Genomic DNA, 56,183 nt, shown 5'->3' on the forward strand with positions numbered 1-56,183 from the left:
CCCTCACCCCCGAGCTCGCGGCCCTGGCCCTGGCGCTCACCGATGCCGAGACGCCGGTCTGGCTCGATGCGCCGCTGCGGGGCGAACCGGCGGTCGCCGCCTTCCTGCGCTTCCACACCGGGGCGCCCCTGGTCGCCAATCCCGGACAGGCGGCCTTCGCGCTGATCGCCGATCCCGCCCGCTGCCCGGCCTTCACGGCTTTCGCGCAGGGGACCCCCGCCTACCCGGACGCCTCCGCCACCCTGATCCTCGCCGTCGAGACCCTCTCCGACGGGGCCGGGCAGGCTTTCACGGGGCAGGTTTTCGCGGGAGCCGGCATCCGCGGCACGGCGCGGCTCGCCGCCGGGCCCCTGCCCGCCGACTGGGCCGCGCGCTGGGCCGCCAACCATGCGGGCTTCCCCCTGGGGATCGACTGCCTTCTCGTCGCGCCGGGCCGCCTCGCCGGGTTGCCGCGCTCGGCCCGGCCCGTCGCCGAGTCTCTCTCCGGGTCGGAGGCCCTTTCGGGTTCGGAGGCCCTCCCGGGTTCGAAGGCTCTGCCATGTACGTAGCCGTGAAGGGCGGCGAGGCCGCCATCGACAACGCCCACCGGCTCCTGGCCGAGGTCCGGCGCGGCGACCCGGCCGTGCCCGAGCTTACCGTGGCGCAGATCCGCGAGCAGATGCGCCTCCTCGTCGACCGGGTGATGACCGAGGGCTCCCTCTACGATCCGGATCTGGCCGCCCTCGCCCTGAAGCAGGCCCGGGGCGACGTGGTGGAGGCGGTGTTCCTGGTGCGGGCCTACCGCACCACCCTGCCGCGCTTCGGCGCCACCGAGCCGGTCGACACCGGCGCGATGACGCTGGCGCGGCGCATCTCCGCCACCTTCAAGGACCTGCCCGGCGGGCAGGTGCTGGGCCCGACCTTCGACTACACCCACCGCCTCGTGGATTTCGGCCTGGCCGACGGAGATTCGCCCGGCCGCGGCCCCGATCCCGCCGCCGAGGCGGAGCCGGAGGCCGATGCCGACGCCTGCCCGCGGGTCACCGACCTCCTGGGCCAGGCGGGCCTGCTGGAACCCTCGCCCCCGGACGCGGGCGCCCCCGTGGGCGACCTCACCCGCGAGCCGGTGGACTACCCCGCCGACCGCGCGGTGCGGCTCCAGGGGCTGGCCCGGGGCGACGAGGGCTTTCTCCTCGCCCTCGGCTACTCGACGCAGCGCGGCTACGGCCGCACCCATCCCTTCGTCGGCGAGATCCGGGTCGGGGCGGTGGAGCTCGCCTTCATCCCGGAGGAGCTCGGCTTTCCGGTCGGCCTCGGCACGGTCGAACTGACCGAGTGCCAGATGATCAACCAGTTCCACGGCCACGGCGCGGTGCCGCCGCAATTCACCCGCGGCTACGGCCTCGTCTTCGGCCAGGGCGAGCGCAAGGCCATGGCCATGGCGCTGGTGGACCGCTCGCTGCGGGCGGCCGAGCTCGGCGAGGCCGTGGCGGTGCCGGCCCAGGACCAGGAATTCGTGCTGGCCCATTGCGACAGCCTGCAGGCGACGGGCTTCGTCGAGCACATGAAGCTGCCGCACTACGTCGACTTCCAGGCCGAGCTCGAACTGGTGCGGCGCCTGCGCGCCGAGCACGCCGCCCGGGCGGCCGCGCCGGCCGCGCCCGAATCGGACGCAGACGAATCCCCCCTGCGGGAGGCCGCCGAATGAACCCACCCAATCCCGCCGCGGCGCCCGCGACGGCCGCCGTCACCGTCCCGGCCGGCGCCGGCTACAACTTCGCCTATCTCGACGAGGGCACGAAGCGGATGATCCGCCGGGCCATCCTCAAGGCCATCGCGATCCCCGGCTACCAGGTGCCCTTCGCCGCCCGCGAGATGCCGATGCCCTACGGCTGGGGCACCGGCGGCGTGCAGGTCACCGCCGCGATCCTGGGCGCCGCCGACGTGCTCAAGGTGATCGACCAGGGCGCCGACGACACCACCAACGCGGTCTCGATCCGGCGCTTCTTCACCGCCACCGCGGGCATCGCCACGACGACCCGGACGGCCGAGGCCACGGTGATCCAGACCCGCCACCGCATCCCCGAGGCGCCGCTGGCCGAGGGGCAGGTCCTCGTCTACCAGGTGCCGATCCCCGAGCCCCTGCGCTTCCTCGAGCCGCGCGAGACCGAGACGCGCCAGCTCCACGCGCTCGCCGAGTACGGCCTCATGCACGTGAAGCTCTACGAGGACATCGCCCGCCACGGCCACATCGCCACCACCTACGCCTATCCGGTGGAGGTGGCCGGCCGCTACGTGATGGACCCCTCCCCGACCCCGAAATTCGACAACCCCAAGATGGACGACTGCCCCGCCCTCCAGCTCTTCGGGGCCGGCCGCGAGAAGCGCATCTACGCGATCCCGCCCTACACGCGGGTGCGCAGCCTCGACTTCGAGGACCATCCCTTCCGGGTCCAGCGCTTCGACCGCCCCTGCGCCCTCTGCGGCGCGGAGGGCGTCTATCTCGACGAGGTCGTCCTCGACGATGCCGGCGGGCGGATGTTCGTCTGCTCGGACACCGATCATTGCGAGACCCGCCTTGGTGAGACCCGCCGCGCCGACGGCCAGACCGGAGAGGCCGCGTGATGGAACCGCTCCTGACCGTCGAGGGCCTGACCAAGCGCTACGGCCGCCGCCTCGCCTGCGACGGCATCGGCTTCACCCTCGACCCCGGCGAGGTCCTGGCGGTGGTCGGCGAATCGGGCTCCGGCAAGTCGACCCTGCTCTCGCTCGTCGCCGGCGAGGTCGCGGCCGATGCGGGCTCCGTCGCCTACCGCATGCGCGACGGCGCCACGCGCGACCTCGACACCCTGAGCCTGGTCGAGCGGCGCGCGCTGATGCGCACCGACTGGGGGTTCGTGCGCCAGGACGCCACGCAGGGCCTGCGCATGGCGGTCTCGGCCGGGGGCAATGTCGGCGAGCGCCTGATGGGGGTGGGCGAGCGCCATTACGGCCGCATCCGCGCCACCGCCCTCGACTGGCTCGCCCGCGTCGAGATCGCCCCCGACCGGATCGACGACCCGCCGACGCGCTTCTCCGGCGGCATGCGCCAGCGCCTGCAGATCGCCCGCAACCTCGTCACCGCGCCCCGCCTGGTGCTCATGGACGAGCCGACCTCGGGCCTCGACGTCTCGGTCCAGGCCCGCCTCCTCGACCTGATCCGGGGGCTGGTGGCCGAGCTCGGCCTCGCGGTCATCATCGTCACCCACGACCTCGCCGTGGCGCGCCTGCTCTCGCACCGCGTCCTCGTCATGCGGGCGGGCCGGGTGATCGAGACCGGCCTGACCGACCAGGTCCTCGACGATCCCCAGGCCGCCTACACCCAGCTCCTCGTCTCCTCGGTGCTCGCCGCATGACGCCCTCCTCTCCTCTCCTGGCCTTCGAGGACGTGGGCAAGAGCTTCACCCTGCATCTGCGCGGCGGCGCCGTGCTGCCGGTGATCGCCGGCGCCACCCTGGCGGTCCATCCGGGCGAGTGCGTCGTGCTCGGCGGCGCCTCCGGCGCGGGCAAGTCCTCCCTGCTGAAGATGGCCTACGGCCATTACCGCTGCGCCGCCGGGGCGATCCGGGTCCGCGATCGCGCCCGCATCGTCGACCTCGCCACGGCCGCGCCGCGGGAGATCCTGGGCCTGCGCCGCACCACCCTCGCCTACGTCTCGCAGTTCCTGCGGGTGATTCCCCGGGTCGGCGCCCGCGCCGTGGTGGAGGCCGCCGGCCTCGAGGGCGGCCTCGACGCCGCGGCGGCCCGGACCCGGGCGGCCGACCTCCTGGCCCGCCTCGACCTGCCCGAGCGCCTGTGGGCGCTCCCGCCCGCCACCTTCTCGGGGGGCGAGCAGCAGCGGGTGAACATCGCCCGGGGCCTGATCGCCGACCGGCCGATCCTGCTCATGGACGAGCCCACCGCCTCCCTCGACGCGAAGAACCGCGCCGTGGTGGTGGAGCTCATCGCCGAGAAGCGGGCCGCCGGCACCGCCATCCTCGGCATCTTCCACGACGCGGACGTCCGCGCGGCGGTGGCGACGCGCATCGTCGACGTCTCGACCTTCCGCGGGACGCTGGCGGCATGATTCGGGATCGGGAACAGAGCATGCGGGACCAGGCGAGCCTGATGGACCGGGTCGCGATCCTCGAGAACGCGCGCCTCGTCCTGCCCGACCGGGTCGAGGAGGGCTGGCTCGCAATGGTCGACGGGCGCATCGCCGAGATCGGCACCGGCCGCGCCCCCGAGCGCGGCCTCGACTGCGCCGGCGACACCGTCATCCCGGGCCTCGTCGAGCTCCACACCGACCACCTGGAGAGCCACTACGCCCCGCGCCCCGGCGTGCGCTGGCATCCCCTCGGGGCGGTGCTGGCCTACGACGCGCAGATCGCGGCGTCGGGCATCACCACGGTGTTCGATTCGCTGCGCGCCGGCACCGACCCGGACGGCAGCGGCCTCGGCACCGAGCTCACCCTGCTCGCCGGCGCCCTGGCGGAGGCGCAGGAGGCCGGCCTGTTCCGGGCCGAGCACCGCACGCACCTGCGCTGCGAGATTCCCTCGACCGACGTGGTCGAGACCGTGCAGGCCTTCGCCGAGCGCTACGCCATCGGCCTGCTGTCGCTGATGGACCACACGCCGGGCCAGCGCCAGTTCCGTGACGTCGACAAGTACTACGTGTATGCCGGGCGCGGCGGCCGCTCCCTGGAGGAGATCAAGCGCAACACCGAGCGCAAGATGCGCGACGGCCGCGCCCTCAACGCGGTCAACCGTCCCGCCCTGGTGGCGCTCGCCCATGCGCGCGGCATCCCCCTCGCCAGCCACGACGACACCACCCTGGCGGACGTCGCGCTGTCGCGGGACGAATCGGTGGTGCTCGCCGAGTTCCCCACCACCCTGGAGGCCGCCGAGGCCTCGCACGCGGCCGGCATCACCGTGATGATGGGAGCCCCCAACCTGATCCGGGGCGGCTCGCATTCCGGCAACGTCGCGGCCCACACCCTGGCGGAGGCCGGCACCCTCAGCATCCTGTCCTCGGATTACGTGCCGGCGAGCCTGCTGATGGCGGCCTTCGGGCTGCCCGAGCGCGTCCCCGGCATCACCCTGCCCCAGGCCGTCGCCACCGTCACCGCCAACCCCGCCCGCGCCACCGGCCTGGTCGATCGGGGCCGCCTCGATCCCGGCCTGCGCGCCGACCTCGTCCGCGTCCGCCTCGCCCGCGGCGTGCCGGTGGTGCGCCAGGTCTGGCGCGCCGGCGAACGGGTGGTGTGATGCCCGGCGGCTTCGTCCTGGTGGTTGGCCCGAGCGGGGCCGGCAAGGACACTCTCCTGCGCCTGGCGCGGGATGCGCTCGGCCCGGATCCACGCTTCGTCTTCCCGCGCCGCCTCGTCACCCGGGCACCGTCGGCCCACGAGGACAACATCGCCCTCACGGAGGAGGCCTTCACCGAAGGCGCCGCCGCCGGCGCCTTCGCCCTGCACTGGCGGGCGCACGGTCTCGGCTACGCGATCCCCGGCGAGACCCGAGACCAGGCGCGGTCCGGACGGGTGGTGATCTGCAACGTCTCCCGCCGGATCGTGGGGCTGGCCCGGGAGACCCTGCCGCATGTCGGCGTCGTCGCCATCACGGCAGCGCCCGAGGTGCTGGCCCGGCGCCTCGCCGCCCGGGCCCGGCCCGAGGACGGCGACCTGCGCACCCGCCTCGACCGCGTCGTCACGATCGAGGCCGAGTGCACGATCTGGAACGATCGCGACCCGGACAGCGCCGCCGCCCTGCTGGTCGCACACCTGCAGGAGCGGGCGGCCTGACCTCCGGCCGATCGCGGGTTCCGTCGTCGTCCAAACGAGAAGAGCGCGGTCCCGCCAGGGCCGCGCTCTTCTCGTTTCAACGGTCCGGCCGGGCGCTCGCGCACCCGGCCGGACCCGGCGGCTCACGCCTCCTGGCGGGGTCCGCGGGCGCGGTCCTGCTCGGCGTTGCGCTCGGCCTTGAGCTTCTCGGTGATGTCCTCGCCGGTCTCCTGGTCGACGACCTTCATCGAGAGGCGGATCTTGCCGCGGTCGTCCTGGCCGAGGAACTTCACCTTGACCTTCTGGCCCTCCTTGACGACGTCCGTCACCTTGGCGACCCGCTGCGCGGCGAGCTCCGAGATGTGGACGAGACCGTCCTTGGCGCCGAAGAAGTTCACGAAGGCGCCGAACTCCATCGTCTTTACGACGGTGCCGTCATAGATCATGCCCGGCTCGGCCTCCGCCACGATCGAGCGAATCCAGTTGTAGGCGGCCTTGATGGCCTTGCCGTCGCTGGAGGCGATCTTCACCGTGCCGGTGTCGTCGATGTTGATCTTGGCGCCGGTCTTCTCGACGATCTCGCGGATCACCTTGCCGCCGGTGCCGATCACTTCCCGGATCTTGTCGGTGGGGATCTGCATGGTCTCGATGCGGGGCGCGTACTCGCCGAGCTCCGGACGGGCATCGGTGAGCGCCTTCGACATCTCGCCGAGGATGTGGACGCGGCCTTCCTGCGCCTGGTGCAGGGCGACCTTCATGATCTCCTCGGTGATTCCGGCGATCTTGATGTCCATCTGCAGGGAGGTGATGCCGGACTCGGTGCCCGCCACCTTGAAGTCCATGTCGCCGAGGTGATCCTCGTCGCCGAGAATGTCGGACAGCACGGCGTAGCGCTCACCCTCGAGGATGAGGCCCATGGCGATGCCCGCCACCGGACGGCGCAGGGGCACGCCGGCATCCATCAGCGACAGCGAGGCGCCGCAGACGGAGGCCATCGAGGAGGAGCCGTTCGACTCGGTGATCTCGGACACGACGCGGATCGTGTACGGGAACTCGTGGGCCGGCGGCAGCACGGGATGCACGGCGCGCCAGGCGAGCTTGCCGTGGCCGATCTCGCGACGGCCCGGGGAGCCCATGCGGCCGGTCTCGCCCACCGAGTAGGGGGGGAAGTTGTAGTGCAGCAGGAAGGTCTCCTTGTAGGTACCTTCCAGCGCGTCGATGAACTGCTCGTCCTCGCCGGTGCCGAGGGTGGCGACCACGAGGGCCTGGGTCTCGCCGCGGGTGAACAGGGCGGAGCCATGGGCGCGGGGCAGCACGCCGACCTGGGACTCGATCGGGCGCACGGTGCGCACGTCGCGGCCGTCGATGCGCGAGCCGGTGTCGAGGATGTTCCAGCGCACGACCTTCGACTGCGCTTCCTTGAACGCGGCCTTGACCTTCTCGGCCGGGAACTTCTCGGCGCCCTCGGCGCAGAGGGCGGCCATCACCTTCGCCTTCACGGCGTCGACGGCGGCGTAGCGCTCCTGCTTGACGGTGTTCTTGTAGGCGGCGCGGAGATCCGCCTCGCAGACCTCCAGCACGGCGGCTTCCACATCGCCGTTCTCGGGCGCGGAGAAGTTGCGGGGCTCCTTGGCGGCCTTCTCGGCGAGGCGGATGATCGCCTCGATGACCGGCTGGAAGTGCTTGTGGCCGAACATCACGGCGCCGAGCATGACCTCTTCGTCGAGCTCCTTGGCCTCGGACTCGACCATCAGGACGGCGTCCTGGGTGCCGGCGACGACGAGGTCGAGGGTCGAGGCCTCGAGGTCGGCCACGTGCGGGTTCAGGGTGTACTGGCCGTTGGCGTAGCCGACGCGGGCGGCGCCGATCGGGCCCATGAAGGGCACGCCCGACAGGGTCAGGGCGGCGGAGGCCGCGACCATCGCGAGGATGTCGGGATCGTTCTCGAGGTCGTGGGTCAGTACGGTGACGACGACCTGGGTGTCGTTGCGCCAGCCCTCGACGAAGAGGGGGCGGATCGGGCGGTCGATGAGGCGGGAGACCAGGGTCTCCTTCTCGGACGGACGGCCCTCGCGCTTGAAGTAGCCGCCGGGAATGCGGCCGGCGGCGTAGGCGCGCTCCTGGTAGTTCACGGTCAGCGGCAGGAAGTCGATGCCGGCCTTGGGCTCCTTGGCGGACACGACGGTGGCCAGCACCGAGGTCTCGCCGTAGGTCGCCATCACGGCGCCGTCGGCCTGGCGGGCGACCTTGCCCGTCTCGAGGATGAGCTTGCGGTCGCCCCACATCAGCTCTTCGCGTTGGATATCGAACATATTCTCACCTTCCTGCGGTCGGGCGAACCCGGCGCCGCCAGGGGCAAGATGGCAGGGGGCGCCGCATGCCGCGCCCCCCGCGATCCTGTCCCCGACGCATCCGCCTTCAAGTCGCCCGGGTCTTCGGGTGGCCGGACCCATTCCGGCAGCCCGAACTGTCAAAACGCGGCCCCGGGCCGGGCCCGGAACCGCGTGGGAGTCGCTGTGCTTAGCGGCGGATGCCGAGACGCTCGATGAGGCTGCGGTAGCGGGCCTCGTCCTTGCGCTTGACGTAGTCGAGCAGCGAGCGGCGCTGCGAGACCATCTTCAGGAGGCCGCGGCGGGAGTGGTTGTCCTTGCCGTGGGTCTTGAAGTGGCCGGTCAGGTTGGTGATCCGCTCGGTGAGGATCGCCACCTGGACCTCCGGAGAACCGGTGTCCTTGCCGCCGGTCGCGTATTCCTTGATGAGCGCGGTCTTGCGCTCTGCCGTGATCGACATCGCAGTGCCTTTCGGTACGGGTTTTCGAAAAAGGGCGGCCTCGTCGCGAGGACCGCGCCACGCTCGTGGAAGGCCGGTGCCGGGATGTCGTCCAGCACGGTCAGGGCCACAAGCAGCTTGTGCCCCGGCCCCGTTCGCACGGGTCGGAGCGGCGCGGACCATACACGAAACCCGCCCCGGCGCCAGCCCTCGGGGTGTCGCGGTCCCGCGCGGAGACGTTTCAAGGGGGCTCAGGCCGCGGCGGCCTCGGTGCCGGCCACGGCCCGGATGTCGCTGGCCAGGGCCTCGATCCGGACGGGGTCCGAATCCCACGCGAACATGAAGCGGGCGCCCCCGCCGATGAAGGTGTAGAAGCGCCAGCCCCGGGCGCGCAGAGCCTCGAGGTGATCGGGTGCGGCGCACAGGAACACCGCGTTGGCCTCCACCGGGAACATCAGCGTGAAGGCGCTCACGTCCGCCACGGCCGCGGCGAGGCGCTGCGCGCAGGCATTCGCGTGGGCCGCGTGGCGCAGCCAGGCCCCATCCTCCAGCACGCCGACCCAGGGGGCCGAGAGGAAGCGCATCTTCGAAGCGAGCTGTCCGGCCTGCTTGCAGCGGTAGCCGAAATCCTCCGCCAGCGCGGCCTCGAAGAACAGGATCGCCTCGCCGGCCGCCATGCCGTTCTTGGTGCCTCCGAAACAGAGGAGATCGACGCCCACCTTCCAGGTCATGTCGGCGGGGCTGCAGCCGAGGCTGGCGCAGGCATTGGCGAAGCGCGCCCCGTCCATGTGCAGGCGCAGACCGAGGTCCCGGCAGGTGGCGGCGATCGCCCGGATCTCGGCGAGGCTGTAGAGCTGACCCGTCTCGGTGGGCTGAGTGATCGTCACCACCCGGGGCTTCGGGAAATGGATGTCCGAGCGACCCGTGGCGACGCTCCGGATCAGGGCCGGATTCAGCTTGCCGTCGGGGCTCGCCACCACGAGGAGCTTCGACCCGTTGGAGAAGAATTCGGGGGCGCCGCACTCGTCGGTCTCGACATGGGCCGAGGCCGAGCAGATCACGCTGTGATAGGATTGGCAGAGCGAGGCCAGCGCCAGGGCGTTGGCGGCGGTACCGTTGAACGCGAAGAACACCTCCGCGGAGTCCGTCTCGAACAGGCTCCGGAACGCATCGGCCGCCCGCTTCGTCCACGGGTCCTCGCCATAGGCCGGCACCGATCCCCGGTTGGCCGCCTCCATCGCGGCCCAGGCCTCGGGACAGATGCCGGCGTAGTTGTCACTCGCGAATTGCTGGGGTTCGGGGGGCATGGCTCGTTCTCGTCTGGCATGGTCCGCATCCGGAGCGCGGCGATCGACCGAGACAGAGATATGGCGAAGCCCGTTTGGTTGCCGGTCCGGCCACATCCCCACCCGTCTTGCGGAGGGTGCCACCTTGCCCGGGAAGGCAGGTTGGCGTCAGGGATCGCCCCGACTCTTGATGCTGGACGCTCCCGTACCAGAGAGTCCGAATCCTGACAACACGGGCAGGTTGTCGCTCGCCGCACGGACCGACCCGACGTCGGACACCCCTGGCGCGGGATTTGCGCCAATTGGCCTGCGATCTACCGCCAAGCGAAGGTCCGGCCGATGACGGTCAGCAGTCCCACCGCGCGCAAATCCGTCACCGACATCCTGGCGGACGCCGAAGAGGGCGGCGAGGCCGCGCGCCTGCCGCGCGCCCTCTCGGCCTTCGACCTCGTGGCGCTCGGCGTCGGAGCCACGATCGGGGCGGGCATCTTCGTCCTGACCGGCACGGCGGCCGCGAACTATGCCGGTCCGGGCCTGACCCTGTCCTTCGTCCTCGGCGGCATCGCCTGTGGATTCGTTGCCCTCTGCTACGCCGAACTCGCCGCGATGGTGCCGGCGCCGGGCAGCACCTACACCTATGCCTACGCAACCCTGGGCGAGGCCTGCGCCTGGATCATCGGCTGGGACCTCGTCCTCGAATACGCGATGAGCGCAGCCACCGTGGCGGTGGGCTGGTCGGGCTACGTCCGCTCGCTCCTCGGCGATGCCGGCCTGCACCTGCCGCCGTCGCTCACGGCGGCCCCCTTCACCACCCTGCCCGGCGGCGCAACCGCATGGTTCGATCTGCCGGCGGCAGCCATCATCGGCGCGCTGACCCTGCTTCTCGTGCGCGGCAATCGCGAATCGACCCGGGTGAACGCCGTGATGGTGGCGATCAAGGTCGCGATCATCCTGGCCTTCGTCGGGGTGGGTGCCGCCCACGTGGATGTGGGCCTGTGGTCGCCCCTGGTGCCGGAGAACACCGGCACCTTCGGAGCGTTCGGCTGGAGCGGGGTCCTGCGCGGGGCCGGCGTGGTCTTCTTCGCCTTCATCGGCTTCGAGACGATCTCGACGGCGGCGGGCGAAACGCGCCGCCCCCAGCGCGACGCACCGATCGGGCTCCTCGGGTCACTGGCGATCAGCACGGTGCTCTACGTGGCGGTGGCGGCGGTGCTCACCGGCCTCGTCCCCTATCGGGCCCTCGACGTGCCCGATCCCATCGCCAAGGCGGTGGAGGCGATCGGCTTCGGCGCCTTCGCGGTGGCGATCAAGATCGGGGCGATCCTCGGCCTGACCACGGCGGCACTCGCCGCCCTCTACGGGCAGGCCCGGATCTTCTACGCGTTGGCGCGGGACGGGTTGCTGCCGCCGGCCTTCGCCCGGGTGCATCCGCGCTTCCGGACGCCGGCGACCAGCCAGATCGCCATCGGCGCGGTGACCGCCCTGGTCGCGGGCCTGGTCCCGATCGACCTGCTGGGCGAACTGGTGAGCATCGGCACCCTCTTCGCCTTCCTGGTGATCTGCACGGCCGTGCTGGTGCTGCGCCGGACGGACCCGGCGCGGCCCCGCCCCTTCCGGGTTCCGGGCGTGCCGGTGGTGCCGGTCCTCGGCATCCGGTCCTGCCTCGGGCTGATGCTCGGGCTACCCGGGGACACTTGGCTGCGGCTCGCCCTGTGGCTCGTCGTGGGCCTGGCGATCTACTTCGGCTACGGCCGACGGGCGGCGCGCCTGCGCCGGATGGGCACGCCGGGCCAGCAGGTGGTCCCGGCGCGCTGACACTCAGGAGTAGTGGCGCGGGCTCGGACGGCCGGAATAGCGCCGGCGCAGGTAGGAGACGAGCTTGGGGAGCAGGAAGGCGACGAGGAGCTTGCGCATCAGAAAACCTCCGGTTGGTGTGGGCGGCCTGGAAGCCGCCGCGTCGCAAACCCAATGCGGGGTCGGGCCCGGGCGTTCCGGAGCCGGCTGAATCAATCCGCGGTCGCTGACCGGCGAAAGCGTGCCGCGCCGCCTCAGCGCGCGATCACCGCGTGCACGCAGTAGCCCGCGAAGCGCCGGTGCACCCGCGCCTCCGCGCCGAGGGCCGAGGCGACATCCGCGATCGTCTGCGGCAAGGCTGCCCGCGGCGTCACCGAAAATGCCGCCAGCCAGCGGTTCAGGACAACGCGGACGGGTCGCGGCAGGCCGGTCTGATCGCCGAAATCCACGACGTGGAGCTGGCCGTCCGGCGCGAGGTGTCCGGCGGCCTCGGCCAGCACGCGCTCCCAGGGCGGGATCATCGACAGAGCGTAGGAAATCACGATCCGGTCGAAGCGCGACCGTCCGAACAGCGCCTCCGGATCGAAGGCGGTGGCGTCCCCGCACGCGAGGCGGATGCGGGGTTCGAGCCCGGCACAGGCCACGCTGCGGGCGGCTGTCGCCAGCATCGCCGCCGAGACGTCGAGGCCGTGGCAGGCCGCTTCGGGGTAGGTCCGGGCGATGTGCACGAGGTTGCGCCCAGTGCCGCAGCCGATCTCCAGCACGGCGCCGCCCGCTGGCACGGCGAGCCCCGCGATGACCCCATCGCGCCCGAGGAGATAGAACTTGCGGCTGGCGTCGTAGAGATGGCGCTGGCGCCGGTACATCCGGTCCATCGCGTCCGCGGCGTCGCTCACGCGGCACGCAGGCGGTAGAGGTGGAAGCCGCCGTAGATCGCCGAGCGGTCGCGGGCCTGTCCCGCGCGGCTCTCGGCCTCGGCATAGTCCCAGGCCTCCAGGATCGCGTCCGGTATCCGGCCCGGCAGGCAGCGCTCGTCGGCGGCCGTGCGGAAGATGACCCGCGCCCCCGGCCGGGCGGTGCGGGTGATCTCGGTCCACAGGGCGGTCAGGTCCGCGTCGCTCATCCAGTCCTGCGCGTCGAGGAGCACGTAGGCATCGGCGCTCCGGTCCGGGCTGCCGGCCAGGAATGCGGTCATCGACTGCTGGCGGTAGCTCACCCGCCCGGCCCGGGCTCGCAGGGCCTCGAAGTGACCCGGCTGCAGGTAGGGCGGCAGCGCGGCGTCGGGACCCGGCGCGTAGCCGCGGCCGAAGGCCTGCCAGGCGAAGTAGTTGTCGGCGAGGTCGAAATCGCAGGCGAGGCGCTCCAGACGATGGCGCAGGACGTCGACCATGCCGCCCGGCCGGTCCTGGGCGAGGGTGCGATACTGGGCCGGCGGGATTCCGAGGCCGTAGAGGGAGGCCGGACGCCGGATCAGCCAGCGTATGAGGCGCTTCTCGAACAGCGGCGCGACGTGCGCGTCGAACAGGACGCGTTGTTCGGCCCTGTCGCGGGCCTTGAGGACGGCGGAGAGGTCGCAGCCGTAGAATCGGGCCAGCCGGTGTCCGGTCCCGATGAAGCGTCCGAGCAGGCCGTGCCGGAAGACGTTCTCGGAGAAGGCGGCGATGCGCCGGCGTCCGTCGAGGCGCCGGGCCTCCCAGTAGGCCCGCGCGGAGGCATCGAGGTGGGGCGCGATCTGCGCATCGTACGCAGCGATGTTGTCGGCCGTGTCGGCGCGCCCGAAGAAGCGTCGGTAGGCCGCTGAATCGGGCAGGCGCGTCAGGGCCGCGAGCTTGAGCCGTCCCAGGGCGACATGGGCCCCGTTGAGATCGACCGCGCTGATTCGCGCCGGATCCGCGGTGAGGTAGGACAGCACGTTGCAGCTGCCCGAGGCGATGGCGACGACATGATCCTCCGGCCCCAGGGCCAGGGCCTCCATGTCGACCGCCGGATCCTCCCAGATCTGGGGGTAGACCAGCCCGCTGAAGGCCAGCGTGAACAGCCGCTCCGACAGGCCGGCGCGGGACAGGGCCCGGCTGCGGTGCACGGCCTGGGTCAGGCCGAGGCTGGTTTCGCGGCGAACCGCCCGTGCGGCAGGATTCATGCGGGCTCTCGGGCTGTCCATCGGGGATGATGGACGCCGCCCCTACGCCCCGCGCATGACCGGCCGGTGACAGCCCTCACAGCTCCAGGGTCAGCGTCACCGGCGCGTGGTCCGAGGGGCGATCCCAGCCCCGGACGTGGCGGGCCACCGTCATGTCGCGCACCGTGCCGGCGAGGTCGGGGGAGACCCAGGCATGGTCGAGGCGCCGGCCCTTGTCGGCGGCCGCCCAGTCGGGGGAGCGGTAGCTCCACCACGTGTAGATCTTCGTCGGTTCCGGCACGAGCAGGCGGGCGGCGTCGATCCAGCCCGCCTCGCCCCGGAGGGTCTCGAGCCGCTCGGTCTCGACGGGGGTGTGGCTCACCACGTCGAGGAGTTGCTTGTGCGACCAGACATCGTGCTCCAGGGGCGCCACGTTGAGGTCGCCCACCAGGATCGCCGGGCCCTTCACCCGCTGCCCACCCCAGGCGCGCAGCGCATCGAGGAAGTCGAGCTTGTGGGCGAATTTCGGATTGAGATTCCGGTCGGGGACGTCGCCGCCGGCGGGCACGTAGAAATCATGCAGCGCGATCCCGGCCGCCTTGCCTGCCTCCGGCCCCAGCACTGCCGAGATGTGGCGCGCGTCCTGGCGCTCGCAGAACGCCATCACGTCCCGGGTGACGAGGGGGAAGCGCGAGAGGATCGCGACGCCGTTATAGCCCTTCTGGCCGGCGAAGACGACGTGCTCGTAGCCCGAGCCGCGCAGGGCCTTGAGGGGAAATGCATCGTCCGGACACTTCGTCTCCTGCAGACAGAGGACGTCGGGCTGCGCTTCGGCCAGGAAGCGCAGGACCGAGTCGATGCGCAGGCGCACCGAGTTGATGTTCCAGGTGGTGACGGTCAGGCGCACGGCGTTCGGCTCGCGTGAAACTGGAAAATGTTTAAAGGATCGTGCGCGCGTCGGCGCGGCGGGCCGGCATAGACCGGATCGCCGCGCCCGTCGCCGGAAAATGCTGCGCTGGGAGCTCGCGATCCGTGCGGGCTCCGGGCGAGATCGAGGGATCGTCACCGTGTCGCGCATCCGTTCCGCGCTCTTCAATGCCTACTGGGCCGGCTGGACCGCCCTGTTCATCATCCCGCTGGCGGTCCTCGCCCTGCTGGGCGCGCCGGCGCGGCCCATCCGCGCCTTCACCCGGCTCTGGTCGCGGGGCATCCTCTTCGGCCTCGCCCGCATCGTCGGGCTCACCTACGTCGAGGAGGGCCGCACCCGCATCCCGGACGAGCCCTGCCTCATCGTGGCCAACCACCAGTCGGCCTGGGAGACCCTGGCCTTCCTCGTGCTGGTGCCGAACGTCGCCATCGTGGCCAAGCGCGAGCTGGTGGCGATCCCCATCGTCGGCTGGTTCCTGCGCCGCTCACCGATGATCATCATCGATCGGGCCAACGGCACCCAGGCCCTGCGGGTGATGATCGACGAGAGCCGCGCGGCGATCGCTCAGGGGCGCTCGGTGCTGATGTTTCCCGAGGGGACCCGTGGCGGCATCGCCGAGCCGGTCCAGTTCAAGCGCGGCGTCGAGCTGCTCTACGCCAAGCTCGGCCTGCCGGTGCTGCCGGTGGCGGTGAATTCCGGTCTGTACTGGCCCCATGGAGGCGCCCGCCACAGCCCCGGTGCCGTCACGGTGAGCTACTTGCCCCCCCTGCCCCCCGGCCTGAGCGGCGCCGAGTTCATGCGCGGCACGCAAGGAGCGATCGACTCCGAACTGAATCGCTGGCGTGACCCTGCCGTGCCGGCGGCCTCGACGCTGCAGGCCGAGACTTCGTAGGGGGCGACCCCTACGGGTCGAGCCCCTCGGCCTTGCGCTGGGCCGCCCGGCGGCGTTCGACGCGGGCCACCGAGAAGATCGAGGCCTCGTAGAGCAGCAGCATGGGGATCGCGAGCGAGAGCTGCGAGATCACGTCCGGCGGCGTCAGCACGGCGGCGGCCACGAAGACGAGGACGATGGCATAGCGCCGCTTCTCGCGCAGGAATGCCGTGTCGATCACGCCGATCTGCCCGAGCAGGGTCAGGATCACCGGCAGCTGGAAGGCGATGCCGAAGGCGAAGATCAGCGTCATGATGAGCGAGAGATACTCGTCCACCTTCGGCAGGAGGGCGATCGTCGCCTCGCCCGGCTGCCCGATCTGCTGCAGCGAGACCGAGAACTGGATCAGCAGCGGCATCGCCAGGAAGAATACCACCAGGGCGCCGAGGATGAAGAAGATCGGCGTGGCGATCAGGTAGGGCAGGAAGGCCTGACGCTCGTTGCGGTAGAGGCCCGGGGCCACGAAAGCGTAGATCTGCGTGGCGATGACCGGGAAGGCCAGGAAGCCGGCGCCGAACACGCTGAGCTTGATGTTGGTGAACACCTGCTCGAGGAAGTGCGTCGCGATCAGCTTGGCGTTCTCGACCCCCACCACGGAGACGTAGGGGTAGACGAGGATGTTGTAGATGTGCCGCGAGAAGAAGAAGCACCCGAAGAACATCACCACGAAGGCGGCCAGCGACTTGATCAGCCGCGACCGCAATTCGATGAGATGATCGAGAAGCGGGGCCCGTGAGGCTTCGATCTCGGCTTCGTCGGTCTCGTTGATCATCGGCCGGAATCAAGCTGGGGTTTGGCCGGCGTCTCGGGACGAGGCGACGCGGTGGGCGACGGATCGGTGGGCGTGGCTGGCGGTTCGGCGGTCCAGGCGTGGGTCGTGCCCGGCGCGGGTACCTCGGGCATGGGACGCGAGGGAAGGTCGGGCAACGATTCCACCGAGACGGCCGCATGTGCCCCGGGCTCGGGCGAGGCCTGGATCGTATTCTCGCGCTCGGCCAACTGGTCGGCGACGTTGGCGAGGCCCTGGGCCGGCGATGGCGTCGTCTTCGTCTCGGCCCGGCCATCGACGGCGCCCTTGAGCTCGTCGCGGATGGTCTGCACGGGATTGAAGGTCGGCCCCATCGTGCTCGCCGAGCGCTTGACCCCGTCCACCTCGCGGCGGATCTCGTCGAACTCGGCCTCGCGGATCGCCTCGTTGAACTGCGACTGGAACTCGCCGGCCATGCGCCGCATTTTGCCGGTGATCTGGCCGACCGTGCGCAGAGCCTTCGGCAGATCCTTCGGGCCGATGACGATGAGGGCGACGCCGCCGATCAGCATCACCTCGCCCCAACTCATGTCAAACATGGTGTCGACTGTCCCGCGACCGTACGCCGCCCATCAAACGGCGCGCTGCCATGGCAGGTCGCGGCGCCTCGCGCCAGACCCGCCATCGGCCGCAGCGCCCCGGTTTCGCGTCGCGGGTCAGATGACCTTGCGGTCGGCCGACACCGTATTGGCGGTGGCGGGCTCGCCCTGGTGAGGCAGCGTCCGCACCGGCTCGCCCGCGCTCGGCGGCGGCACGGCCGTGGTGGTCGGCGTCTCGTCCTCGGCCATGCCTTTCTTGAAGGCCTTGATGCCCTTGGCGACGTCACCCATCAGGTCCGAGATCTTCCCACGGCCGAACAGCAGCATCACGATGCCGGCGACGATGATCCAGTGCCAGATACTCATGCTGCCCATGGCAACCTCCCGCGCCGCAGCCCGAACACTGCGCGGCGCCGTCTCGTGTGTCGATTGAGGGCGAACCTAAGGGTCGGGCACCCCGAGCACAAGAAGTGCGGGTGACGCGCGCTCCGTTCCGATCGCCGCATCGCGGACATGCAAGTTTCCGCCCGCGCCGGTTCATAGACCAGCGCCGCGCCGTTGTCGCCTGACCGAACGGAACGCTCAGGCGGCCAGGGACAGGGCCGCCGCGAAGCGGGCGCGAGCCTCGTCCACGTCGAAGGCGTCGCTCCCGGCGGGAAGGCGGGCCAGGGCGGCCTCGGCCCGGCGCAGGGCCGCGCCGGCCAGGACCGGGGCGCCCTCGGCGACGCCGCGCATCTCGTCCGGATCGCCGTTGCAGTGCAGGCCGATGTCGATCCCGGCGGCGAAGCACGCCTCGGTGCGGGCCCGGAACGTCCCCTGGAGGGCGTGCATCGAGAGGTCGTCGGTCATCAGGAGGCCGTCGAAGCCGATGGCGCCGCGGATGATGTCGCGGATCACGATGGCCGACTGCGTGGCCGGATGCGCCGCGTCGAGGGCGGTGAGGACCACGTGGGCGCTCATGGCCATCGGCAGGTCGGCGAGCGCCCGGAACGGCACGAAGTCCTGGACGCTCAGGGTGGCGAGGTCCGCCTCGACCACCGGCAGGCCCTTGTGGCTGTCGCAGTCCGCGCGGCCATGACCGGGGATGTGCTTCATCACCGGCAGCACGCCGCCCTGCATCAGGCCTTCGGCCACCGCCCGGCCGATCTCGGCCACCCGGTCCGGCGTCGTGGCGTAGGCGCGGTCGCCGATCACGTCGTGGGCGCCGGCCACCGGAACGTCGAGGACGGGGGCGCAGTCGACGTTGATGCCGACGCTGGAAAGATCATGGGCCATCAGCCGGGCGCCGAGATGGGCGATGGCCGCGGCCGAGCCGTTGAGGCCGCCGAAGCGGCGCCCGGCCGGATAGGCCGGCCAGTGCGGCGGCCCCATGCGCTGGACCCGACCGCCTTCCTGGTCGATGAGGATCGGGGCGTCCGCCCGGCCGACCGTGGTCCGCAACGCGTCGGTCAATGCCCGGACCTCGTCGGGCGTGCCGATGTTGCGCTTGAACAGGATGAAGCCCCAGGGCGCCACATCCCGGAAGAAGGCGGCTTCCTGGGCCGAGAGAGTCTTGCCGGCGCAACCGAGGATCAGGGCACGGGAGGTCATGATCGGGGACGCATCCTGGGTGGTTTGCTCGGCGGCTCGAGCGAGCGCGGCGGGACGGCGGTCGTGAGGGGTTCGGCGACGAATCGACACCATGCCAATCGGGGCAGGATGCGGCCGGAAAACGTCAGAGGAAATGGGGGATGCCCAGGAGGGCGGCAGCGTGGCGTGACGGCCACAGGGCGCGGCGCTGTCGAACCCAATCGGATCGCCGGTGAGTGGGTCGACCGGGCGCGCAGAGGCGCCCGGTCGACCGATCTTGTCGTCGACGCTCAGTTCTTGGCGACGAAGCACTGCCCGCCCGCACCCTGGAGCTGGGTGCAGAGGGCGGCCGCCTCGGTCTTGCCGAGAGGCCCGACGCGAACACGGAAGATCGTCTTGCCGTTGACCTCGGCCTGCCGGATCAGGGCGGGCTGACCGGAGAGCTGGCTGTACTTGCCCTGCATCTGGCGGAACGCGGCCTGGGCCTCGCTCTCGCTGGTGCGCACGCCGAGCTGGACGGCGTAGCCGCCGCCCGAGGACGCTGCGGCGGAGGGCGTCGCCGCGACGGGCGGCGGGGCGGCGATGGCGGAGGTCGCCTCGGGCGCCACGGCGGCGACGCGCTGCGGCGCCTTGACGCGCGGAGCCGGAGCTGGAGCGGGCTCGGGCGGGGTCGCGGCAGGCGCCTCGGCCACCGGGGTGGTGGCCACCGGCGGCGGCAGCCGGGTCGCGCGCTGGCGCAGGGACGGGCTCGCGGCGGCGGCGTCACCGGCGGCACCCGGGAGGGTCATGGTCGGGATCACCGAGGTTGGCGTCGCGGTCGCCTCGGCGGACGCCTCCCGCTGCGGCGGGGGCGGCGGCGTATCGGGCTTGACCGAAACGGTGCGGACCCGGCGGGGTTCGCCGAGGGAATCGGCGAGACCGCCCTGCTGGGCCGGCAGCGAAGCGGCCGGTGCGGCACTGCCGGGAGTCGCCCCGCCTTCGCCGGTCCCGAGGGCCGCGCGGGCGGCCTGGGCCACGTCGAGCGGCTGCTCCTCGCGGTTGACGATCCGGATCTGGCCGTCCTTGGCGGTGCGCTCGTAGATCTGCTTGTTCTGGTCGGGAATCTCGACGCCGTCGGACTTCTGCGGCGCGATCTTCAGGGGCGCGGTGTCGGCCAGGATGGTGGGGACGCCGCTGCCGCCGGTGGAATGGCCGTGCAGGCCGCGCCAGGTGAGGGCGCCGGTGACGCAGAGGGCGAAGACGCCGAGGCCGGCACCCACCGATACGAGGCGGCTGCGGTTGCGCGGACGCTCCAGGGGGCGGACGCGGTCGTCGGCATCGTTGGGAGCGAATTCGGCCGCGTTCGGGTCCGGGTACCCGCCCTGCGCATCTCCGTAGGCGCCGTGGTCGACGGAGGCGAGGTACTGATCGAAGGCGTCGGTGGGCGAGGCCGGCTGCGGGGCGGGTTGATGCGCGGGCGTCGCAGCCTGAGGCGCGTGGGTTTGGACAGTCCGGGCCCGGGCCGGCGCATCGACGAAACTCGGCTCGATCCGGCTGCGGGCCGCCGCGTCGGCCCGGGAATCACGGGCCTGGAGCAGGGCGCGGAACGGGTCGTCCTGCCCGACGATGCGGGCGAGTTCGGCCAGGGGGTCGGCCTTGCCCGCGCCCGGAGCCGGAACGGGGGCGGCTCCCTGGACGGGGGGCTGGGCCGGCGCCGGAGGCTGCTGCAGATCCCGCGCAAAGGCGTCGAAATCGACCGTCGCCCGCGAAGCGTTCGTCGTCATGGCAGCATCCCTCTTCACGCCGAGATCACCTCACCGCATTTCGTCCGGCGCGGTGACGCCCAACACCGCGAGGCCGGAGGCGACGACGCCCCGCAAAGCCTCAACGAGGGCCAATCGAGCCCGAGTGGAGTTTCGGTCGGCAGGATTAATAAACCGTAATTGCGGCAAGTCTTTGCCTTTGTTCCACAAACCATGCAGTGACGATGCCAGTTCGTAGAGGTAGAATGCCACCCGATGCGGTTCATGCGCGGTCGCCGCCGCCTCGATGACACGAGGGTACTGCGCGACGAGTCGCATGATTTCGATCTCGCCCGGGTCGGTGAGCAGCGACAGGTTCGCTTCGCCGAGCAGCCCGGCGCGCGAAAAATCCTCGCCCGGCATCGCCTCGCGGGCCTGGCGGAACACCGAAACGCAGCGCGCATGGGCGTACTGCACGTAGAAGACCGGGTTCTCCTTCGATTGCTCCACCACCTTGGCGAGGTCGAAATCGAGGGTGGCGTCGTTCTTCCGGTAAAGCATCATGAAGCGGACGGGATCGCGCCCGACCTCGTCGACGACCTCGCGCAGGGTGATGAACTCGCCGGCGCGCTTCGACATCTTCACGGGCTCGCCCGCCCGCAACAGCCGCACGAGCTGGCAGAGCTTCACGTCCAGGGTGGCCTTGCCGTCGCTCACCGCCTTCACGGCGGCCTGCATGCGCTTGACGTAGCCGCCGTGGTCGGCGCCGAGCACGTCGATGAGGTCGGTGGCGCCGCGGGCGATCTTGGTCCGGTGATAGGCGATGTCGGAGGCGAAGTAGGTGAAGGAGCCGTCCGACTTCAGCAACGGCCGGTCGACGTCGTCGCCGAACTCGACGGTGCGGAACAGGGTCTGTTCGCGGTCTTCCCAATCCTCGGGCAGCTGGCCCTTGGGTGGCGGCAGGCGCCCTTCGTAGACAAGGCCCTTCTCCCGAAGCTGCGCCAGCAGGGCCGGGACCTCCTCCTTGAGGGTGGCCTCCGAGAAGAACACGTCGTGGTGGATGCCGAGACGGGCGAGGTCGTCCCGGATCAGATCCATCATCGCCGCGATGGCGAAGGCCCGCACGGTCGGCAGCCAGTCCGCCTCCAGCTGGTCGAGGAGGGCGCGGCCGTGCAGCTCGGCCAGACGGGCACCCACGGGCACGAGGTAGTCGCCGGGATAGAGCCCCTCCGGAACCGGACCGACGGGCTCGCCGAGCGCCTCGCGGTAGCGCAGGAAGGCCGAGCGGGCGAGCACGTCGACCTGAGCGCCGGCATCGTTGATGTAGTATTCGCGCGTCACGTCGCGTCCGGCCGTCACCAGAAGATTGGCGAGCGCGTCGCCGAACACGGCGCCGCGCCCGTGGCCGACATGCATCGGTCCGGTCGGGTTGGCCGAGACGTATTCGATGTTGACCCGGCCCCCCGGCATGGCGCCGCGCCCGTAGCGCTCGCCCTCGGTGAGGGCCGCCCGGACGACGGCGTGGAAGGTGCCCGGGGCCAGCCGCAGGTTGATGAAGCCGGGGCCGGCAACGGTGGCCTCCGTCACATCCGGGTCGGTGCGCAGGGCCGCCGCCAGCGACTCGCCCAGGGCTTTCGGGTTGGTCTTCGCCTCCTTGGCCAGCACCAGGGCGGCGTTGGTGGCGAGGTCGCCGTGACTCGGGTCGCGCGGCGGCTCCACCACCACGCGGGCGAGGTCGAGCCCCTCGGGCAACTGCCCCGACCGGATCAGGGCCTGCACGGCGCCGCGCACGCGGCCCTCGAAGGTGGCGAAGATGTTCATGGTGCCGTAAAAATCCGTGTCAGGGGCTCGGCGGGGCCGTCCGTCCCGCGGGGAACGCTCCGCCCCTTGCCCAGGCCGGGGCATAGCAAGCAGGCTCACGGGTGTCACGGCAGGGCCGGTCGCCCCGCCTCGTGAAGCCTTCCTCTCCAGGCACGGTTACCGGCCCGTTGGCGCGATCGCTCCGTTTCGCACCATCGCCGAGACGGCCCATTGGGCCTGTCGCGCGAGGGCCGCAATCGCGCTCGCGAATCAATAAAATTGCGCGGATCGACTTCAGCGCGGAACAGGTCCCGCGGCGGCACCCTGGCGGCATAGGACGTGAGGACGCCGCCATGGACCGGACGAAGACGATAGCGTTGATCCTGCTTGCGGTACTCGCCGTGCTGACGACCGGCGCCTCGCAGGCCCAGACCCTGGCCGCCCTGCCCACGCCTTCCCCCGCCGCGCTGACCCTGGCCGCGGCCCGTCCGCTGCCGGCCTGGGCTGCCTTCTGCCAGCGCTACGCCGCCGAATGCGCCCTCGATGCCAACGAGCCGAACCGCATCGCCCTCACCCCGGCCATCTGGAACACCATCGTCTCCGTCAACCGCCGGGTGAACAAGTCCCTTGCTGCCGTGACCGACCAGGAGCACTGGGGCGTGCCGGACCGCTGGGATCTCGCCGAGGACGGCTCGGGCGATTGCGAGGACTTCCAACTCCTCAAGCGCAAGCTCCTGGCGGAAGCCGGTTTGCCGCGCCGGGCGATGCGGATGACGGTCGTCATCGACGAGAAGGGCGAGGGCCATGCCGTTCTCACCCTGGTCACCGACCGCGGCGACTTCATCCTCGACAACAAGACCAGTGAAATCCTGGCCTGGTATCGGACCGGCTACGTCTTCATCAAGCGCGAGTCGGCCGACACCGTGGCATGGGTCTCGCTAGGCGGTGTGACCTCGCCCGTCACCACCGCCAACCGCTGAGAGCGCAAGGCGCGACGGGTTCGCGTATCTCTGCCATCGAGATGGCGAGACGCGGAAACGTCATTTTCTCTTGTGGAACCGGTGTGGAACCAATGCGTTCGCCTGCGCGTTAACGCGGGTTTAACTTTCCGATTGAGCCCGGATCGTTCCCGTGTAAACCTTGTCGCTCCACCAGGGGATGGCAGGGCGACCGGCATGCGGCACGCGATACTGCGAAGCGTCGATGGATTGCCGCACGGGGAGCGTGGTGCCCTCTGGCGACGCCTCGGGCGCACCGTGCAGTTCGGTCTCGTCGGCACCATCCTGCTGATCGGCGGTGCCAGCACCGAGGCCCAGACCGTCGCCGCCCTGCCCGCTGCGCCGGCTCTCGAGGAAGGTCCTCCGGCCCGTCCCGTCGCCGCCTGGACCGCCTTCTGCGCCCGGATGCCCGACGAGTGCACGGTCGACACGACGCAGCCCGCCGTCATCGCCCTGACGCCGCGCATCCGCGACCTCCTCAACCGCGTCAACCGTCGGGTGAACGCCCGGATCAAGCCGATCACCGACCTCGCGCATTGGGGCGTGGTCGACCGCTGGGACTATCCCGACGACGGCTTCGGCGACTGCGAGGACTACCAGCTTCTGAAGCGCCAGATGCTGGTGGAGCGCGGCTTGCCCCGCCGCGCCCTGCGGATGACCGTGGTCATCGACGAGATCGGCGAAGGCCATGCGGTGCTGATGGTCCGCACCGATCGTGGCGACCTGATCCTCGACAATAAGACGAACGCGGTCCTGTCGGGCCCGCGAACCGGCTACACCTTCATCAAGCGCGAAGGCCAGGACGGCCTCGCCTGGGTCACCCTGAACGGCGGCGCTTCGCCGGTGGCGACCGCCAACCGCTGAGAGGAGCGTCGCTGAAGAGCGCAAGACAAGAAAGGCCGCCCTGGAGGCGGCCTTTCTTGTCGGGTCGATGCTAGCCGGTGGCGGTCCCGCGGTCGCGCGGACAGGGTCGCTCAGACGCCCGCGATCAGGTGCGCGAGATCGAGGGCGACACGGCCGGACATCAGGCTCCAGCCACAGGCGATCATCGTGGCGATCATCACGAAGGGGATCGGACGGCGCTCCAGCCGACGCCCGCGCACAGTGTTGCGCAGGATGATGAAGGGGGCGCCGAAGGCCAGCATCGGTAGGGCCGCCACGGCCGTGACTCCGCCGCGCTCCAACAGGCTGAAGCTCGCGCGGCGCTCCGTGAACAGCTCAAAGGCGCTGGCAAGCAGGCCCGAGAGGGCGAGGCCGACGCAGAGGGTCTGCAGGGAGTCGAGGGCCGAGGGGCTGAGAGTCATGACGCGTGCGCTCCACCATCGAGAGGCGATGTGGCGCGCAGTGTGCCGCGTCGTTTACGAAACGTTAAGGGTTTCCTGTCGTCAGGGTTAAATCCACGCACAGGCTCGTGCAGACGTAGGATCCCCTCAACAGGCGCAAAGCCCTCAATCCTCGAGGTCTATGTCCAGGATCGCCATGGCGAAGTTGAACGAACGGTCGCCGTCCTCGTCGTCCACCGAGACCACGCCGAGGAATTCCTCGCCGATATAGACCTCGGCCGAATCGTCCTTCTTGGGGCGGGGAACGAGGCGGATGTTGGTGTTGGCGAAGGTCCGGCGGAGGTAGTCCTGCACCTTCACAATGTCGGTCTTGTTCACGCTGATCGCCTCTCGCGTTCGGGTCGGTCGGGGCCTCCGGCTCATGGCCGGTCGCGCGGCGGACCGGAGGACCTGCCGTTGGCGACCGGGGCCGGGCTGGCCCCCGCTTGCCACGCCACCGGGGGATGGGCAAGCCGGGGCACCGGGCGGGCTCACCCGCGTGGCGGCGTCCGGTTCAGATGCCCTCGGCCATGTGGATGAACTGATCCATGGCGACGAGCTGGTCCATGGCGCGCGACGGCTCGGCGCAGCCGGCGGTGCCGACCACGCGGGCGGGCACGCCGACCACGGTGGTGTTGGCCGGCACGGGGCGCAGCACCACCGAGCCGGCAGCGATCCGGGCGCAGGCTCCGACCTCGATGTTGCCCAGGATCTTGGCTCCGGCACCGATCATCACGCCATGCCGGATCTTCGGGTGACGATCACTGCCCTGCTTTCCGGTGCCGCCCAGGGTCACGGCATGGAGGATCGACACGTCGTCCTCGATCACCGCCGTGGAACCGACCACGAGTCCGGTGGCATGGTCGAGGAAGATGCCCCGCCCGATCCGCGCCTGCGGATGGATGTCGGTCTGGAACACCTCCGACGAGCGGCTCTGGAGATAGAGCGCGAGGTCGCGCCGCCCGGCGGTCCAGTACCAGTGCGCCAAGCGGTGCGCCTGGATGGCGTGGAAACCCTTGAAGTACAGGACCGGCTCGATCGCGCGGCTGGTGGCCGGGTCGCGGTCGAGGACCGCGGCGATGTCGGCGCGGAAGTCCTGACCGAGGCTCGGCTCCGCGGTGATCGCCTCGAAGAAGCCGTGTGCGATCAGTTCGGCCGGCAACGAGGCGTGCCCGAGACGAGCCGCGACACGGTGCGCCACCGCGCCCTCGAGGGAGGTGTGGTTGAGGATCGTCGCCACGATGAAGGAGGCGAGTTGCGGTTCCTCGCGGACGATCGCCTCGGCCTCGGCCCGAAGGCGCCCCCAGGTCGGATCGCACACCGCCAGCGGCTCGGAGCCTTTCGCGGCGATGGGGAACGGGCTGGCGGACATCGGGTCCTCCTCTGGACCGGGCGCGTCGCGTTGCGTTGGGCCGGAGCACGTCGCGGCGCGATGCGCGGATCGCGCCGCATTGGCGGGATTCTACTCCCGCCCCGCGGCATTCCGGGATGGTTATGCCTGTCGTCACGCGGTCAGGCGGATGAAACGCGTGCCCAACCGGGCGTCCCATAGCTTGGTGTGCATCGCACGGCCGATCAAGCCCATGCGGTTTCCAAGGGAGCCACGCGGCACCGAACCGTCAGGCGGTGCGCCGGTGATCGAGGGTACCGAAGCGGGCCTCGATGGCCTCCGCCAGACGGTCGACCATCACGTCGACGGAGACGTCGGAGGTGTCGACCACGGACGAGGCGCGCGCGTAGAGGGGCTCGCGGCTGGCGAGCACGGCGCGCAGTTCCTGCATCGCCGAGGGGTGGTCGCCGGTGGTGGTGAGTTCGCCCTGGTCGCGCACCCGCTGCATGTGCTCCTCGGGGCGGGCCCGGAGCCAAATCGTGAAGAAGGCCTGCAGCAGCAGATCGTAGGTGAGCGGCTCGGCGACGATGCCGCCGCTGGTGGCGAGAACCAGCGGGCCGGGATGCTCGGTGAGCCGGCGCAGGGCTGCCTGTTCCAGGCGGCGGTAGCCCTCCTGGCCGTAGATCGCGAAGATCTCCTTCACCGAGAGCGCGTTCTCGCGCTCGATCTCGGCGTTGAGCTCGACGAAGGTCCAGCCCAGGCGATCGGCGACCCGGCGGCCGAGGGTCGATTTGCCGGCGCCGCGCAGGCCGATCACCGCGACACGCGGCTGTGGCGCCTCGCCGCTCGCCGAGGACTGGCCCGACAGGATACCCTTGGCCAGGGCGATCTGCTCCGGCGAGGCATTGCCCAGGAGGTCGCGGATCACGTGCCAGTCCGGCAAGGTCTCCTGCCCGGCGATCAGGTCGTCGAGGCGCACGCCCATGGCGTTGGCGACTCGCCGCAGCAGGATGATCGAGACGTTGCCCTGCCCGCTCTCGAGCTGCGCGATGTAGCGCTCGGACAGACCGGAGGTCTGCGAGAGGAGCTTGCGCGACAGGCCCCGCACGGTCCGGGCGTGACGAACCCGCCGGCCGAGGTCAGCCAGGAAGGTCGATTCTTGTTCTACCGCGCCGGCCATGCCGTCGTCCGTTTCCTCAGTTCGCGTCCGGACCGGAAGCCCACACGCAGGTTGCTGCAACAGAATGTCGATTCCGGACTTATGGTCACAGATACGGAAATATTGTGCTCATGATCCGCAGTTCGGTTACCTCGGAAAGCCAACGCAGCGGGTATTCAACGCCGGAACGACGCTCCTGGGTTGCTGCGATGATCGTGCCGGACCGGGTTTAAGCACGTCGCTTCGCATTGCACCATGTGAGACGAGGCGCGTCCCGACGCAAGCGGCTACGGACACCAGAACGGGGGAAACCCGTGAATCGGCCCCATCTCTCGCGCCACCGGGGGGAGGCCAGGGGGACCCGGAGGTCTTGATCGGGGGAGTCTCGACCCAGGGGCCTTGCGCCGAAACGCCGCGCGGTCGCAGGCGGGTTACTGCGCGACCGGCGCCAGCGCCGAGGCCTCGAGAACGGTGCTGGCCACCGGCGCTTTCTTCGCGACGGTCGGGCGACCGACGGCGGCGAGGGCGACCGCCGAGGGCCGGCGGGGTGGCAGAGGCACCTCGACCGATTCCGTGAACACGGTCTCGATCTGGGCGCCGGCCTGCGTCATCCCCGGGACGACGCCGGGGTGGGGACTGATGGCGGCCGTAGAGGCCGGGGGCGCAGCGTCGGCCGGCGTCAGCGCCGCGACCTCGACCGTACCGAGACCGGTGAGTGAAACGGGCCGGCGCGGCGGCAACGGTACCTCGACCATCTCGATCGGAACGCCGTTGGCGGCGGGGCTCGGCGCGTAGGCGAGGGCGGTGTTGGCGGCGATGACGGCGGGGCTGTCGGCGCGGGCGAAGGCGTTGGCGAAGGCCTCGCCGGACTTCGGCGTTTCGAGGTCGTCGGGAACGCTGGTCTCGATGCCGAGGCGCTTGGCGGCGTAGTAGTAGCCGCGGTTGTAGAAATTGTAGGCCTGGGCAATGTCGCCCTTGGCGGCCCGGTAGGCGCCTGCGAGGTAGGCGATGCCGTAGCGCAGATTGACCCGCGGATCGAACAGCCCGGCCGCATCACCCTGGTAGCCGAGGCCCTTCGCGGTGGCGTGTTTGATCTGCATGAGCCCCAGTGCGCTGCCGCCCTTGGCATTCGGGTTGTAGTTGCTCTCGCGCTTGACGACCTGGTGGACGAAGCTCGACGGAACCCCGTTGGCCTTGGCCTGCTGCTCGATCAGCGCATCGATGTTGTCGCGCGCCGCCGCACCCTGCGCCAGAGCCGCGCCGGGCGGGAGCATCCCGCACGGCAGGGCGACCGCGGCGACGGCGAGGAGCAGGAAGCGCTGGTTCATCGGAGACCCGGATCGTCCTTGTTCTTGGACGGTCAAGGTCCGGGCGAATTGAGGCCGGAAAGCGGCTCTGGCAGGTCGAGCGTGGCCGTTTCCCCATGTGCTGTGTCGCACGTGGCACAGTCGCCGCCGTCGTGTCCGGATTGTGTCCGAAGCGATTCGTCAATGTTGCCAAGGGCCTCGCGGCAGTGGACGGGCGACGGCGCGAAGACCGCCTCAGCGCCGCAAAATGAATTCGTCGATGGCTTTCGCGAAGCCGTCCGCATCGTTCGTGGCCGTGACGGCCCGCGCCGCGGCCTGGACCGCCGGCGCGGCGTTGCCCATCGCCACGGAAAATCCGCTGCGGGCGAACATCGGCACGTCGTTGGCCGCGTCGCCCAGCGTCGCGATCCGGGACCGGTCGATGCCGAGATGCCGGCTCATGGCATCCACGAAGGCGGCCTTGTCGGAGCCGGGCGGCGTCACGTCGAGATAGTAGGCCTGCGAGCGGTGGACGTCGGCGCGTCCCGCCAGCGCTGCGGCGATCTCGGTCTCGCAGGCCTCCAGGTGCGCCGCATCGGCGCTGACGCCGACGATCTTGGCGGCGTGGTCCAGGAGCGGTTCCAGGTCCGCGACCACGGTCGGCTCGGCCTGCAGGGTCCGGCACTCGAGATCGGTGTAGGGCCCGTGCGGATCGGTGAGGTTCCACTGCCCGCGGGCGAACACCCAGGTGTCGAGGCCGGCCTCGGCGAAACGCCGCACGGTCTCGCGGGCGGCCTCGGCCGGGATCAGCGTCTCCGCCAGGAGGGTGAGATTGGGGGCGACCAGAGTACTCCCGTTATAGGCCCCCATCGGCAGGGTGAGGCCGAGTTCGGCCACCAGCGACCTCAGGCCTAGAGGCGGCCGGCTCGACGCGATGGTGAAGGCGATGCCCGCCGCCGCCAGCCGCCGCACGGCCGCGCGGGTCGCGGGGGTCAGGCGCTTGTCGGTTGTCACCAGGGTGCCGTCCACGTCCGAGATCACCAGGGCGATCGCGGCGGCGGTCGGTTCGGAGGACAGAGGCATGGAATCCGCGGGGCTCAGGGTTTCGGGGCGCCCTCCCCCAATCCCAACCGGGCCACGATCGTTGCGACGAGGGTCTCGGGGTCCGCATCGATGCCCACCGCCACGGCGTTCTCCTCGGGCGCTGGCGGCTCCAGAATCGCGAACTGGGTGTCGAGGAGGCCTGCCGGCATGAAGTGCCCCTGGCGGCGCGCGAGGCGCCCCTCGATCAGGGGGCGGTCGCCCTCCAGGTAGACGATCCGCACGTCCTCCCGGCCGCGCACCAGCACGTCGCGATAGGCCCGGCGCAGGGCCGAGCAGACCACCACGCCGGGGGCCCGCTGCTGCCGCTGCGTGTCGATCCAAGCGCCGATCGCCGCGAGCCAGGGCGCGCGGTCGTCGTCGTCGAGGGGGTGCCCGGCCCGCATCTTGGCCACGTGCTCGGGGCTGTGGAAGCTGTCGCCGTCGACGAAGGTCCAGCCGAGGCGCTCGGCGAGTCGGGACGCCACCGTGCTCTTGCCCGAGCCCGAGACGCCCATCACCACGAGGACCATGGGCGTGCCGCCGGGTACCGGATTCTGACCTGATACCATCGCGTGTCCTCTCCCGGCGGCCGTATCCAAGTGGCCGACCTTGGCCTTCCGGTCGGTCTCGGCGTCTTAGCAGGCCAGGGGAGATAGGATTGTGCGGAAACATGCCCGCCGGCGGTTTGCTTCCCGGGACGTCTCAGGGCGCGAGCGCCGCCAACGGACAGGGAGCGGGCAGAATGGGATCGAGGGCCCGCTCGCGCAGGCGCTGCGGGCCCAGGGTCATCGCGAAGAAGTCGTAGTAGCCGCGCCGGTCGTTGGCGAGGAGGAACTGGAAGTGCATCCGGAACGGACGCCAGCGCACCTTCCGGTAGGTCTCGGTGCTGATGATCTCCCGGAACCGTGCCGAGCGTACCAGGGGGTTCGCGATCGACCTGCCCTGGAGGTCGAGGTCGAGATGTTCCACCGGATTGAAGCCGGGGAAGTTCATCCAGTCCTGGGGTGCCTGGAAATCGGCCCAGACGAGGCGCTGCGAGGTCACGAGGCTGGCGATCTCGCAGCGCAGACCCTTCGCCGTGCCCTGCATCGCCACCAGGGGCAGGCCGGACCCCAGGGTGACCAGGGCGAGCGTGGTCGCTCCGGTGCCGAGGCACGGATCGCGGGCGAGCACCCGGGCGGTCACCTCCACGGCGCTCAGGGCTCCCGAGGAATGGCCGAGAATCAGGACCTCGTCGGGCGGGTCGCCGGCCGCCAAGGCGTTGCAGCGCGCGAGGACATGCGCGGTGAAGGCCTCGAGCCGGCGCTCGTAATCCGGCCGCCGGCCCTGGCCGTGCTGCCAGTTGAAGACCCAGTCGTTCAGGAGTTGCCAGAAGAAGATCCGGTTGAGGAAGGCTTCCATCGCCTTGATCCAGGCGAGGCCGAGGAGGAGGCCCACGGGCAGCGTCACCCAGAGCGGCCATCCGAGGCTGTGTCCGAAGGCCGTTCCCAGATGAGCATGCACGAAGGCGGCGATGGCCAGGGTGCACAGGACGAGGAGCAGGACCATCACCAGCGGGTAGAGGATGACGTTGCCGTACTTCCAGTTCAGCCGGTAGAATCGCAGCATCAGGCCGGAGACGATGGTCTGGAGCGTGCCGACGACTAGGAGGGCGACGCTCACGGGCCGCCGGCGCCGGAAGTCCTCGCGGACGATGTCGTCCCAGAGGAGCACGTCGTAGGTGGTCTCGGCGCCCTGCACGGCAGGCTGGCCGGCCACCCGCCAGCTCTGTACGAGCCCGTCGGCGCAGAGAGTCGCACCGGATACCGCGCGCTTCGGCTCTCCGAAGCGCTTGGCGTAGCGGGCCAGTTCTCGCACGAACAGCATTCGGTAGCGGCTGCTGCCCTCGGGATCGTAACCCGGAATATAAAAGACGTGCCGTCGTCGGACCGATCCCGGAACACCCTGAGCGAGCCCAGGCGGTGTGTAGTCGAACGACGCTGTCATCGAATCCGGTTCTGCCGAAACCCAGGTCAGGCAAATTCACTGATGCCGTCCGGACGAGAACGCACATCGCGTTGCTCCTTTCAAGTATCGTCTCGGACACGATTTTTTTGGGAAAGGCGTGGGTAGTGGGGACGGCTGGCGGCTGGTGGGCGCTCACCGCGAGACTGTGTCCCGCCCGCCACGGACAGGGGCCCGGCGATGGTCTAGGCAGCCCATGAGAGAAACCGACAGGCGATCCCGCATGCGCGCACTGCCTTTGGCCCTCTGCACCGTTCTAGGCACCGCCCTGGCGGTGTCGGGCTGCTCGTCGCTCCTACCCGCTGCCGGACCGACGACGGGTGCGGTGGTGGAGGGGGCGGACGTGTCCACGAGCGAGGGCACGTTCGCGCGCTACGAGATCGTGGACCTGTCGGCGGCCACCATCGAGGCCCTGCGCGGTCGCGCGCTGGACAGCCTGCTGGCCTCCTTCGGCGACCGGCGCCCTTCCCTCGAAGCCGTGATCGGGGTGGGCGACTACGTGGCCGTCTCGGTCTGGGAAGCGGGCTCGGGCGGCCTGTTCTCCGGGCCTCTGGTGGCCGACCGCTTCTCGGCCGGGTCCAAGTCCGCCCTCATCCCCGAGCAGGTGGTGCCCCGCGACGGGGCCATCAGCGTGCCCTATGCCGGGCGCATCCAGGTGGCCGGGCGCCGGCCCCAGGACGTGCAGGCCCTCATCGAGACCGAGCTCGCCGGCAAGGCGATCCAGCCCCAGGTGCTGGTCTCGGTCACCAAGGCGGTGTCCCAGACGGTGACCGTCACCGGCGAGGTCGTGGCCGGGGCCCGGGTGCCGCTCTCGGGCAAGGGCGACCGCCTGCTCGACGTGGTGGCCACCGCCGGGGGCGTGCGCGCGCCGGTCAACGAGACCTTCGTGCGGCTCTCGCGCGGACCGCAGACCGCCACGGTGCCGCTGACCACGGTGGTGTCGAACCCGGCCGAGAACATCTTCCTGCGCCCGGGCGACACCCTGACCCTGGTGCGCGATCCCCAGACCTTCCTGGCGGTGGGCGCGCTCGGCAACGCCACCGAGATCCCGTTCCAGGCCGAAGGCATCACGCTTGCCCAGGCGCTGGCCAAGGCCCGCGGCCTGTCCGACTTCCAGGCCGATCCCTCGGGCACCTTCATCTTCCGCTTCGAGCCGGCCGCGGTGGTGCGCCGCCTGAAGCCCGGCAGCCCGCTGCTCGGCACCCCGCTGGTGCCGGTGGTCTACCGGATCAACATGCGCGACCCCAACAGCCTGTTCCTGACCCAGGCCTTCCGCATGCGCAACCGCGACCTCGTCTACGTCTCCAACGCCCCCTTCACCGAGGTCCAGAAGGTCCTCTCCGTCTTCTCAACCGTCACCGCGCCGATCACCGCCGGCGCCTCGGTCTACGCGACGGCCCGATGAGGCGTGCGCGGATGCGGGCGTGCCGCGGTCGCGGCCGCGGCTCACGCACGCGCCGAAGGTCCCCCTTGCGTTCTGGCGCGGCATCGCGCACGGGTCGCTCGGGCTCGATCGATGCCGGAAGGTGCCGGGCCGTGGACCCGGTGCACGCGCCGAACCTTGGCGGCTCGCCGATCCGCCTCTATCTGTAAGCGAGGTCGACCGAGGCGTGAGACGGGGCGGGATGAGGTTCAGACGCGCGGCCCGGCGCTTCGGGCGCGCCGGCGGCTTGGCTGGCAGCCTGTTCCTCGCCGCCGCGTTTCTCGGCGCCGCCCCGGCCCGGGCCGACGTGGTGATCGGCGTCGCCGTCCCGCGCTCGGGCGCCTACGTGGCTGTGGGTGAGCAGGTCCTGCGCGGGGTCCAGGCCGCGGCCCGCGATGCCAATGCCAAGGGTGGGCTCGACGGTCAGACCATCGTGCTCGACGTGCAGGACGATGCCTGCGACTCCAACAAGGCCGTGGCGGTGGCCAATCACTACGCGACCCAGGGCGTGCGCCTCGTGGTCGGCCACGTCTGCTCGAACGCATCGCTGGCGGCCTCCGAGGTCTACGCCGCCAACGGCACGGTGATGATCACCGCCGCCTCCGTGGCCGCCAAGCTCACCGACCGGGGTCTGCCGACGATCTTCCGGGTCTGCGGGCGCGATGACGATCAGGCCAAGCTCTCGGCCACCGTGCTGGCCGAGCGGTTCCGCGAGAAGAAGATCGCCATCCTCAACGACCTGACGCCGGGCTCGCGCAACCTCGCCGCCGCCACCAAGGAAAACCTCAACCGGATCGGCATCAACGAGGCCATCGCCACCGCCTTCGCGGCGGGCGATGCCGATGATGCGGCCCTCGCCGACCGGCTGAAGGAGGCCGGGATCGCGGTGGCGTATTATGGCGGCGACGCCCGGGAGATGGGCCGTCTCGTGCGGATCTCCGCGGAGCGCGGGTTCAAGCCGCAATGGTTCGGGACCTCGGCCATCGCCACCCAGGAATTCGCCACGATCGCCGGGCCGGCCAGCAACGGCGTGCTGATGACCTTCTACCTCGATCCGCGCCGCAAACCGGAGGCCGCTGCCGTGGTCGCCGCCTTCAAGGCCGAGGGCGTCGAGCCGGAAGGGTCGACGATCTACGGCTACGCCGCGCTCCAGGCGCTCGTGGCAGCCGGCAACTTCGCCCATACGACGGAATCGAAGCGGATCGCCGTCACCCTGCACGCGGAGCGCTTCGACCTGGTGCTCGGTTCGGTCGGGTTCGACGGCAAGGGCGACGTCACCGCCCAGGGCTACGTCCTCTACGTCTGGAACGACGGCACTTTCACCTACGCCAAGTAGTTTTCACCTACGCCAAGTGGTTTTGCCGACCCTGAGGCCGGGTGGCTTTCGCCGGCTCGTGTCCGCTGCGGTGCGGTCGCGACGTATCCGAACGTTTCGGGATCGTTTCCGGTCCTTCGTCGTTCGTGAACGGCGGACGTTCTGGCCGCGGACCGATCGCGCCGCAACGGGACGATTCGAGATCTTTCAGCGAGGCGTCATGCCCCTATCCTCCGTGCCCCCGGTTCCCGGGCGCCGTGCTCTCCTCTCCACGGGCCTCGGTGGTGCGGCGGCTCTCCTGGCGGCGCCCGCACGCGCCGAGGCGTCGCCGGACGTGCGCTGGCGTCTCGCTTGTGCTTTTCCCAAGAATCTCGACATCCTGTTCGGCGCCACCGAGATGCTCGCCCGCATCGTCGCGGAGGCCAGCGACGGCCGCTTCCAGATCCAGCCCTCGGGGCCCGGCGAACCGGTGCCGGCCGAGGGCCTCCTCGACGCCGTGGCCGCCGGCACCGTCGAGATGGGCTACGGTCCTGCGACCCTGGGACTGGCCAAGGACCCGACCTTTGCCCTGGCCACCGCCCTCCCCTTCGGCTTGAACGCACGCGGTCAGAGCGCCTGGTGGTTCCAGGGCGGTGCCGCCGAGCTGTTCGGTGAGATCTTCGCCAAGCACGGGCTGGTCGCTGTGCCGGCGGGGAATACCGGGGCCCAGATGGGCGGATGGTTCCGCCGCGAGATCAAGGCGCAGGCCGATCTCCAGGGCCTGAAGATGCGGATCGGCGGCCTCGGCGGGCAGGTGCTGGCCAAGCTCGGGGTGGTGCCGCAGGCGACCCCGGGGCCGGACATCTATGCCGCTCTCGAGGCCAAGACGATCGACGCCGCGGAGTGGATCGGCCCCTACGACGACGAGAAACTCGGGCTCCAGAAGGTGGCGCCGATCTATCACTATCCCGGATTCTGGGAGGGCGCCTCGATGCTCCATCTCTGGATTCAGGCCGATGCGTGGAAGGGGTTGCCCAAGAACTATCGGGCGATTGTCCAGGCGGCGGCCGCCCAGGTCCATGCCGACGTGCAGGCCAAGTACGACGCGCGCAACCCGCGTGCCCTGCGCCGCCTCGTGGCGGGCGGGGCGCAGCTTCGCCCGTTCCCGCAGGACGTCATGGAGGTCGCCCTCAAGACCGCCAACGACGTCTATGCCGAGATCGGCGCCAAGAACGCCGATTTCAAGCGGGTCCACGAGGCGATGAAGACCTTCCGGAACGAGGAGTACCTCTGGTTCCAGGTGGCGGAGTACACCTACGACAACTTCATGATCCGCGCCCGTGCTCGAGGATGACAGGGCCGGACAGAAAAAAGGCCGCTCCGAAGAGCGGCCCGAAGTCTAGGGAGGAAACGCCCAAGGAGGGCAGCAGGACCGCGACGCCATCGCGTTCCCGCAATGCACAATCTGAACCTCTCATACGGAATTGCAAGGCGGATAGGGCAGTATCCGTGTCGCTTTTCGTGCCCCTGCACACGTTGCCCCATTTCTGTATCCAAAATGACGCACCCGAGCAGCCGGAAAATGCTGGTCGGGTGCGGTGTGTCCCGATCCAAGTGATGATGGGTCAAGGGTTTGCGCGAATTCAGTTTTCGCGGATTTCTCTGCTGGATCCTCAGGCATCCGCCACCTTTCCCCGGTTTTTTCTGCCTGGGGTGCCGCGCGGAGCGACCACCCCACCTTTCATGACGAACCAGGAGGCGATGAGCGGCGATGGCGATTCAGGCGGGACGGATTCGGGTCCTCAAGGAAGCCGAGCACCGGGTGGAGGGACGCTACGTCCTCTACCTCCTGCAGCAGGCGAATCGCGCCCATGAGAACCAGGCGCTCGAACTGGCGATCGAGGAGGCCAACCGGCTCGGCCTGCCGGTGCTCGCCTGTTTCGGGCTGCTCGACGGCAAGAGCGGCTTTCCCGAAGCCAATGCCCGGCATTACGCCTTCCTGCTCCAGGGACTCGCCGATGCGGCGGCCGGTCTGAAGGCCCGGGGCATCGGCTTCTGCCTGCGCAAGGCCTCACCCGCCCGGGTCGCCATCGATCTGGCCAAGGACGCCGCCCTCCTCGTCCTCGACCGTGGCTATCTCGCGATCCAGAAGGGCTGGTACGGCGAGATCGTGGAGGCCGTCGACACCCGGATCGTCCAGGTGGAGGGGGACGTCGTGGTGCCGGTCGAGGTCGCTTCGACGAAGCACGAATATGCCGCCCGCACCCTGCGCCCCAAGCTGCACAAGCATCTCGACGACTACGTCGCGCCCCTGACGGCCCGGAAGGTGAAGCACCCGGCAGGGCGCGGTCTTCCGAAATCCGAGGTCGACATCGCTGACCCGGAGGCGGTGCTGGCCGGCATGAGCCTCGACCGTATCGTCGCTCCGGTGCGTCGCTTCACCGGCGGCGAGACCGAGGCGCGACGGCGTCTCAAGGCCTATCTCGAAGGCCCCTTCGCCGATTACGGCAGCGCTCGCAACCGGCCGGAGGCCGGGGCGGCCTCGCACATGAGCCCCTACCTTCATTTCGGCCAGATCTCGCCCGTCGAGATCGTGCTGGCGGTCCGCGCCGCCAAGGCCGGCGGCCGCGAGGACAAGGCGTCCTACGTCGAGGAGGTGGTGATCCGGCGTGAGTTGGCGATGAACCACGTCCACTACACGGAGGGCTACGACAGCTACGCGCGCGCCGTTCCCGAATGGGCGCGCAAGGTCCTGGCCGAGCATGCCGACGACCCACGGCCGAAGACCTACACCGAGGCCGAGCTCGCCGAGGGCAAGACGCACGACGTCTACTGGAATGCCGCTCAGGCCGAGATGCGCGAGACCGGCTACATGCACAACCATCTGCGCATGTACTGGGGCAAGAAGATCCTCGAATGGTCGCCCAGTCCCGAGGAGGGCTTCGCCCGGACGCTCAGGCTCAACAACCGTTACTTCCTCGACGGGCGCGATCCGAACTCATTCACCAACGTCGCCTGGGTCTACGGTTTGCACGATCGCCCCTGGGCCAGGCGCAAGATTTTCGGGACGGTGCGTTACCAGAGCGAGAATTCCCTGCGGAAATTCGACGCCAAGGCTTATCTCCGGACCGTCGAAGATCTCTGCCGAGCGGAAGCGGGGGATGAGGGCTGACGCCCGTCGGGGTATGCCCCTTGCCTGCGGCTCCAGCCGAAGTCCGTTTCCCCGATACCTGCCCCGAGCCGCGGATCGCATGCCTCCAATCCGCCCACCCAAGGTGTTGCGAGCCCGTGTCGTGCAGACCAAGTTCCTGCAGACCAAGCTCCTGCAGGTCAAAGTCCTGCACACCAAGGTCCGGTCCGGGATGACCCCGCGTATGCGGCGCCTGGGCGGGGCCACCCGCGACGCGTTCGGATTGTGGCGCCACCGCCTGCTGTTCCTGGTCGGCGGCATCGGCGTGGGGCTCGCCGCCGTAGTGATGGCGGCGCTGGCCGATGCGGCGCAAGCGGGCTTCCGGCGGGTGCTCGGCCTCTCGACCCTGATAGCCCTCGGCCTGACGCCCCTCGGGTTCGCCCTCTGCGCCTGGCTCGCCCGCGACGTCTTTCCGAACGCGCAGGGGTCGGGCATTCCCCAGGTGATCGCGGCGCGCCAGACCGGGCGGCTCGCCTTGCGCCGGTCCCTGGTCTCCCTGCGGGTCGCGGTGGGCAAGATCGTGGTGATGAGCCTCGGCCTGCTGTTTGGCGCCTCCACGGGGCGAGAGGGGCCGACGGTGCAGGTCGGGGCCGCGATCATGGCGGCGGCCGGTCACCTCACGCCGGAGCGGGTGCCGGGGCTGATCCTCGCGGGCGGGGCGGCGGGCGTGGCCGCGGCCTTCAACACGCCGCTCGCCGGCATCGTCTTCGGCATCGAGGAGCTCGGCAGGGCCTACGAGGCTCGCACGGGCGGGCTCATCGTCGCCGCCATCGTGGCGGCGGGGCTCACCGCGATGGCGCTCACCGGCAACTACACCTACTTCGGCACCTCCAACGTCGCCCTGCCCTTCGGGCCGGGCTGGATCGCCGTGCCGGTGCTCGGGGTCTTGGGCGGCCTCGCCGGCGGCGGCTTCTCCCGAATCGTCATCCTGTTCGCACGCGGCCTGCCCGGGCGCCTCGGGGCTGCCATTTCCGCCCGTCCCGTCGCCTTCGCGGCGGCCTGCGGCCTCGGGGTCGCCCTGTGCGGACTCGCGTCCGGCGGCGCGGTCTACGGCACCGGTTACGAGGAGGCGCGCGCCCTCCTGCACGGCACGGCCGATTCACATCCCGATTTCGCGCCGCTGAAGTTCGTCGCCACCCTGCTCTCGGCGATCAGCGGCATTCCCGGCGGGCTGTTCGCCCCCTCCCTCAGCGTCGGGGCCGGCCTCGGCGCCGCCCTGCAGGGCTGGTTCTCCGGCGTGCCGGTGTCCGCCCTGGTGCTCGTCGGCATGGTCGCCTACCTGACCGGCGCCCTGCAGGCGCCGATCACCGCCTTCGTCATCGTCACCGAAATGACTCAGGACCACGCCCTGATGATCCCGCTCATGGTGGCGGCTCTGATCGCCGACGCCGTCTCGAAGGCGGTCTGCCGCGAGGGGCTCTACCATGCTCTGGCGCACATCCTCCTGGAGCGGGCCGCCGCGGAGGAGCGCCCTGCTGTCCCGGCCCGGCCCGGAGCGGCTTCGTAAAACAGCCGAGCTTGGGCGGAACGCATGGCTCCGCAAGCGGTTATCGGTCGGTTCCGCGAGCTGGAGTGTTGCGCATGACCCTGCTGAAATGGGCTCTCATCTGTTTCGTGATCTCCCTCATCGCGGGCGGCCTCGGCTTCACCGGCATCGCCTCGGGAGCCGGCTCGCTGGCCCGCATCCTGTTCGGCCTGTTCCTGGTCGTGGCCATCGTCATCGTGGTCGTGGCCTTCGCCATCGGGCAGGCGGTATTTTAGGGCGGCATCGGTGCCGGAGCGGATCGCCCTCGTCACCGGAGCGACCTCCGGCATCGGCACCGAGACGGCCCGCGGTCTCGCTCGCGCCGGGTTCCGCGTCGGCCTCGTCGGCCGGGATCCCGGGCGCACCGAACGCACGGCCGCCCAGATCCGGGAGGCCGTGCCCGGCGCCCTGATCGACGGCTTCGTGGCCGACCTCGCGTCGCAGGCGGAGATCCGCCGCCTCGCCGCCGAAGTCCGGGCTTCGTATTCGCGCCTCCACGTCCTGGTGAACAATGCCGGCGCGATCTTCGACCGTTACGCCACGACGGTGGACGGGATCGAGCGGACCTGGGCCCTCGACCATCTCGCCTACCTGCAGCTCAGCCTCGAACTCCTCGATCTGCTGAAGGCCGCTGCACCGGCACGGATCGTCAGCGTCGCCTCGAGGGCGCATCGACGCGGACGGATCGCCTTCGATGACATAGGCCACGCCCGCCGTTACAGCCCGATTGCCGTCTATTCCCAAGCCAAGCTCGGCAATGTGCTGTTCAGTGCCGCCCTCGCGCGGCGGCTCTCAGGCAGCGGCGTCACCAGCAACGCTCTGCATCCCGGTGTCATCGCCAGTGGATTCGCATCGGGAACGGGCGGCTGGCTCGGCCTCGGCTGGCGCCTGATCCGGCCCTTCCTGTCGAGTCCAGAGGACGGGGCCGCGACATCGCTGTACCTCGCGACCTCTCCCAGGGTCGAAGGCGTCAGCGGGCTCTACTTCGAGCGCTGCAAGGCCGTGCCGTCCTCGGCCCTGGGTCGGGACACAGCGCTTCAGGAGCGGGTCTGGGCCGTCAGCCTAGCGCAGTTGGGCCTAGTCGATCCGCTGCGGCCCTAGGGGAGGCCTGGGCGGCGTTCATGCGTGAACGGTTGAAATCGTTTTCATGCACTGGACGCATGCCCGATCCCCCACGGAAGCAATTGCATGGTGCGGTGCGAGATGGCATTTGAACGCCATGCACCGCGGCGATGGCGTCGCCGCGGTGTGCCCTTCTTGGGCGTTTCCTCCCTAGACTTCGGGCCGCTCCCTCACCGGGGCGGCCTTTTTTCTGTCCAGTGGATGAGCGTTTTATCCGCCCCTTGGCGCGCCGACAAGCAAAATTGTGCGCAATCGCACGACGAGGCGCAGACATTATTCTGCGCCGGCTCTCTCGATCCGGCTTTCAACGCCTGCGATCACCCCGCCGGGGGCTGTGCCAGGAAGGCGCCGGACAGGGCCTGTTCGATCAGCGCCCGCGTTTCTGCAACGCCGTAGAGCGCGATGAACGAGCCGAAGCGCGGTCCCCGCGCCTCACCAAACAGCACGTTGTAGATCGTGCTGAACCACGCCTGCGATACGCCGGGGCGCCCGTCCGGGCTCTTGGCCTTGCCCGACAGGTCGGGGAAGTGCCTTCGCCCGACTTCGTAGACCACAGCCTGCAGGCCTTCGGGATCGACAGAGTTCTCGTGCACGGCAAGCGTGGCGGAGAGATCCTCCAGTGCCGCCCGTTCCGCCTCGGTGGCGGCGCGGTAGGTCTTGGCCGGCCGCACCAGATCGCGGAAATACGCCAGTGCATGCCCGACCAGGCGGGCGAGCACCGGATGGGTCTCCGGCCCGACATCCGGGTCGTAGCGGCGGATGAAGCCCCACAGCACCGCCGGGTCCTCGGTGTTGGCCACCGCCGCGAGGTTGAGGAGCATGGCGAAGGTCAGCGCGCCGCCCTTGCCGACCGCCTCGGCTGCCGGTGGATGTCCGGCATGCAGGTGCCAGACCGGATTGCCGAGCTTCTGCGCCGGCTCCTGGCCGGGGAACTTCTCGAGGAAGCCGAGATAGTCGTCGACCTGTCGCGGAATCATCTCCACGAACAGGCGCTTGGCCTCGCGCGGCTTGTTGTACATGAACAGCGCCAGGCTGTCGGCGGTGCCGTAGACCAGCCAGTCGTCGATCGACAGGCCGTTGCCCTTCGACTTGGAGATTTTCTTGCCGTCCTTGTCGAGGAAAAGCTCGTAGTTGAACCCCTCCGGCGGCTCGCCGCCGAGCGCCCGGGCGATCTCGCCGGAGAGCTTGACGGAATCGATGAGATCCTTGCCGGCCATCTCGTAGTCGATGCCCAGCGCCACCCAGCGCATGGCCCAGTCGGGCTTCCACTGCAGCTTGGCATGCCCGCCCGTCACCGGAGTCTCGTACCCCTCGCCGGTCTTCGGGTCGCGCCAGACAAGGGTGCCGGCCGCGACCCGGACCTCGTCGATGGCCACCTGCATCACCTCCCCGGTCACCGGGTGGATGGGCAGGAACGGCGAGTAGCTCGCCGAGCGCTCGGCGCGCAGGGACGGCAGCATGATCGCCATCACGGCGTCGTAGCGCTCCAGAACCGTGAGCAGGGCCGTGTCGAACACGCCCGAGCGATAGCATTCGGTGGCCGAGCGGAACTCGTAGTCGAAGCCGAAGGCGTCGAGGAAGCGACGCAGCTCGGCGTTGTTGTGGGCACCGAAGCTGTCATGGGTACCGAACGGGTCCGGGACGCGGGTCAGTGGCTGGTTCAGAGCACCGATCAGCAGGGGCTTGTTCGGCACGTTGTCCGGGACCTTGCGCAGGCCGTCCATGTCGTCCGAGAAGGCGATCAGCCGGGTCGGCACGCTGTCGTTGGTGAGAACCCGGAAAGCGTACCGGACCATGGAGGTCCGCGCGACTTCGCCGAAGGTGCCGATATGCGGCAGGCCCGAAGGCCCGTAGCCGGTCTCGAACAGGACCTCCGATTTCGGGCGGCGTTCCAGCCGCGCCACGAGCTTGCGCGCCTCCTCGAAGGGCCAGGCCGCGGCGGTGGCGGCCGCCGCGATGAGATCGGGGTCGGAGGGAAGCGGGGACGGCATGGGACAGCGTCAGTTCTGCGAGGATGGTCGGGACGGGCGATCGAGAAGGCCGGCACCGTAGGGAGGGCGACCCGGAGGGTCAACGCGGCAGCCCCGTCGGGACCCGGCCGGAGGAAACCCGGCCTCGGTGCGGGGATCGGCGGCCGCGAAGGGGCCCTCCCCGCGTCCCGGACCGAAGCTCTCGCGGCGTGGCGAAGCCGTCTCGGCGAAGGCCGCCGGGAGGCTGGGCCGGCCCCTAGAACGGGCTCACCGGGAAGAACCTCAGGTACAGCTCGGCGTATGCCCCCTCGTCCCAGAGGCGCTGGAGCGCGTCGTCGAGGGCCCGCGACAGGGCCGGGTCGTCGGGGCGGGTGACGAGGCCGATGCCCTCGCCGAAATAGCGGTTCTCCAGGTAGTCGCCACCCGTGAAGGCGCAGCAGCCCGCGGCGTCGACGCCGCCGATCCAGAGGGCGAGGTTGAGGCCGTCGGCGAAGACGTAGTCGACCTCGCCCCGGCGCAGCGCGCCCTCGGCGCTCGCGAGGTCGGTGAACTCCTTGCCCGCCGCCTTGGGGAAGAACGCCTTGAGGTAGGCGGCGTGCGCGCTGCCGCCGACCACGCCGACGCTGCGCTCGGCGAGGGCGGCCGCGGAGGGTGCGTGCAGGCCTCTGTCGGAGCGGGCGGCGAAGCGGGCCGGCCAGCGGAAATACGGTCGGGTGGCGAGGAAGCGCGCGCGCAGGGCCGGCGTGAGCGGGATCGCGGCGGCGACCACGTCGCCCTGCCGGTCGGCCAGGGCGTCGAGGAGGGTGTCGAAGCGCCGGGCCTGCACCGTGCAGGTCATCGCCAAGCGCTCGCAGACCGCCCGGGCGAGTTCCACCACGAAGCCCGTGGGGGCGCCGTCCGGTCCGGCGAAGTGCAGGGGCGGGAAATCGTCGTCGGTCAGGAAGCGGACCGTGCGCGTGCTCGGCTGGGGCTCCATGCGCTCCTGGCGCGCGCGCGGATTCCAGAAGTTCGGGATCGTCACGCCGTCCGCTCGGGCCGGCGGGGGAGCGGCGAGGCCCCACAGCGCCGCCGCCAGGGCCAAACCGGAGACCCGGCGCCGGAACCGGCTTGCCTTTCGGCGTCCGAACGCAGAAGTTGCAGGCGTGGCGCGCGGGTTGCGCGTGGAATCGGACTGGCTCACGGCCCTCCCCTAGCACATCCGCGGGCCGTCGGGAGGCCGCGCGCGGTGTCGCTCCTCGGTTTCAGCGCTTCCGGCGGGCGGGCCGCCCCGCTGCCGCCCGAAATCGGATTCCTCGCGCATCAGGGCTTCGACGCCGACCGCCTGGCCCGGGCCGCCGCCCTGGCCCGCGCCTGTGGCACCGACGCGGCCACGGCGCTGATCCACGCCGACCTGATCACTGAGGAGGCCTATTACCGCGCCCTCGCGGCCGCCCTCGGAACCGTGTTCCTGGCGGGCGACCTCCCGCTCGGCGACGCCACCCGCTTTCCCGACAGTCTCGTGGCCGGCCTCGCGCCCCTGATGGCGCCGCGATCCCTGGCGTCCTCCGGACCGGCCACGGTCCGCGCGCCGCGCGGGGCGGCCATCGCCGCCCTGCTGCGGACGGGCACGCGCTCGGCCATCACCACCCCGCGCGCCCTGCAGGCGGCGGTGTTTTCGGCCAACCCGGCCGGCATCGCCGCCTATGCCGCCGATACGCTGCAGCGCCACCGGCCCGACTGGGCCCTGGGGGCCGGCAGCCAGGCGCCGCGGCTCGCCATCGTCGGCCTCGTGCTGGGAATCGCCGGCCTCGCCGCGGGGTTCATCCCCGGCCCCGTCCTGATCGCCGCCTGGACCCTGGTGCAGCTCGGCTTCCTCGTCATGGTGACGGTCCGCATCGCCGCCGTCAGCGTCGAGGCCGAACCGCCCTCCGAAGCGCCGCTGCCGGACACCGCCCTGCCGGTCTACACCGTGCTGGTGGCGCTCCACCGCGAGGCCAGGGTGGTGCCGCGCCTCGTGGCGGCCCTGGCGCGCCTCGACTACCCGGCGGCCAAGCTCGACATCAAGCTGGTGATCGAGGCCGACGACCGCGAGACCGCGGCCGCCCTCGCGGCGGCGCGCCTTCCGGCCCGGTTCGAGATCGTCCGGGTGCCGCCGGGCCTGCCCCGCACCAAGCCTCGGGCCCTCAACGCCGCCCTGCCCCTCGCCCGCGGGGCCTGCCTCGTGGTCTACGATGCCGAGGACGTGCCCGATCCGGGCCAGCTCCGCGCCGCCGCGACCCGCTTCGCCCATGCCTCGTCCGCGACGGCCTGTCTGCAGGGCCGGCTCGTGATCGACAACATGGAGGACGGCCGCCTCACCCGCTGCTTCGCCATCGAGTACGCCGCCCTGTTCGATGTCCTGATCCCGGCTCTCGCCTCCTGGCGCGTGCCGATCCCGCTGGGGGGCACCTCGACGCATTTCCGCACCCGCATCCTGCGCGAACTCCACGGGTGGGATGCCTGGAACGTCACCGAGGACGCCGATCTCGGCATCCGCCTCGCCCGGGCGGGCTACCGCGTCGGCGACCTGCGCAGCGACACCCTCGAGGAGGCGCCGCGCGCCCTCCTGCCCTGGCTGCACCAGCGCACCCGCTGGATGAAGGGCTTCCTGCAGACCAGCCTCACCCATTCGCGGGCGCCGCGCCGCACGGCGCGGCAACTCGGCCCCCTCGGCACCCTCTGCGCCGTCGCCCTGGTGCCCGGAACGGTGATCTCCGCCCTCGCCTATCCGGTCCTGATGGGCCGTGCCGCCTACGACTTCGCCGCGTTCGTGGGGTCTGGCTTACCGGCGCCCGGCGGGTTCTGGTCGCATGTCCCGACCGGCACCTCGGTGACGCTGTTCCTGGCCGGGCTGCTCGCCATGCTGCTGCCGGCGGCTCTCGGCTGCGTCCGGCGCGGCTGGTTCGACCTGCTCGTCTTCGTGCCGTGGATGCCGTTCTACTTCCTGCTCGTGAGCCTCGCCGCCTGGTCGGGCCTGTTCGAACTCGTCCGCGCGCCCAATCGCTGGAACAAGACGGAGCACGGCCTCGCCCGGACCTCCCGCACCGGCGCGTTGCGCGCGGGATGAGGAAGGCATTCCATCGAGGCTTCGGTCCCGGAATTCAGGATTGTTAAGTATTAACCTTGGTTTGCGGGCCCTGGGATCGAAAGCGCTGCCCGGACCTGCCGGGCAGCCGCTGCAATCGCGGTGAAGACCGATCCGATCATGAGTATCAGGAAAAGGGCGAACAGCACGAGACCGTTTTCCTCGTCTGGACCGCTCTGTGTTTCACCTCGGGACATCGCAGGTCTCCGATCTGGCTACTACGAGTGTATCGCAATCGGTTTGCCAATGCGATGTGAACCCTTGGGGGAATACACCCTTTTTATTATGCACAACGGCGTGACCTGGTCGCTGGCGGCGCGGCGGAGCCGGATCAACCCAGTTCCAGGGCCGCGAGCGTTTCGGCGACCCTCCGGCGCGCCGTCCCGTCCAGGGGCAGGATCGGACGCGGCGGCTCCGCGCGGCAGAGCCCGAGCAGGTCGGCGCAGGTATAGATCACGCGCAGGCTCGAATAGGTCCGGAACAGGTCCCAGAGCGGTTCCAGCCGGGCGTTCAGGCGCCGCGCCTCGGCGGCGTCGCCGGCGTCGACCGCCCGGACGATCGCCAGGGCGGGTTCCGGAAACAGCCCGGCGGCGACGCTGTACCAGGCCTCGCCGCCCGCCAGCAGGGCCTCGAGGGCGTTCCAGTCGCCGCTGTAGCCGAGGGAGAACCCGGCCGGCACCACGGCGCGCAGCGCGCCGAGATGCTCCGCCGCCCCGCCCGGCTCCGGGGCCGGGCTCTTGATCGCGACGATCCCCGGAACCTCCGCGAGGCGGCCGACGAGGGCCGGCGTGAAGCGGAAATGGGTGGTGCCCGGGTTGTCGTAGAGGCAGAGCGGCAGCCCGGATTCCCGCGCCACCGTCTCGCAATGCACGAACACCTCGTCCTCGGTCAGCGGCGTGTAGGACATCGCCGCGAGGAGCCCGGCCCCGGCCCCGGCCCCCCTGGCGTCCTGGGCCATCCGCACCGCCTCGTCGGTGCGCAGCGCGCCGACGCCGACGAGAACCGGCACGCGGCCCGCCGCCGCCTCGACGGCGGCCTCCACGGCCCGGCGGCGCTGGTGGCGCGCGAGGAACGCATAGGTGCCGGTGCTGCCCAGCAGGCCGATCGATCCGACGCCGGCCGCGACCAGGGGATGCAGCAGGGCGCGCAGGGCGCCGAGGTCGACCTGACCGTCGGCGTTCGCGGGCGTGATCGGAAAGGCCGACAGGACGGTCATGGTCGCTCCAGGGGCAGGCGGACGGGCGGCGGCCGCCCCCGGTGTCCGTTCCGACGGCCTACAGGATTTCGGCGCTCAGAGCATTTTGCCGAGTTCGGCCGCCGCCTCCTCGGGCGGGCGGGCAAGGTTCAGGGCATTGAGGAAGCGGTTCTGGCCGTTCATCACGTAGACGAGGGCGGTGTGCTCCATGGTGTAGTCGCCGTCCTTGGTCGGCACCTTGCGGACATAGGCGCGGTAAGCCTTCACGGCCGCGTTCACCTCGTCGGGCGAGCCGGTCAGGCCGACGATGCGCGGATCGAAGCTCGCCAGGTAGGTCTTCAGGGCGGCCGGGGTGTCGCGCTCGGGGTCGATGGCGATGAACAGCGCGCGGGTGTCCCGGCCCTTCGGCCCGAGGGCCTGGAGCACGTCGCCGATCTGCTGCAGCGTCGTCGGGCAGACGTCGGGGCAATGGGTGAAGCCGAAGAACACGAGGTGGGTCCGGCCCGCATAGTCGCGCTCGGTGACGCGCTGCCCGTCCTGGTTGGTCAGGCTGAAGGGACCGCCGACGCTGCTCGTCCCGGCCTCCTGGGTCTTCGGAGCGAGCACCACGAAGGCGGCGACGCAGAGCCCCACGAGGCCGATCGCGAAGGCGAGGAGGGGCAGGAGCGTGCGACGCATGGAGGGCGGCCTTGCGGTCGAGGGATGTGGCGGCCTCAAGACCACAGGCGCCGCCGCCGGGCAATCCACCAAACCGTCGCCACCAAACCGTCGCCGGGCGGCCTCAGCCCCGTCGCGGTTCGGGCTCGTCCGCGCCCGGCTCGCCCCTGCGCCGGTCCTCCGCCAGGGCCGCGCTCTCGCGCCGGAGCGGCCGGCCGACCGGACAGGCCTCCTGCACGAAGCCGTTGAGGGTGTTGAGCAGGCTGTCCTCCACCTGCCGGTAGAACACGAACTGCCCGCGCTTCTCGCCCACGATCAGCCCGGCCGATTCGAGCACCGAGAGATGCTGCGAGATCGAGGGCTTCGACATCGAGAACCGCCCGGCGATCTCCCCCGCGCTGAGTTCGGTATGGGCGAGATAGGCCAGGATCTTCCGGCGCACGGAGGAGGACAGGGCTTCGAAGACGCGCTGCATGGCCGCAGCAATTAAGCGATGAGCTAACCATTGACAAGATCGGATACAACGGCGTTTAGCTTATTGCCTAAATACAGAAGCAGGCTTCGCCATGGCTGAACCGTTCCGCTGCACCTCCACCGCCCGCATGGTCGCCGATGCGGACACCTCCGCCGCCGAAGGGCACCTGGAATGGGCCCCGGCCAAGTCGCTCTGGATCACCGGGATGGTCGGCACGGCCCTGCTCCTCGGGCCCGCCCTCGTCACCCCCGGGGCCGTCGCGCTGTTCGCGCTCACCACGGTCGTCACCCTCTGCGCCGGCCATTCGGTCGGGATGCACCGGTTGCTCGTCCATCGCAGCTTCTCGGCCCGACCCTCCGTCGCGTATCTCCTGATCTATCTCGGAACGCTGGTCGGCATGGCCGGGCCGGTGGGGATGATCCGCCTTCACGACATGCGGGACTGGGCGCAGCGACAGGCCGAATGCCACGACCTGCACGCCAACCGGCTGCCGATGCTGCGCGACGCCCTCCTGCAGATGCACGCCCGCCTCGTCCTGACGCATCCGCCCCGCTTCCAGCTGGAACCGCGGGTCGCGCAGGACCGGGTGCTCCGGTGGCTGGAGGCCACCTGGATGCTGCAGCAACTGCCCTGGGCCGTGCTGTTCTACGCCTCGGGCGGATGGCCGTGGGTGATCTGGGGCATTCCCGTCCGCATTGCGGTGTCGCTGACGGGGCACTGGCTCGTCGTGCATCTGACCCACCGCAACGGTCCGCAGGGCTGGGTGGTCGACGGCGAATCGGTCCAGGGGCACGATCTGCCGGCCGCGGCCTGGCTGACCTTCGGCGAGGCCTGGCATGCGACGCACCATGCCTGGCCGGACTCGGCGCGCCTCGGAACCGAGCCGGGCCAGGCCGATGCGGGCTGGCGGCTCCTGCGGGTACTGGAGCGCCTGGGACTGGTCTGGGACCTGAAGCAGCCGGGCAACCTGGAGCCCCGGGCCGGGGTGCGCCGGGTCGCGACGGCGGGGGCGCAGCCGTAGCCGCCTCCCTGCGCGCCCTCGGCGCTCAGATCGCGAGCTTGTCCGGCGCGATGGCGGCGATCGCCTCCCGGGCGCCCAGGCGGCTCAGGGCCTCGCCCACCATGAGGAGCGCCGGTCCCTCGTGACCGGAGGCCTCGACCCGGTCGGCGAGGTCGGCGGCGCCGGCCTCGACCACCTGCTGGTTCGGGCGGGTGGCGTTGAAGACGAGCAGCGCCGGGGTCGTCGGCGCGAGGCCCTCGGCGACCGCCCGCTCCAGCAGGACACGAAGCGTCTTCTTGGGCATGTAGACCACGGTGGTCACGCTCGGATCGGCGAGGGCGCCCCAGTTCAGGTCCTCGGGCAGCGCCCCGCGCCGGTCGTGGCCGGTGACGTATTGCAGGCGGCGCGCCGCGTCGCGGTTCGTCAGCGAGACGCAGAGCGAGGCGGCCGCCCCCTGCGCGGCCGAGACGCCCGGAACCACGCTGACCGGGATGCCGGCGGCCCGGCAGGCCTCGATCTCCTCGCCGGCCCGGCCGAACACCAGGGGGTCGCCGGATTTCAGGCGCACCACCTGCTTGCCGGATTTGGCGAGCTGCACCATCAGCGCGTTGATGTCGTCCTGGCGGCAGGACGGGCCGTGCCCGGTCTTGCCCACCAGCATGGTGCGGGCCTCGCGGCGGGCATAGTCGAGGATCTCGGGCGCCACGAGGTCGTCGTACAGGATCACGTCGGCGTTGCGCAGAGCGCGCAGGGCCTTGAGGGTGAGGAGCTCGGCGTCGCCCGGGCCGGCGCCCACCAGCGTCACCGCCCCGCCCTTCGGCGCCGCCTCGGTCTCCCCCAGCAGCTCGGCGAGATCCTGGTCCGTCGGCACCCGGTCGGGCTCCGCGAAGGCGCGATCCGTGAAGCGCTCCCAGAAGGCGCGGCGGTCCGAGAAGCCGTGGAAGCGGCTCGTGACCGCCTCGCGCCAGTCGCGGGCGGCGCCGATCCAGGCCTTGAACCCGCGCGGCAGCATGCCCTCGATCCGGGCCCGCACGGTCTGGCCGAAGACCGGGGCGGCGCCCTCGGTCGAGATGCCCACCACCATGGGCGAGCGGTTGACGATGGCGCCGAACTTCACGTCGCAGAGATGCGGCCGGTCGACCGCGTTGACGATGGCGCCGGTCTTCCGGGCCGCGGTCACGAAGGCGATGCAATCGTCCTCGTCCTCCATGGCGCCGATGCAGAAGGCGGCGCCCGTCAGGTCCTCGGGCTGCCACTGGCGCTCATGTAGGGTCACGGAGCCCGCGACGATCTCGCCCGGCACCGCGCGCAGCTCCTCGCTGGGCTCGGGGGCGTAGACGTCCACCTGCGCCCCGGCGGCGGCCAGCAGCTTCACCTTCCAGGGGGCGCCCCCGTTCGAGCCGGCCAGAACCGCGCGCTTGCCCTGGAGCGGCACGAAGACGGGCAGGACGGCCAGGGGCTCGAGGCCGGCCGGCCCTGAGCCGCGCGTCGATTCGGTGCCGGCGGGCCGGGTTTCACGGGGCTGACGGGGTGTGCTCATGGGGCTCGGAAGTGGGGATCGATTGGGCCGAAAATGAGCCTATGCGGCGTTGCGCGCAAGCACCTCGGGCAGCAGCTTGCGGATCTCGGGGATGCACGAGCCGCAATTCGTGCCGGCCTTGCAGGCCGCGCCCACCGCCTCGACGGTGCCGGCGCCGGCCGCGATGACGCCCGTGATGACGTCGAGGCCGACGCCGTGGCAGGCGCAGACGGTCGGGCCGGCGGAGGCGGTCTCGGCGCGTCCCGACAGGAGGGAGCGCCGGGCGGCGGGCTCCGGTTCGGCCTCGGCGAACAGGGCCTTGGCCTCCTCCCAGCCGGGCCGCGCCTCGGCCGGGCCCAGCGCCAGGCAGGCGACGAGGCGGCCGGCCTCGTAGACGGCGCAGCGGTAGCGCCCGCGGGCATGGTCGGCATATTCGGCGAGGTCGTGGCCCTGGAACAGGCCGCGCATCATCAGCGCCACGGCGCGGGAACTCTCCTGCGTGGCGAATTGCAGGCCCGAGCCGCCGGAGATCGTGGCCCGCGCCCACCACCAGCCCTCCGGCAGGGTGTGCGCGCCGCGGGTGAGCAGGAAGCCGCGGTTGCGGTAGGGCACCGGGGCGATGCCGGCCGGCGTCGCCTTCAATTCGGGCTGGCCGGAGACCGGATCGGGCACGCCCCGCACCAGGGCGCCGACGCGGGCATCCGAGGCGGTGGCGGCGCTCCAGTGGAAGGCCGCGAACAGGTTGCCCGGCCGCACGCCGTCGGTGACCATCGCCTCCAGGGTCGCGGTGCCGTGCGGCGTCGCGATCCGGGCGAGATCGCCCTCCTTCAGCCCGAGGGGGGCGGCGTCGTCCGGGTGGATCTCCACGAAGGGCACGGCGCGGTGGGCCGAGAGGCGCTGGCTCTTTCCCGTGCGCGTCATCGTGTGCCAGTGGTCGCGCACCCGCCCCGTGTTGAGGACGAGGGGGTAGGCCTCGCTCACGCCTTGCGCCAGCGCCGGGGCCTGCACGGCCACGAAGCGGGCGCGCTTGTCGAAGGTGTAGAACTGCCCGTCGGCGAAGAGCCGCGCCTTGGCCTTGCCGCGCTTCGGCAGGGGCCATTGCAGGGGCGGCGTGGCCGCGTAGGCCGCATCGGCCATGTCGCTGACGGCCCCGATATCGAAATCGCGGGTGCCGTTGTTCTCGAAGGCCGAGAGGGCGGCGTGCTCGCGGAAGATCGCGGCGGGGTCCGGATAGGCGAAGGCTTGCGCGTGGCCGAGGCGCTTGGCGACGTCGCAGACGATCTGCCAGTCGGCCCGGGCCTCGCCGGGGGCCTTGAGGAAGCTGCGCTGGCGCGAGATCCGGCGCTCGGAATTCGTCACCGTGCCGTCCTTCTCGCCCCAGGCCAGCGCCGGCAGCAGCACGGTCTTCCTGCCCGTCGCCCGGGCGCTGTCGCTGTCGGCCACCGCCTCCGAGACCACGTAGAGGTCGAGGCCCTTCAGGCTCTCGCGGATCAGGTCGGCGCGCGGCATCGACACGATGGGGTTGGTGCCCATCACCCAGAGCGCCTTGATCTTGCCGCGCTCGATCGCCTCGAACAGGGCGACCGCCTTCATGCCCTCGCCGGTGATGATGTTGGGCGCGCCCCAGAAGCGGCGGACCCGGTCCACCTCCTCGGGGGTGAAGTGCATGTGGGCGGCCAGCATGTTGGCCAGGCCCCCGACCTCGCGCCCGCCCATGGCGTTGGGCTGGCCGGTCAGCGAGAACGGCCCCGCGCCGGGCAGGCCGATGCGGCCGGTGGCGAGGTGGCAGTTGATGATCGCGTTGCCCTTGTCGGTCCCTTGAGCCGACTGGTTCACCCCCTGCGAGAAGGCGGTGACGACGCGCTTCGTGCGGGCGAACAGCTCGAAGAACCGCGCCACCTCGGCCTCGGACAGGCCGGTGGCGGCGGCGGTGGCGGAGATCGTCGGCGCGATGGCGCGCGCCCGCTCCAGGGCGCCGTCGAGGCCGCTCGTGTGGTCGAGGACGAAGCGGTAATCGAGCGAACCGGTGCTGGCGAGGTGCGCCAGCAGGCCGGAGAACAGGGCCGTGTCGGTGCCGGGCTTGAGGCCGAGGAAGAGATCGGCCTCCTCGCCCGTCTGGGTCCGGCGGGGGTCGATCACCACCAGCTTGGTGCCGCGTTTCGCCCGCGCGTCGACCATGCGGCGGAACAGGATGGGGTGGCACCAGGCGGTGTTCGAGCCGACGAGGACGATGAGGTCGGCCTCGTCGAGGTCCTCGTAGCAGCCCGGCACGGTGTCCGAGCCGAAGGCGCGCCGGTGGGCGGCCACCGCGCTCGACATGCACAGGCGCGAATTGGTGTCGACGTGCGGGGTGCCGAGGAAGCCCTTCGCGAGCTTGTTGGCGACGTAGTAGTCCTCGGTCAGGAGCTGGCCCGAGAGGTAGAACGCGATCGCGTCCGGCCCGTGCTGCTCGGCGATCCGGCGCAGGGACCCCGCCACGGTGCCCAGCGCCGATTCCCAGCTCGTGCGCACGCCGTCCACCTGCGGATGCAGCAGGCGGTTGTCGAGGGAGAGCGTCTCGCCCAGCGCCGAGCCCTTGGAGCAGAGGCGCCCGAAATTGGCCGGATGTGCGGTGTCTCCGGCGATGTCCGCACCCCCCTGCCCGTCCGGCGTGGCGAGCACGCCGCAGCCGACGCCGCAATAGGGACAGGTGGTCTTGACGGGGGCGGCCGGTGCCTGGACGTGCGCAGTCATGGCGGAATCCTCGGCGGGTTCTTTTGGCATTGTCGGAGGAGGCAAGAGACGGGCCGAGGCGGACCGCCGACCCTCCCCCCTCTGCGGGAGAGGGTGCCTGCGGAGCAGGCGGGAGAGGGGCCCGCGCGACCAATTCGGAAAGGGCGGTGCTCTCCTCTCCCGACCCGCATGCGCGGGCCACCCTCCCCCGCAGAGGGGGGAGGGGCGAGGCGGCGCGCTAGTACACGTCGGCCTGGTAGCGCCCGGTCTTCTTCAGGTGGGCCAGGTAGGCCACGGCCTCGTCGGGGTTCTTGCCCCCGTGCGTGCCGGCGACGTCGATGATCGCCCGCTCCACGTCCTTGGCCATGCGCTTGGCATCGCCGCAGACGTAGAAATGCGCGCCGCCCTCGAGCCAGGTCCACAGCTCCGCGCCGGTCTCCCGCATGCGGTCCTGGACGTAGGTCTTCTCGGCGCCGTCGCGGGACCAGGCCAGCGACAGCCGCGTGAGCACCTTCTTGTCCTTCAGGGCGTTCAGCTCGTCCTTGTAGAAGAAGTCGGAGGCCTGTTTCTGGTGGCCGTAGAACAGCCAGTTCCGGCCCGGCGCCTGCGTCGCGTCGCGCTCGCGCAGGAAGGCGCGGAACGGCGCGATGCCGGTGCCGGGACCCACCATGATGACGTCCTTCGCGAGGTCCTCCGGCAGGGCGAACCCGTGCGCCTTCTGCAGGTAGACCTTGACCTTCATGCCCTCGGGCATCCGCTCGCCGAGATGGGTCGAGGCGACGCCGAGGCGCAGGCGCGAGCGGTGGCTGTAGCGCACCGCGTCGACGGTGAGCGAGACCCGGCCCGGATCGGCCTTCGGCGAGGACGAGATCGAGTAGAGCCGCGGCTGCAGCTCGTCCAGCGCCTCCAGGAACACCTCGGCATCGGGGCGCGCGCCGGGGAACTTGTGCAGCGCGCCGAGCACGTCGAGATGGGCGGCGTCGCCGTCCGGGTCCTCGCCGGCGGCCAGCGCCTGCGCCTTCCGGCGCGCCTCCCCCGCGGTGAGGAGGGAGAGGAGCTGGTAGAGCCCGTCCGGCGCTCCGCCCAGGGCGTAATCGGTCAGAAGCCGGTCGCGCAGGGTCTTGCCGCCGATCCTGCGCTCGGGCCGTGCGCCGAGCTCGGCGATGACCGCGTCGACCAGGGCCGGGGCATTGGTGGGGAACAGCCCGAGGGAATCGCCGACCACGTAGTCGATCGGCGTGTCCGTCAGGTCGATCTCGATGTGCCAAGTCTCCTTCTCGCCCCCCGGCGCGTTGAGGCGCGTGCGGGAGACGAAGGTCGCCTCCACGGGGTTCTCGCGACAGAAGCCCAGCGGCCCGAGTTCGGGGGCGGCCTTGGGCGCGGAATCCTCGGACGCCTTCGGGGCTCCGCCGCCGGCGGCGCCGAATTCCTCCTCGAGCTTCTTCAGCATCCGGAGCGTGTCCTTGCCGCCCGGCTGGCACAGGTTCAGGCGCTCCTCGTTCTTGAGGAAGATCGCGTTGGCGTAGTCGGCGCAGTTGTAGCCGCACTGGCCGCAATCCTGCTGCGCCATGGCGGCCATCAGCTTCTGCGGCTCGGGCCGCTCCTTGGCCATCTCCATGCGCTCGGGCAGAGGCAGCGAGGGATCGTGCCAGGGCGCGTCGTCGTTGTCGGCGAGCCGCACGCCGCCGGCCGGCGCGTCGCCGGGAGCCAGCGCCGTGGCGCCCTCGACGGCGGGGCCCAGCAGCGCCGCGAAGTAACCCGAGAGCCAGGCGCGCTGGTCCGGATCGAAGGGGGCGGTCTCGGGGATGAGGACCAGGGGGGGCGTGACGTGCTCGCTCATGCGGCGGCCTTCAGGACGGGTTGCTCTTCGGCGATGTTGCGCAGGGATTCGGGTCCGGTGCGGGCGGTGAAGGCCTGGAAGCTCTCGTCCGGGCCGGTGCGCCGGGCGAGGTAGCTGCGCAGCAGGGCCTCGATGCGGGCCGGGCAATCCTCGGCCCTAACGGCCTTCCAGATCTCGGTGCCGATCTTCGGGGAATCGCCGAAGCCGCCGCCGACGACGATGTCGTAGCCCTCGACGGTGTCGCCCTCCTCCGAGACCACGACCTTGGCCCCGATCAGCCCGATATCGCCGATGTAGTGCTGGGCGCAGGAGTGATGGCAGCCGGTGAGATGGACGTTCACCGGCACGTCGAGCTCCGTCAGATGGGCCTCGATGTAGTCGGCGATGACCAGGGCGTGGCCCTTGGTGTCGGAGGCGGCGAACTTGCAGCCGCGATTGCCCGTGCAGGCGACGAGGCCGGCGCGGATGCTGGAGGCCTCCGTGGTGAGCCCGAGCGCCGCGACCCGCGCCTGGACCTCGGCCACCTTCGCGTCGGGCACGCCGGAGAACAGGAAGTTCTGCCAGACGGTCATGCGGATGGCGCCGTCGCCGCACTCGGCGGCGATCTTGGCCAGGGCGCGCATCTGGTCGGTGGTCATCTTGCCGACGGGCAGGATCACGCCGATCCAGTTCAGGCCCTCCTGGACCTGACGGTGCACGCCCACATGGGCGAAGCGGTCCATCGGCCCGCGCGGGGCGATGTGGGCCGGGTCGACCCGGTCGAGCGTGGTCCCCAGCACCTCCTCGACGGCGGCGAGGTACTTGTCGAAGCCCCAGGCGTCGAGGACGTACTTCATCCGGCTCTTGTTGCGGTTGGTGCGGTCACCGTTCTTGATGAAGACCCGCAGGATGGCGTCGGCGACCTTGTTGCAATCCCCAGGCTTCAGCACGACGCCGGTGTCGCGGGCGAGATCGCGGTGGCCGGAGATGCCGCCCAGCACGAGGCGCATCCACACGCCCGGCTCCACGGCGGCGCCGTCGAGGACGCGGACCGCCTGGAAGCCGATGTCGTTGGTCTCCTCCAGCACCGGCATCACGCCGCCGCCGTCGAAGGCGACGTTGAACTTGCGCGGCAGGCCGAAGAGCGAGCGGTCGTTGAGGATGTGGTTGTGCCAGGATTTGGCCAGGGGCCGCGTGTCGAGAAGCTCCTGGGCATCGATGCCGGCCACCGGCGAGCCGGTGACGTTGCGGATGTTGTCGGCGCCCGCACCCCGGGCGGTGAGGCCGAGATCGATCAGCCCGTCGAGGAAGGGCTGGCCGTGCTCCGGGGTGATCTCGCGGACCTGCAGGTTGGCCCGGGTGGTGACGTGGGCATAGCCGCCGCCATGCGCATCGGCCAGATCCGCGATGCCGGCGAACTGCCAGTGGTGCAGGATGCCGTTGGGGATGCGCAGGCGGCACATGTAGGAGTTCTGGGCCGGGGCCACCCAGAACAGGCCGTGATAGCGCCAGCGGAAGTTGTCCTCGGGCTTGGGCGCCTTGCCCGTGGCGGCCTCGGCGATGAGCCGGTTGTGGCCGTCGAAGGGGTTCTCGGCGCGCTTCCACTTCTCCTGCTCGCAGAGCTTGCCGCCGGCCTTCACCGTGGCGTCCTGCGCCTTGATGTGGATCGCGTCGGGGCCGGTCGGCTCGGCCGGCGGGGCGGAGGCGCCCGGCCCGAGGGCCAGGCCGCCGGTCAGCCGGGCGGCACTGATGCCGGAGGCGAAGCCTTCCAGATAGCGCTTCTGCTCGGCGTTGAATGCGTCGGCCATGGCTAGGCTCCTCACGCTGCGAGGGGTTGGGAGACGGGCGCGGGGCGCCCGAACAGGAGGTCGTCGCGGTGATCGGCGATGGAGCCACCGGTGCGGATGAGCTCCTTGCACCAGCCCTGCTCGGCGATGTCGCCGACGAAGACCG

The 56,183-nt window shown here is 70.8% G+C and carries 50 protein-coding genes and 1 riboswitch (1 of these 51 running past the window's edge); of the genes, 20 read left to right on the forward strand and 30 right to left on the reverse strand.

Annotated elements, in window-relative coordinates; all coding sequences use genetic code 11:
* From phnH to phnN, 7 genes are all read left to right on the forward strand, one after another.
* Positions 1-548, forward strand: a 548-nt coding sequence (gene phnH / locus AC3WLN_RS04035; protein WP_492479706.1) for a phosphonate C-P lyase system protein PhnH, incomplete at its 5' end; no start/stop codon positions are given.
* On the forward strand, positions 539-1,687 hold the full coding sequence (locus AC3WLN_RS04040) for a carbon-phosphorus lyase complex subunit (protein WP_492479708.1): 1,149 nt from the start codon (positions 539-541) through the stop codon (positions 1,685-1,687). The genes phnH and AC3WLN_RS04040, both read left to right, overlap by 10 nt.
* On the forward strand, positions 1,684-2,604 hold the full coding sequence (locus AC3WLN_RS04045; protein ID WP_492479710.1) for an alpha-D-ribose 1-methylphosphonate 5-phosphate C-P-lyase PhnJ: 921 nt from the start codon (positions 1,684-1,686) through the stop codon (positions 2,602-2,604). Before AC3WLN_RS04040 ends, AC3WLN_RS04045 begins: the two co-directional genes overlap by 4 nt.
* On the forward strand, positions 2,604-3,374 hold the full coding sequence (gene phnK, locus AC3WLN_RS04050) for a phosphonate C-P lyase system protein PhnK (RefSeq protein ID WP_492479877.1): 771 nt from the start codon (positions 2,604-2,606) through the stop codon (positions 3,372-3,374). Before AC3WLN_RS04045 ends, phnK begins: the two co-directional genes overlap by 1 nt.
* Positions 3,371-4,084, forward strand: a complete 714-nt coding sequence (phnL, locus tag AC3WLN_RS04055; protein WP_492479712.1) for a phosphonate C-P lyase system protein PhnL — start codon at positions 3,371-3,373, stop codon at positions 4,082-4,084. Before phnK ends, phnL begins: the two co-directional genes overlap by 4 nt.
* A gap of 20 nt (positions 4,085-4,104) precedes the next feature.
* The gene (locus tag AC3WLN_RS04060) at positions 4,105-5,265 is read left to right on the forward strand and encodes an alpha-D-ribose 1-methylphosphonate 5-triphosphate diphosphatase (protein ID WP_492479714.1); all 1,161 of its coding nucleotides are present in this window, start codon (positions 4,105-4,107) and stop codon (positions 5,263-5,265) included.
* Positions 5,265-5,801 carry a phosphonate metabolism protein/1,5-bisphosphokinase (PRPP-forming) PhnN gene (phnN, locus tag AC3WLN_RS04065; RefSeq protein ID WP_492479716.1) on the forward strand — a complete coding sequence of 179 codons (537 nt, stop codon included), beginning with the start codon at positions 5,265-5,267 and terminating at the stop codon, positions 5,799-5,801. The genes AC3WLN_RS04060 and phnN overlap by 1 nt, the downstream gene beginning before the upstream one ends.
* 122 nt (positions 5,802-5,923) lie before the next feature.
* On the opposite strand, the gene pnp is transcribed toward phnN, so the two are convergent.
* The 3 genes from pnp to AC3WLN_RS04080 form a co-directional block, all read right to left on the reverse strand.
* A complete protein-coding gene (pnp, locus tag AC3WLN_RS04070) occupies positions 5,924-8,092 on the reverse strand; it encodes a polyribonucleotide nucleotidyltransferase (protein WP_492479718.1) in 2,169 nt (722 codons plus the stop codon).
* A gap of 208 nt (positions 8,093-8,300) precedes the next feature.
* Positions 8,301-8,570, reverse strand: coding sequence for a 30S ribosomal protein S15 (gene rpsO, locus AC3WLN_RS04075; RefSeq protein WP_055950756.1), 270 nt, complete (start codon positions 8,568-8,570; stop codon positions 8,301-8,303).
* A gap of 230 nt (positions 8,571-8,800) precedes the next feature.
* Positions 8,801-9,856 carry a threonine aldolase family protein gene (locus AC3WLN_RS04080; protein ID WP_492479721.1) on the reverse strand — a complete coding sequence of 352 codons (1,056 nt, stop codon included), beginning with the start codon at positions 9,854-9,856 and terminating at the stop codon, positions 8,801-8,803.
* Positions 9,857-9,920: 64 nt separating this feature from the next.
* A riboswitch (SAM-I-IV-variant riboswitch) is annotated at positions 9,921-10,034 on the reverse strand.
* A gap of 140 nt (positions 10,035-10,174) precedes the next feature.
* Between AC3WLN_RS04080 and AC3WLN_RS04085 the strand changes: the two genes are divergently transcribed.
* Positions 10,175-11,650, forward strand: coding sequence for an amino acid permease (locus AC3WLN_RS04085; protein WP_492479723.1), 1,476 nt, complete (start codon positions 10,175-10,177; stop codon positions 11,648-11,650).
* A 233-nt stretch (positions 11,651-11,883) separates the two neighbouring features.
* Here the strand turns inward: AC3WLN_RS04085 and AC3WLN_RS04090 are convergent, their stop codons facing one another.
* From AC3WLN_RS04090 to xth, 3 genes are all read right to left on the reverse strand, one after another.
* On the reverse strand, positions 11,884-12,525 hold the full coding sequence (locus AC3WLN_RS04090) for a class I SAM-dependent methyltransferase (protein WP_492479725.1): 642 nt from the start codon (positions 12,523-12,525) through the stop codon (positions 11,884-11,886).
* Positions 12,522-13,769 carry a BtaA family protein gene (locus AC3WLN_RS04095; protein ID WP_492479726.1) on the reverse strand — a complete coding sequence of 416 codons (1,248 nt, stop codon included), beginning with the start codon at positions 13,767-13,769 and terminating at the stop codon, positions 12,522-12,524. The genes AC3WLN_RS04090 and AC3WLN_RS04095 overlap by 4 nt, the downstream gene beginning before the upstream one ends.
* A gap of 76 nt (positions 13,770-13,845) precedes the next feature.
* A complete protein-coding gene (gene xth, locus AC3WLN_RS04100) occupies positions 13,846-14,655 on the reverse strand; it encodes an exodeoxyribonuclease III (RefSeq protein ID WP_463777626.1) in 810 nt (269 codons plus the stop codon).
* A gap of 160 nt (positions 14,656-14,815) precedes the next feature.
* Here xth and AC3WLN_RS04105 point away from each other — a divergent pair, with 160 nt between their 5' ends.
* Complete coding sequence (locus tag AC3WLN_RS04105) at positions 14,816-15,568, forward strand: lysophospholipid acyltransferase family protein (RefSeq protein ID WP_492479728.1); 753 nt, start codon at positions 14,816-14,818, stop codon at positions 15,566-15,568.
* Between the two features lie 10 nt (positions 15,569-15,578).
* Here the strand turns inward: AC3WLN_RS04105 and tatC are convergent, their stop codons facing one another.
* The 6 genes from tatC to argS form a co-directional block, all read right to left on the reverse strand.
* Positions 15,579-16,379 carry a twin-arginine translocase subunit TatC gene (gene tatC / locus AC3WLN_RS04110; RefSeq protein ID WP_055950733.1) on the reverse strand — a complete coding sequence of 267 codons (801 nt, stop codon included), beginning with the start codon at positions 16,377-16,379 and terminating at the stop codon, positions 15,579-15,581.
* Positions 16,376-16,954: a Sec-independent protein translocase protein TatB gene (tatB, locus tag AC3WLN_RS04115; RefSeq protein WP_492479731.1), complete on the reverse strand. Its 579-nt coding sequence runs from the start codon at positions 16,952-16,954 to the stop codon at positions 16,376-16,378. The genes tatC and tatB overlap by 4 nt, the downstream gene beginning before the upstream one ends.
* Before the next feature lie 117 nt (positions 16,955-17,071).
* On the reverse strand, positions 17,072-17,329 hold the full coding sequence (locus AC3WLN_RS04120; RefSeq protein ID WP_108040106.1) for a twin-arginine translocase TatA/TatE family subunit: 258 nt from the start codon (positions 17,327-17,329) through the stop codon (positions 17,072-17,074).
* A gap of 207 nt (positions 17,330-17,536) precedes the next feature.
* Positions 17,537-18,544 (reverse strand): beta-N-acetylhexosaminidase, encoded by a 1,008-nt coding sequence (nagZ, locus tag AC3WLN_RS04125; RefSeq protein WP_492479733.1) that lies wholly within the window; start codon positions 18,542-18,544, stop codon positions 17,537-17,539.
* Between the two features lie 269 nt (positions 18,545-18,813).
* Entirely contained in the window at positions 18,814-20,286 is a 1,473-nt protein-coding gene (locus AC3WLN_RS04130; protein WP_492479735.1) for an SPOR domain-containing protein, read from the reverse strand.
* Positions 20,287-20,316: 30 nt separating this feature from the next.
* Positions 20,317-22,065 carry an arginine--tRNA ligase gene (argS, locus tag AC3WLN_RS04135; protein ID WP_492479737.1) on the reverse strand — a complete coding sequence of 583 codons (1,749 nt, stop codon included), beginning with the start codon at positions 22,063-22,065 and terminating at the stop codon, positions 20,317-20,319.
* Between the two features lie 332 nt (positions 22,066-22,397).
* Between argS and AC3WLN_RS04140 the strand changes: the two genes are divergently transcribed.
* Together AC3WLN_RS04140 and AC3WLN_RS04145 are read left to right on the forward strand one after the other, a co-directional pair.
* Positions 22,398-23,024 (forward strand): transglutaminase-like cysteine peptidase, encoded by a 627-nt coding sequence (locus AC3WLN_RS04140; RefSeq protein ID WP_492479739.1) that lies wholly within the window; start codon positions 22,398-22,400, stop codon positions 23,022-23,024.
* 195 nt (positions 23,025-23,219) lie between these two features.
* Positions 23,220-23,906, forward strand: coding sequence for a transglutaminase-like cysteine peptidase (locus AC3WLN_RS04145; RefSeq protein ID WP_492479741.1), 687 nt, complete (start codon positions 23,220-23,222; stop codon positions 23,904-23,906).
* A 110-nt stretch (positions 23,907-24,016) separates the two neighbouring features.
* Here AC3WLN_RS04145 and AC3WLN_RS04150 read toward each other — a convergent pair whose 3' ends face one another.
* From AC3WLN_RS04150 to AC3WLN_RS04185, 8 genes are all read right to left on the reverse strand, one after another.
* A complete protein-coding gene (locus AC3WLN_RS04150) occupies positions 24,017-24,346 on the reverse strand; it encodes a DUF6949 family protein (RefSeq protein ID WP_055950713.1) in 330 nt (109 codons plus the stop codon).
* 144 nt (positions 24,347-24,490) lie between these two features.
* Positions 24,491-24,703 (reverse strand): DUF3126 family protein, encoded by a 213-nt coding sequence (locus AC3WLN_RS04155; protein WP_055950709.1) that lies wholly within the window; start codon positions 24,701-24,703, stop codon positions 24,491-24,493.
* A 175-nt stretch (positions 24,704-24,878) separates the two neighbouring features.
* On the reverse strand, positions 24,879-25,736 hold the full coding sequence (cysE, locus tag AC3WLN_RS04160; protein WP_492479744.1) for a serine O-acetyltransferase: 858 nt from the start codon (positions 25,734-25,736) through the stop codon (positions 24,879-24,881).
* A gap of 247 nt (positions 25,737-25,983) precedes the next feature.
* Complete coding sequence (locus AC3WLN_RS04165) at positions 25,984-26,934, reverse strand: helix-turn-helix transcriptional regulator (protein WP_492479746.1); 951 nt, start codon at positions 26,932-26,934, stop codon at positions 25,984-25,986.
* Between the two features lie 350 nt (positions 26,935-27,284).
* Positions 27,285-28,181: a transglycosylase SLT domain-containing protein gene (locus AC3WLN_RS04170; RefSeq protein ID WP_492479748.1), complete on the reverse strand. Its 897-nt coding sequence runs from the start codon at positions 28,179-28,181 to the stop codon at positions 27,285-27,287.
* Between the two features lie 213 nt (positions 28,182-28,394).
* A complete protein-coding gene (locus AC3WLN_RS04175; protein ID WP_492479749.1) occupies positions 28,395-29,222 on the reverse strand; it encodes an HAD family hydrolase in 828 nt (275 codons plus the stop codon).
* Positions 29,223-29,236: 14 nt separating this feature from the next.
* The gene (locus AC3WLN_RS04180; protein ID WP_492479750.1) at positions 29,237-29,791 is read right to left on the reverse strand and encodes a gluconokinase; all 555 of its coding nucleotides are present in this window, start codon (positions 29,789-29,791) and stop codon (positions 29,237-29,239) included.
* Between the two features lie 133 nt (positions 29,792-29,924).
* A complete protein-coding gene (locus AC3WLN_RS04185) occupies positions 29,925-31,208 on the reverse strand; it encodes an alpha/beta hydrolase (RefSeq protein ID WP_492479752.1) in 1,284 nt (427 codons plus the stop codon).
* A gap of 241 nt (positions 31,209-31,449) precedes the next feature.
* On the opposite strand from AC3WLN_RS04185, the gene AC3WLN_RS04190 reads away from it, so the two are divergent.
* The 7 genes from AC3WLN_RS04190 (at position 31,450) to AC3WLN_RS04220 (ending at position 39,759) form a co-directional block, all read left to right on the forward strand.
* Complete coding sequence (locus tag AC3WLN_RS04190; protein WP_492479754.1) at positions 31,450-32,631, forward strand: polysaccharide biosynthesis/export family protein; 1,182 nt, start codon at positions 31,450-31,452, stop codon at positions 32,629-32,631.
* A 220-nt stretch (positions 32,632-32,851) separates the two neighbouring features.
* Complete coding sequence (locus AC3WLN_RS04195) at positions 32,852-33,985, forward strand: branched-chain amino acid ABC transporter substrate-binding protein (RefSeq protein WP_492479756.1); 1,134 nt, start codon at positions 32,852-32,854, stop codon at positions 33,983-33,985.
* A 199-nt stretch (positions 33,986-34,184) separates the two neighbouring features.
* On the forward strand, positions 34,185-35,297 hold the full coding sequence (locus tag AC3WLN_RS04200) for a TRAP transporter substrate-binding protein (RefSeq protein ID WP_492479758.1): 1,113 nt from the start codon (positions 34,185-34,187) through the stop codon (positions 35,295-35,297).
* 417 nt (positions 35,298-35,714) lie between these two features.
* Entirely contained in the window at positions 35,715-37,115 is a 1,401-nt protein-coding gene (locus tag AC3WLN_RS04205) for a deoxyribodipyrimidine photo-lyase (protein WP_492479760.1), read from the forward strand.
* 202 nt (positions 37,116-37,317) lie between these two features.
* Positions 37,318-38,640 carry a chloride channel protein gene (locus AC3WLN_RS04210; protein WP_492479879.1) on the forward strand — a complete coding sequence of 441 codons (1,323 nt, stop codon included), beginning with the start codon at positions 37,318-37,320 and terminating at the stop codon, positions 38,638-38,640.
* Positions 38,641-38,714: 74 nt separating this feature from the next.
* Positions 38,715-38,894, forward strand: coding sequence for a DUF1328 domain-containing protein (locus tag AC3WLN_RS04215; protein ID WP_056213599.1), 180 nt, complete (start codon positions 38,715-38,717; stop codon positions 38,892-38,894).
* Between the two features lie 10 nt (positions 38,895-38,904).
* On the forward strand, positions 38,905-39,759 hold the full coding sequence (locus AC3WLN_RS04220; RefSeq protein ID WP_492479762.1) for an SDR family NAD(P)-dependent oxidoreductase: 855 nt from the start codon (positions 38,905-38,907) through the stop codon (positions 39,757-39,759).
* A 338-nt stretch (positions 39,760-40,097) separates the two neighbouring features.
* Here AC3WLN_RS04220 and AC3WLN_RS04225 read toward each other — a convergent pair whose 3' ends face one another.
* Positions 40,098-41,771 carry a lysine--tRNA ligase gene (locus AC3WLN_RS04225; protein WP_492479764.1) on the reverse strand — a complete coding sequence of 558 codons (1,674 nt, stop codon included), beginning with the start codon at positions 41,769-41,771 and terminating at the stop codon, positions 40,098-40,100.
* 235 nt (positions 41,772-42,006) lie between these two features.
* On the reverse strand, positions 42,007-42,831 hold the full coding sequence (locus AC3WLN_RS04230; protein WP_492479881.1) for a transporter substrate-binding domain-containing protein: 825 nt from the start codon (positions 42,829-42,831) through the stop codon (positions 42,007-42,009).
* 144 nt (positions 42,832-42,975) lie between these two features.
* Between AC3WLN_RS04230 and AC3WLN_RS04235 the strand changes: the two genes are divergently transcribed.
* Complete coding sequence (locus AC3WLN_RS04235) at positions 42,976-44,835, forward strand: glycosyltransferase (RefSeq protein WP_492479766.1); 1,860 nt, start codon at positions 42,976-42,978, stop codon at positions 44,833-44,835.
* A gap of 349 nt (positions 44,836-45,184) precedes the next feature.
* Here AC3WLN_RS04235 and AC3WLN_RS04240 read toward each other — a convergent pair whose 3' ends face one another.
* From AC3WLN_RS04240 to AC3WLN_RS04250, 3 genes are all read right to left on the reverse strand, one after another.
* Complete coding sequence (locus tag AC3WLN_RS04240; protein WP_492479768.1) at positions 45,185-46,069, reverse strand: dihydrodipicolinate synthase family protein; 885 nt, start codon at positions 46,067-46,069, stop codon at positions 45,185-45,187.
* A gap of 75 nt (positions 46,070-46,144) precedes the next feature.
* Positions 46,145-46,726: an SCO family protein gene (locus tag AC3WLN_RS04245; RefSeq protein ID WP_492479770.1), complete on the reverse strand. Its 582-nt coding sequence runs from the start codon at positions 46,724-46,726 to the stop codon at positions 46,145-46,147.
* A 103-nt stretch (positions 46,727-46,829) separates the two neighbouring features.
* Positions 46,830-47,180 (reverse strand): metalloregulator ArsR/SmtB family transcription factor, encoded by a 351-nt coding sequence (locus tag AC3WLN_RS04250; protein WP_492479772.1) that lies wholly within the window; start codon positions 47,178-47,180, stop codon positions 46,830-46,832.
* Between the two features lie 91 nt (positions 47,181-47,271).
* On the opposite strand from AC3WLN_RS04250, the gene AC3WLN_RS04255 reads away from it, so the two are divergent.
* Positions 47,272-48,201 (forward strand): fatty acid desaturase, encoded by a 930-nt coding sequence (locus AC3WLN_RS04255; protein ID WP_492479774.1) that lies wholly within the window; start codon positions 47,272-47,274, stop codon positions 48,199-48,201.
* Positions 48,202-48,226: 25 nt separating this feature from the next.
* Here AC3WLN_RS04255 and cysG read toward each other — a convergent pair whose 3' ends face one another.
* From cysG to AC3WLN_RS04280, 5 genes are all read right to left on the reverse strand, one after another.
* Entirely contained in the window at positions 48,227-49,720 is a 1,494-nt protein-coding gene (gene cysG, locus AC3WLN_RS04260; protein ID WP_492479776.1) for a siroheme synthase CysG, read from the reverse strand.
* 39 nt (positions 49,721-49,759) lie between these two features.
* Positions 49,760-52,432 (reverse strand): nitrate reductase, encoded by a 2,673-nt coding sequence (locus AC3WLN_RS04265; RefSeq protein WP_492479778.1) that lies wholly within the window; start codon positions 52,430-52,432, stop codon positions 49,760-49,762.
* A 217-nt stretch (positions 52,433-52,649) separates the two neighbouring features.
* Positions 52,650-54,251: a sulfite reductase subunit alpha gene (locus AC3WLN_RS04270; protein ID WP_492479780.1), complete on the reverse strand. Its 1,602-nt coding sequence runs from the start codon at positions 54,249-54,251 to the stop codon at positions 52,650-52,652.
* Positions 54,248-56,038 (reverse strand): NirA family protein, encoded by a 1,791-nt coding sequence (locus AC3WLN_RS04275; RefSeq protein WP_492479782.1) that lies wholly within the window; start codon positions 56,036-56,038, stop codon positions 54,248-54,250. The genes AC3WLN_RS04270 and AC3WLN_RS04275 overlap by 4 nt, the downstream gene beginning before the upstream one ends.
* Positions 56,039-56,049: 11 nt before the next feature.
* A protein-coding gene (locus tag AC3WLN_RS04280) for an NAD(P)/FAD-dependent oxidoreductase (RefSeq protein ID WP_492479784.1) crosses the window boundary here: on the reverse strand, positions 56,050-56,183 show its 3' end. Its footprint extends 1,087 nt past the window's final position; 134 of the gene's 1,221 nt are visible here — the last part of the coding sequence; its start codon lies off the right edge, out of view; the stop codon is at positions 56,050-56,052.

Source organism: Methylobacterium sp. FW306-05-D (assembly GCF_058782155.1).

What these genes read in the sequence shown, in the direction of transcription:
- AC3WLN_RS04200 (WP_492479758.1), top strand. Translation starts at nt 34,185, where the DNA reads ATGCCCCTATCCTCCGTGCCCCCGGTTCCCGGGCGCCGTGCTCTCCTC.
- AC3WLN_RS04060 (WP_492479714.1), top strand. Translation starts at nt 4,105, where the DNA reads ATGCGGGACCAGGCGAGCCTGATGGACCGGGTCGCGATCCTCGAGAAC.
- rpsO (WP_055950756.1), bottom strand. Translation starts at nt 8,570, where the DNA reads ATGTCGATCACGGCAGAGCGCAAGACCGCGCTCATCAAGGAATACGCG.
- AC3WLN_RS04145 (WP_492479741.1), top strand. Translation starts at nt 23,220, where the DNA reads ATGCGGCACGCGATACTGCGAAGCGTCGATGGATTGCCGCACGGGGAG.
- AC3WLN_RS04180 (WP_492479750.1), bottom strand. Translation starts at nt 29,791, where the DNA reads ATGGTATCAGGTCAGAATCCGGTACCCGGCGGCACGCCCATGGTCCTC.
- AC3WLN_RS04040 (WP_492479708.1), top strand. Translation starts at nt 539, where the DNA reads ATGTACGTAGCCGTGAAGGGCGGCGAGGCCGCCATCGACAACGCCCAC.
- AC3WLN_RS04255 (WP_492479774.1), top strand. Translation starts at nt 47,272, where the DNA reads ATGGCTGAACCGTTCCGCTGCACCTCCACCGCCCGCATGGTCGCCGAT.
- AC3WLN_RS04270 (WP_492479780.1), bottom strand. Translation starts at nt 54,251, where the DNA reads ATGAGCGAGCACGTCACGCCCCCCCTGGTCCTCATCCCCGAGACCGCC.
- AC3WLN_RS04120 (WP_108040106.1), bottom strand. Translation starts at nt 17,329, where the DNA reads ATGGGCAGCATGAGTATCTGGCACTGGATCATCGTCGCCGGCATCGTG.
- AC3WLN_RS04140 (WP_492479739.1), top strand. Translation starts at nt 22,398, where the DNA reads ATGGACCGGACGAAGACGATAGCGTTGATCCTGCTTGCGGTACTCGCC.
- AC3WLN_RS04190 (WP_492479754.1), top strand. Translation starts at nt 31,450, where the DNA reads ATGCGCGCACTGCCTTTGGCCCTCTGCACCGTTCTAGGCACCGCCCTG.
- AC3WLN_RS04080 (WP_492479721.1), bottom strand. Translation starts at nt 9,856, where the DNA reads ATGCCCCCCGAACCCCAGCAATTCGCGAGTGACAACTACGCCGGCATC.
- AC3WLN_RS04215 (WP_056213599.1), top strand. Translation starts at nt 38,715, where the DNA reads ATGACCCTGCTGAAATGGGCTCTCATCTGTTTCGTGATCTCCCTCATC.
- AC3WLN_RS04265 (WP_492479778.1), bottom strand. Translation starts at nt 52,432, where the DNA reads ATGACTGCGCACGTCCAGGCACCGGCCGCCCCCGTCAAGACCACCTGT.
- AC3WLN_RS04185 (WP_492479752.1), bottom strand. Translation starts at nt 31,208, where the DNA reads ATGACAGCGTCGTTCGACTACACACCGCCTGGGCTCGCTCAGGGTGTT.
- AC3WLN_RS04225 (WP_492479764.1), bottom strand. Translation starts at nt 41,771, where the DNA reads ATGCCGTCCCCGCTTCCCTCCGACCCCGATCTCATCGCGGCGGCCGCC.
- argS (WP_492479737.1), bottom strand. Translation starts at nt 22,065, where the DNA reads ATGAACATCTTCGCCACCTTCGAGGGCCGCGTGCGCGGCGCCGTGCAG.
- AC3WLN_RS04275 (WP_492479782.1), bottom strand. Translation starts at nt 56,038, where the DNA reads ATGGCCGACGCATTCAACGCCGAGCAGAAGCGCTATCTGGAAGGCTTC.
- AC3WLN_RS04095 (WP_492479726.1), bottom strand. Translation starts at nt 13,769, where the DNA reads ATGAATCCTGCCGCACGGGCGGTTCGCCGCGAAACCAGCCTCGGCCTG.
- AC3WLN_RS04170 (WP_492479748.1), bottom strand. Translation starts at nt 28,181, where the DNA reads ATGAACCAGCGCTTCCTGCTCCTCGCCGTCGCCGCGGTCGCCCTGCCG.
- tatB (WP_492479731.1), bottom strand. Translation starts at nt 16,954, where the DNA reads ATGTTTGACATGAGTTGGGGCGAGGTGATGCTGATCGGCGGCGTCGCC.
- cysE (WP_492479744.1), bottom strand. Translation starts at nt 25,736, where the DNA reads ATGTCCGCCAGCCCGTTCCCCATCGCCGCGAAAGGCTCCGAGCCGCTG.
- AC3WLN_RS04130 (WP_492479735.1), bottom strand. Translation starts at nt 20,286, where the DNA reads ATGACGACGAACGCTTCGCGGGCGACGGTCGATTTCGACGCCTTTGCG.
- nagZ (WP_492479733.1), bottom strand. Translation starts at nt 18,544, where the DNA reads ATGACCTCCCGTGCCCTGATCCTCGGTTGCGCCGGCAAGACTCTCTCG.
- tatC (WP_055950733.1), bottom strand. Translation starts at nt 16,379, where the DNA reads ATGATCAACGAGACCGACGAAGCCGAGATCGAAGCCTCACGGGCCCCG.
- AC3WLN_RS04245 (WP_492479770.1), bottom strand. Translation starts at nt 46,726, where the DNA reads ATGCGTCGCACGCTCCTGCCCCTCCTCGCCTTCGCGATCGGCCTCGTG.
- phnK (WP_492479877.1), top strand. Translation starts at nt 2,604, where the DNA reads ATGGAACCGCTCCTGACCGTCGAGGGCCTGACCAAGCGCTACGGCCGC.
- AC3WLN_RS04195 (WP_492479756.1), top strand. Translation starts at nt 32,852, where the DNA reads ATGAGGTTCAGACGCGCGGCCCGGCGCTTCGGGCGCGCCGGCGGCTTG.
- AC3WLN_RS04175 (WP_492479749.1), bottom strand. Translation starts at nt 29,222, where the DNA reads ATGCCTCTGTCCTCCGAACCGACCGCCGCCGCGATCGCCCTGGTGATC.
- cysG (WP_492479776.1), bottom strand. Translation starts at nt 49,720, where the DNA reads ATGAGCACACCCCGTCAGCCCCGTGAAACCCGGCCCGCCGGCACCGAA.
- AC3WLN_RS04045 (WP_492479710.1), top strand. Translation starts at nt 1,684, where the DNA reads ATGAACCCACCCAATCCCGCCGCGGCGCCCGCGACGGCCGCCGTCACC.
- AC3WLN_RS04205 (WP_492479760.1), top strand. Translation starts at nt 35,715, where the DNA reads ATGGCGATTCAGGCGGGACGGATTCGGGTCCTCAAGGAAGCCGAGCAC.
- pnp (WP_492479718.1), bottom strand. Translation starts at nt 8,092, where the DNA reads ATGTTCGATATCCAACGCGAAGAGCTGATGTGGGGCGACCGCAAGCTC.
- phnL (WP_492479712.1), top strand. Translation starts at nt 3,371, where the DNA reads ATGACGCCCTCCTCTCCTCTCCTGGCCTTCGAGGACGTGGGCAAGAGC.
- AC3WLN_RS04150 (WP_055950713.1), bottom strand. Translation starts at nt 24,346, where the DNA reads ATGACTCTCAGCCCCTCGGCCCTCGACTCCCTGCAGACCCTCTGCGTC.
- AC3WLN_RS04240 (WP_492479768.1), bottom strand. Translation starts at nt 46,069, where the DNA reads ATGACCGTCCTGTCGGCCTTTCCGATCACGCCCGCGAACGCCGACGGT.
- phnN (WP_492479716.1), top strand. Translation starts at nt 5,265, where the DNA reads ATGCCCGGCGGCTTCGTCCTGGTGGTTGGCCCGAGCGGGGCCGGCAAG.
- AC3WLN_RS04210 (WP_492479879.1), top strand. Translation starts at nt 37,318, where the DNA reads ATGCGGCGCCTGGGCGGGGCCACCCGCGACGCGTTCGGATTGTGGCGC.
- AC3WLN_RS04085 (WP_492479723.1), top strand. Translation starts at nt 10,175, where the DNA reads ATGACGGTCAGCAGTCCCACCGCGCGCAAATCCGTCACCGACATCCTG.
- AC3WLN_RS04250 (WP_492479772.1), bottom strand. Translation starts at nt 47,180, where the DNA reads ATGCAGCGCGTCTTCGAAGCCCTGTCCTCCTCCGTGCGCCGGAAGATC.